Source organism: Confluentibacter flavum (assembly GCF_002843175.1).
Lineage (GTDB): Bacteria > Bacteroidota > Bacteroidia > Flavobacteriales > Flavobacteriaceae > Confluentibacter > Confluentibacter flavum.
On the sequence record NZ_PJEO01000049.1, the window covers coordinates 1 to 57,671 of the forward strand.

Genomic DNA, 57,671 nt, shown 5'->3' on the forward strand with positions numbered 1-57,671 from the left:
ATAAGCTCCAGAACTATGCTTTCCGTAACGATGGGGGTCTTTCTTTCGGCAAGGTCATAGAGGAGTGGGGCTTTGATATGGCGGTAAACTCGAACGGTGTTGCCTATGGCGACCTGGACAACGATGGGGACCTTGACCTTGTGCTGAACAACCTTGAGGACATTGCGAGCGTTTACCGTAACAATTCCACGAACAACTATATCAGCATCAAGCTGGTAGGGGATAAAAAGAACATCAATGCGATAGGGGCAAAGGTCAAGGTGTTCACCGATAGCACCCAGCAGTACCAGGAGCTGTTCCTTTCCCGGGGCTACCAGTCGTCGGTCTCCCCGGTACTGAACTTTGGCATCGGGGCGGAAGAGTCCATCAAGCGGATAGAGGTGGCCTGGGGGGACGGCAAGGTGACCATTTCGGACAACATCAGGGCGAACCGTACGGTGACCTTCGAGCATAAGGGCTCCAATTCCAATAGTGGGACAAAACAGGAACAGCCAAGGAACTTCACCAGGCTGAACCCGAGCGCTCTTGGCATAGGCTTTTGGCACGCCGAGAACGATTTCAACGATTTTTCGCGCCAGGTGCTCCTGCCGCAGAAGCAGTCGCAGCAGGGGCCGGCCTTTGCCGTGGCGGACGTGAACGGCGATGGGCTGGATGATGTGTTCCTTGGGGGCGCGCTGGGCCAGCCGGCGGAACTGTACCTCCAGAATGCGGGCGGGACCTTCAATGGGCAGGCCCAATCGGCATTTGAAAGGGACAGGGCACACGAGGACAACGGCGCGCATTTTTTTGATGCCGATGGCGATGGGGACCAAGACCTTTACGTGGCGAGCGGGGGGTACGAGCTTGGGGAGAACGATGGGCTGCTCCAGGACAGGCTTTACCTTAACGACGGCAAGGGCAATTTCACCAGGACGGACAAGCTGCCAGGGATGCTATCCAGCACCAAGGCGGTGACATCCTTTGATTACGACGGCGACGGTGACCTGGACCTGTTCATAGGGGGACGGGTCATACCGGGCAAGTACCCTTTGGCACCGAGGTCGTACGTACTGGAGAACGCCAATGGGCGCTTTAGGGACGTTACCGATAAGGTGGCGCCGGGCCTCTCGGAGATAGGGATGGTGAACGATATATTGCTATCGGACTATGACGGGGATGGCGACAGGGACCTTATGGTGGTCGGGGAGTGGATGCCCATAACGGTGTTCAATAATGAAAAAGGTGAATTTAAGAAAACCGAAATCGCCTCTTTGGGTGGCACCGAGGGCTGGTGGAACACGATATCGGAGGTGGATTTCGACAATGACGGCGACATGGACTATTTTGTGGGCAACCTTGGTGGGAACAATAAGTTCCATCCGTCCAGGGAGAAGCCCCTGCACATCTATGGGAACAACTTCGATGACGACGGGAACTACGATATGATATTGAGCAAGCTCTACGATGGGAACCTGGTACCGGTTCGGGGGAAGGAATGCTCAACGAGCCAGAACCCGTTCGTTAGCGAAAAGATCAAGACCTATAAGGAGTTCGCGAATTCGAGCCTGGCGGATATTTACGGGAGCGAGATGTTGGCAAGTTCCTACCATAAGGAAGTATATGGGTTCGAGTCGGTCTATATGGAGAACAAGGGCAACGGGGAGTTTGCGGTCGGGCACCTTCCGGGCGTTGCGCAGTTAGGGCCGACGATGTCCTTTGTGTTCATGGACATCAACGGTGATGGGCACCTGGACGTTGTTGGCTCTGGGGCGATCCATGAGGCCGAGGTCGAGACGGTGCGCTACGATTCCAACATTGGGTACATATTGTTGGGCGACTCCAAGGGAGGGTTGAGGCCCTATAGGGACATAAGCTTTTACAACGACCTGAACGCCAAGAACATGGAATTGGTGAGCATCAAGAACAAGCCTTATATTTTCATTGCCAACAACAATATGCCATTGGCCATTTTTAGATTAGAATTATAATGAAATCAATGGTTGTGATGCTGCATGTCATTATTGCTTTTAAATGGAGCTTGGGGTAGGTTCAGGTTTTGAATATCTTCTCCTTCAATAATTTTGATGGTTTGATTTACTTTTATGTTTTCATAAATTGTTGTTTCCTTGGAAAAATGGGGCCATTTGATTTCCATTTTTTTGATGATTGAAGCTTTTCCTAAGCCTATCTCTGCCATGATACTGTTGCCACCAAAACTGGCATCAGTACCTACAGAATGATAGATGTTTCTTTTCTTACCATTTTCTTCTATGGTTACAATGATTTTTGCTCCCATGGCTAGGCGATTGCTTCGTTTTCCTTCTAAAATAATATTAATCCAATTGTTTTTATTGCCTAAAGGGTTTTCAAAAAGTAAATTTCCAAACACGTCACCTTCAAAAGCGCCTCCCATAACGGCATAAATATCTTGGTCCCCATCTAAATCTAAATCACCGAAACCTATGGCATGACCCTTTTGGATATGTCCAAAACCTGAACTATAAGTAACATCTTCAAATGTTTCACCATTAACATTGCGGTACATTCTATTGGGTACGATTGAGAAATAACTGGGATCACCCGTTGCTAAATAAAAATCTAAAAAGCCATCATTATCCAAATCCCCAAAATTGCAGCCCATGGTAGCAATGGGTTCATTTAAGTTAACTTGTAATGATACTTCGGTGAACGTTCCGTTTCCGTTATTTTTATATAAAAGCGGTCTGTAATCGGGAGATTTCGTTTTTATATTTCTAATCATCATTTCCGAAGGGAGGATGCTTGCTGAAGAATAACTAGAGACAAATATATCTTCAAAACCATCATTATTATAATCAAAAATCCAAGTTGGAAAGCTTTGCACAGGATTGGTAACACCAGCTTCTTTAGTAGCAATTTTAAAGGAAGGTTTCCCGGTTTCTTGAGTTGTATTAATGTATAAAGTGTTAGGTCCTGAATAATTGGACAGATATAGGTCTGGATACATATCATTATTTATATCCCCAGTTGCCACGCCTTTAAAAAAACCAGTAGCAGAAATTCCAGCATCTATTGTGATATTTTTAAATGTGCCATCAGCCTGATTTAAATACAATTCACATGGACTTTGTTTGTTTTGTGACCACTCGTTGGCGATAAACAAATCAACCCAACCATCTAGATTAATATCGGTCCATACAGCAGTTTGTGTGGGATTTAAGGAATATACTCCAGCCTCTATGGTTATATCGGTAAAAGTGCCATCTCCATTATTTCGCATTAATGAATTTGGGATACCACCATTATTAGATAACCAAGCTCCACGAAGAATAATAAAATCTAAATGGCCGTCATTGTTGTAATCGGTATGTCTTAAATTTAAACCACCAGTGACGCCTTTTAAACCTGCATCTAAGGTTTTCTCGGTAAAACCACCCATTTTATCATTTTCGAAATATTTTATCTGGTCGTCAAAACCCCATGAAGATGCAATAATATCTAAATAACCATCCCCATTAAAATCGTCAATACAGGTTCCTCCAGCTTTTTGGGTGACATCCACTCCTAATGTCGTTGCTATATCTGAAAAGTGAGGAAAACCCGTAGAACTTGAAAAATAAGTTTCAGGTATTCTAAATTTTTCAGGAACTTTTGCAGGGTATTGGCCTATAGTCATGTGTGCTATATTGAGTAGATATTGGCATTCCAGATCATTGGGATTTTGAGCAAGTAATTCGTTGAGCAAAACAATTGCTTGTTCAGCGCCTTCTTTCAAGATATGTTGAGCTTTTAAACTTATAGGAATAATACAGGATTCATTTGTATGATTGGCAAGACAGTTGTCTTGTTCCGCTTTTCTCATGTAGGCTATTGCCAACTGTTTTTTAATAATGAAAATTTTATCTGCTTTAGATTGGGTATCGGCACCCTCAATAGCAGTTAATACTTCTTTTAAAGTGGCTATGGATTCTTCAGTTTTTCCAGCATTAAGCAGTTCCATACCATAAGGGAATAATACGTTTATTCTTTTATTTCCACTTAAATTTTGAAGACGATTCTCTAAAATGGCTACTTTTTTATTATTCAAAATATACTGAACGTTCTCAACATCTATTTGCGAAACGGCATGCTGTACATGTTTAATCATCTCTCTGGTTTTATCATCTGCTTCACCTTGAGTGCGAGTAGGTATAGTAAATTCTACAGCTTTAAAATTAGTAGTCTCTTTTGATTTTGAACAACTAAAAAATAGTATAACAATTGACAGACAAAATAATAGGAACAAATATTTTTTAAAAGAAAAGGACATGTTTGAGTTAGCGGTTTTAGTTCAGTAGAAAACGAAGGTATCTTTTTTTTTCTTTAAAATCAAAATTTACTAAGGTGTGTTTTATTAACGCAATAGTTTTATTTTTACAGTATTATATTTTTGGTATGCAACAAATCACAAGCACTATTTTAATGATTCGTCCTATAAATTTTAGGATGAACGAACAAACCGCAGTAAATAACCACTATCAAAAAGTATTGAATACTACATTGCCAGAAGCTGTTAATGCTAAAGCACAAAAAGAATTCGATGACTATGTTGCTAAACTGAGGGGCATTGGGGTTCATGTCATTGTGGTTGATGATACGTTAGATGCCGATACTCCTGATGCTATATTTCCTAATAATTGGATATCTTTTCACGGAAATGGAACGGTTGCTTTGTACCCCATGTTTGCAGAGAACAGACGTTTAGAGCGAAGAGAGGATGTATTAGATATATTAGAGGATCATGGTTATGTAATTAAAAACGTTGTAGATTATACAAGTGCAGAAGAAGAACATGTATTTTTAGAAGGCACAGGAAGTATTGTTTTAGATAGGGTAAACCAGAAAGCTTATTGTGCTTTGTCGCCTCGTTCTGATGAGGAGTTATTTATAGAATTTTGTGAGGATTTTGAATATACTCCAGTAATTTTTAATGCAAACCAAACTATTAATGGACAACGAAAACCCATTTACCATACCAATGTTATGATGTGCATTGGAGACACTTTTGCAGTGGTTTGTTTGGATTGTATTGACGATAAATCAGAACGAAAAAACGTGATGAACCATTTAAAGCAAGATGGCAAAGAAATAATAACGATCACAGAGCAACAAGTAAATAATTTTGCGGGCAATATGCTTCAAGTAAAAGGGGCTAACGAGAAACCTTATTTAGTTATGAGTCAGGCCGCCTATAATTCACTAACAAAACATCAAATAGAAACCCTTAAAAAACACACTAGTATTTTAACAAGTTCTTTAGATACTATTGAAGCATGTGGTGGCGGAAGTGCACGTTGTATGATGGCAGAAGTATTTTTGCCTAAAGTTTGATTAAGCGGTTACTGGTTTAGATTTTGGTAATTGTACATAAAAAGTGCTACCAACATTTACAGCACTTTCAACCCAAATTTTACCGCTATTTAATTCTACCAATTCTTTACAGATAGATAACCCTAGACCAGTTCCTTTTTCATTGTTGGTTCCCATAGTGGTAAATGAATTGTTTTTGAAAAGTTTTTCAATATTTTGTCTCGAAATTCCAATGCCCGTATCGGCAACACTAATAATACAATGACCATTACTTATATGGTTTGAAATGGTAATTTTGTCTCCTTTTTTAGAGAATTTTAATGCGTTCGCAAGTAAATTTTGAATTACAATTTCTATCATACTTCTATCGGCATAAGCAAAATCCCTTAAAGAGTGATCTACCAATTCAATGCCTTTACTTTCTAAACGTTGCTCAACAAGTTTTACTTTATCTTCAAAAACTTCTTGAACGTCAAACAAACTAGGGTTTGGTTTAAGTGATTGCATTTGGGATTTGGACCAGTTCAATAAATTGAATAATAATAAAGACGCATTATTGGCATTTTCACTTAACTCCGGTATTAAATTATCAAATTCAGCTCTGGTTAAAGAGCCGTCTTTCAGTAAATCAATAAAGCTATTAATGGAAGACAGTGAATCTTTTAAGTCGTGCGAAATGATAGAAAACAATTTATCCTTAACATTATTAACATTTTCTAAGTGTTTGGTTTGTTCTTGAAATGCTTCGTTTTGTAATTCTATCTTAATATTTTTCTCTTCTAATTCTTGGGCATATTTTACACTACTATTACGTTTTAAATATATTAATATTAAAAACGTAGAAACGATAGCTAGAGCAGCAAGCAATGCATAAAAAATTAACTGAAGTCTATCAAAATCTTTTTTGGTTTTTGAGGTTTCTTTATTTTCTGTAATATTATTTTGTTCGGACGATTTTTGGTCAAAATTTAAACTTAAATCTAATTCCGAGCGTTCAATAGTTTCATCATCAACGGAACCATTATTGGTTAGGCTGCTTTTTAGATCATAATACTTTCGTTGCCAAACAAATGCCTTATCAAATCTGTTTCTTACAGAGTCTAAGGTTTTCATTAGTTTGTAATGCCTTAGTAACTCAATTTTATTATTAATGTCTTCCGCAATATTGCCAGCTTCCAGCAGCTGAGCTTCAGCAATTACTAATTTGTTTTGCTGCAAGTTTAAGTTTCCTAGATTTATTAAAGCCGTTAATAAGCCATCCTTATTATTTATACGTCTATTAATATTTAATCCTTGTTCAAGATATTTATTGGCATTTTCATAATCATTAAATTGCAAGTACTCGCCACCTAATTTTGGATAAACAACACTTTGTATGGAATCGTTATTAGTTGGATTGTTGGCTAAAACTTTTTCATAATAATCAATAGATTTTCTAAATTCCTTTTTCATGGAATAAAGTTCGGCTAAGCGGCTATTAGATATATCAATTCCTTTTTTATCATTTAATTGCTCTTGTACCTGTAACGCTTTTAAATAGAATTCTATAGATTTATCATAATCTTCAATATTGTAGTAAGCTTTAGCTATATTGCTGTATGCTAAACGCAAATCATTCTTAAGACGTCTTTTTTCAAGTTCCTTAATGGCAGAAAGTGAGTATTGAAGGCCTTTGGCATAATTCCCTCTTTTAATTTCTATAAGGCCAATGCTGTTATTGACTTTTGCAATTCCTAAGGTGTCTTTTAATTGATTAAATATATCTTTAGATTTTGTGTAACCATCTATGGCATTGATATAATCATTTTTTTGCGCATAAATTAATGATTTGTAATACGTAATTTCAGCAATGCCTTTTTTATAATCTAATGTGTATGAAAGTTTTTCACTTTCAATAATGTATTTTAAGGCTCTGTCAAAATCATTGATTTCATAAAGCTTTTCAATAAGTTTAATGGATGTATTTACCTTTAATGTATCGGCATTTTGAAACGCTAATTCTATAGATAGGCTATCTATGTCCGAGTTTTGTGAAAAACCAGATTTTATGAAACATATAAAAATAATTAAAGTAATTATTTTCCTCATACAATTATTTATAATGCGCTTGAAACCCATTATTAAGCAACATCTAGTTGAGGGAAACTAAGATGTTTTTTATTGAATTTTTGCTTGGTTGTTGACGTAAAAAAAATTCAATTTTATTTTGAGTAATAGCTTTACACAGCAAAAGTTGAAAAAAGCTGAGTTAAAATCTAATTTAGGCGTTTTAATACCAATAAATTAGATAAAGAGTTATTCCCTTTTTTTGAGAAAAACCGATGAATAGACAAACTGCGAGAAACATAGAAAAACAACCATTTGTGGTTGAAATATCGTTATAACTTTAAAGATTTCAATGCGGGCTTTTTTACAGTTGAATAACAGTTTATGTTTTGTAATTAATTCTTAATGTTTGGTGTTTTTGTTTGTATTATAAGTCTATGCTTTTTTACAATAAAGCTTTAATAAAAGTTTTATCTTTGTTCACCAAAAAAATACCATTAATGAGCCTTCAAGAGACTTTATTGACCCAAGTAAAACAAGCCGTTTTAACATCTTTTAATGTGGAATTGGAAACCGTTGAATTTCAAGCGACCAGAAAAGAATTTGCAGGAGATATAACCGTTGTTATTTTCCCCATGTTGCGTGTTCTAAAAGGGAATCCAGTTCAAATTGGTGAAACGATTGGTAATTATTTGGTTGAAAATGTAGAAGACGTTAAAGCCTTTAATGTTGTAAAAGGATTTTTGAATGTTGAAATAAGTGATGCTTATTATATTAATTTTTTCAATACAATAAAGACTGATGACACCTACGGTTTTGTAGCGCCAAACCCAAAGGACAAAGCCATCATGGTTGAGTATTCGTCACCAAACACCAATAAACCTTTGCATTTGGGACATGTAAGAAACAATCTTTTGGGATATTGTGTTTCCGAAATTTTAAAAGCCTCTGGTAAAAAGGTTTATAAAACCCAAATAATTAATGATAGAGGCATTCATATATGTAAAAGTATGTTGGCTTGGAAACGTTATGGGAATGATGAGACACCCGAAAGTACAGGGTTAAAAGGGGATAAATTGGTTGGGAATTATTATGTGAAATTCGACCAAGAATATAAAAATGAGATAAGCTCCTTAATTAAAGAGGGTAAATCTGAAGAAGACGCAAAAAAGAATGCCCCAATCTTAGTAGAAGCCCAAGAAATGCTTCAAAAATGGGAAGCTGGCGATAAAGAAGTGGTAGAACTTTGGAAAAAAATGAACGGTTGGGTATATGATGGTTTTACTGAAACTTACAAAAATTTAGGTGTCGATTTTGATACCTTATATTATGAAAGTAATACCTATTTATTAGGAAAGGAATTTGTTGCTGAAGGATTGAAATCAGGTGTGTTTGTTAAAGAAGAAGATGGCTCAGTTTGGTGCGATTTAATCGAAGATGGATTAGATAAAAAAATAGTGCAACGTTCGGATGGAACCGCTGTGTATATGACGCAAGATATTGGTACCGCCATACAACGTATCAAGGATTTTCCAGATGTAGGCGGTATGGTTTATACCGTTGGTAATGAACAGGATTATCATTTTCAGGTACTGTTTTTAATTTTGAAAAAATTGGGCTTTGAATGGGCCAAAAATTTATATCATTTAAGTTATGGCATGGTCGATTTGCCTAGCGGAAAAATGAAAAGTAGGGAAGGAACTGTAGTAGATGCTGATGATTTAATTGAAGAAATGGCCACAACCGCTAAAGAGATTTCAGAAGAATTAGGAAAATTAGATGGCTATAACGATTCAGAAAAACAAGAGTTATATAAAATGATAGGTTTAGGCGCTTTAAAATATTACGTATTAAAAGTAGATCCTAAAAAACGTATTTTGTTTGACCCTAAGGAATCTATAGATTTTCAAGGAAACACGGGGCCTTTCATACAATATACCTATGCCAGAATTCAGGCTATTTTAAGAAAAGCAGATTTTGATTTGTCCGCAAACATAGAATTGCCATTACATGAAAAGGAAAAAGAATTGTTAAAACAATTAGAGCTGTTTCCAGAGATTATTCAAAATGCGGCATCACAACACAGTCCGGCGTTGGTTGCTAATTATACGTATGAATTGGTTAAGGAATTCAATTCATTCTACCAAAACGTCTCTATTTTAGGAGCGGATCATTTAAACGAAAAAATATTTAGAGTCCAACTCTCAAAAAAAGTAGCTTCAACTATAAAGATGGCTTTCCATGTTTTAGGGATCCAAGTTCCTGAAAGAATGTAGTCTTTTTCGTTTTAAACATATTAGATTTAATCAAGAGTAAGAATAATTAATTTTCGCACTTCAATTAATTTGTGATTCGCTTTAGTATCCACAGTTTAAAAACTGCCCATTTAAGGAGGTAATTACTCTGTTGGACGGTTTGTAATCACAAAAACTGTTAAATGTGTAATAAAAGTAGTGTTGTAAATATCAGATAATGTATTTTTAAACCCATTTCTGAAACCAACAGATAACTAAATAATTAACACCACAAACAAATTAAACTAATGAAAAAAATATTGCCTCTATTAATTCTTGTTGCCACGATCACCCTTAGTTCTTGTAGTAAAAAAAGAGAAGGAGCCCCTAAGGTATTAGTGTTCTCTAAAACAGCGGGATTTGTACATGCCTCCATTCCAGCGGGTATCGCATCCATTCAAAAATTAGGTAGTGAAAATGGTTTTGTAGTTGATACTACAACAAACGCAGAATTATTTAATGAAGATAACCTGAAACAATATTCGGCTGTTATTTTCTTGAGTACTACGGGTAATGTTCTAGACCATTATCAAGAAGCAGCCTTTGAGCGTTATATACAAGCAGGAGGTGGTTTTGTTGGTATACATGCGGCAGCCGATACCGAATATGATTGGGGTTGGTATAATAAATTAGTCGGGGCTTATTTTTTAAGTCATCCACGTGGTACGCCAGAAGCAGATTTTATTATAAAAGATAAAAACTTTGTAGCAACCGAGTTTTTTACAGATACCATTTGGCATCGTACTGATGAATTGTATAACTACAAAAAAATAAACCCAAATGTCAATGTATTGATCACTTTGGATGAATCAACCTATGAAGGTGGTATGAATGGCGATTTTCATCCCATTGCTTGGTACCATGATTTTGATGGTGGTAGAGCATTTTACACTGGTGGCGGTCATACAGATGAAAGCTTTTCAGAAGCATTATTTTTAAAACATATATTAGGTGGTATACAGTATGCTATTGGCGACAATGAGATTCTTAATTATAAAAAAGCAAGCTCTCAAATTCCTCCGGCAGCAGATCGTTTTTCTAAAGTGATGTTAACTGAAGGTAAGTTTTACGAACCTACCGAAATGACTGTACTTCCTAACAATGACGTCCTTATTTCGCAAAGAAGAGGTGAAATAATGCTTTATAAAGCCGATACAAGAGAAGTTAAGGAAGTGGCTAAATTGGATGTATATTTTAGCTCAGATGCACCAGGAGTCAATGCCGAAGAAGGTGTTCTTGGATTACAAAAAGACCCAGATTTTGCTAAAAATAATTGGGTTTATGTTTTTTATTCACCAGCAGGTAGTGAAAGCGTAAACAGATTGTCCCGTTTCAAATTCAAGAATGATGTATTTGATGTAGCTTCTGAACAAGTTATTTTAGATGTTGGCAGCCAACGTGATATTTGTTGCCATACAGGTGGCTCCATAGCTTTTGGCCCCGACGGTCTGCTGTACGTTTCTACCGGTGATAACTCAACCCCTTTTAACGAAAGGGATGTTAAATATGTTAATAATGGTTATGCACCTTTAAATGATTCTCCAGGTCATGAGCAGTACGATGCTAGAAGATCTTCGGGTAATACTAACGATTTAAGAGGAAAAATACTAAGAATAAAAGTTAATGAAGATGGTAGTTATGATATTCCAGCAGGAAATTTATTCCCAGTAGGAACAGAAAAAACAAGACCGGAAATATATACCATGGGGCATCGTAATCCGTACCGTATTTCTATAGATATGAAACGAAACTACTTGTATTGGGGTGATGTTGGTCCAGATTCAAGGGCAGACAGTTTAAAAACACGTGGACCTAGAGGGTATGATGAAGTTAACCAAGCGAAAAAAGCTGGTAATTATGGATGGCCATTATTTATTGCCAATAATATACCTTACGTGGATTATAATTACGAAACTGGCGAATCGGGATTGCCTTTCAATCCAGAAAAACCAATCAATAATTCTAGAAATAATACTGGTTTAACAGAACTTCCAAAAGCAGAGCAAGCCTATATTTATTATGATTATGTAAATTCTCAAGATTTTCCACAAACAACATCTGGTGGAAGAAATGCCATGGCCGGCCCTACGTACTATTCCGATATGTATGAAGGATCTGAAGAATTACCAAGCTATTACGATGGCAAACTTATGGTGTATGATTGGGTTCGTGGATGGATGTTTGCGGTTCACTTAAATGACGATGGTAGTTTTAGTAAAATGGAACCTTTCGCTTCAGATATTACATTGAATGCTTTAATTGACATGGAGGTTGGTCCCGATGGTAGAGTGTATTTATTGGAATATGGAAATGGTTGGTTTACCCAAAATGCAGATTCGGGCTTAAGCTACATTCAATATAAAGAAGGAAACAGACCTCCAGTAGTTGAGGGTTTAACAGTGGATGTTAATAATGGAAAATTACCATTAGCTGTGACTGTGAAAGTAGAAGCAAGAGATAGGGAAAAAGATCCAATGACTTATACATGGGATTTAGGTAATGGCGAAACCAAACAAACCAACGTGCCAGAATTAAACTATACTTATGCCAAAGCTGGAGACTATAAAATAGTAGTAGAAGTTAAAGACGATAAAGGTGAAGCAGCAAAAAGCGAAGCATTGACCATTGTTGCTGGAAACTCTAGACCAGAATTAAAAATTGACATCATAGGAGGTAATAGTTCGTTCTTTTTACCGGGAAGCTATGTGGCATATGATGTAACGGTAACCGATCCAGATGGTAACGAAAAAGTTAACAATGACAATATTTTTGTAAGTGTTGATTATTTAGAACAGATTGATAATGAAGAAGATTATTTAGGTCACCAAGAAGTATCTGCAGCAGCAACAGGTAAAGCGTTAACGCAATCCATGGATTGTAAAGCTTGCCATAAAGAAGCTGAAACATCTATTGGCCCCAAATATATAGACGTCGCAGAAAAGTATAAAAATGAAAAGCGTGCAATATCTTATTTACAGCAAAAAATTGTTTCGGGTAGTTCAGGAGTTTGGGGAGAAGTGATGATGCCTGCACATCCAAATATAACATTGGATGAATCTAGCCAAATAGCCTCGTACATTATGGCGTTGGCTGATGATGGTGCTAAAAACCAATCATTACCAGCTCAAGGGAAAGTAAAAGCCGATCCAAAAAATCCAGATCAACTGATGCGCATTACAGCTACTTATACCGATGAGGGTGAAGTAGGTGCCATTCCATTAACAGGTTCAAAATCTGTGATATTACCTAGTAGCACCGTGGCTTTTAAAGAAGACATGAAAAAAGAAGGTGTTGGTGCTAGAAGCTTTAACGGTGGTGCTATGGCGATTTTAGACCAAGCCAAAGGTTGGTTTGAATTGGGGACTGTGGATTTAACAGGGGTTAAGTCTGTTATCTTAAACGCTCGATTTTTTAGGCAACCACCAAAAGCCCAATATGCTTTTGAAGTTCGATTGAATGCACCAGATGGCCCCATTTTAGGTAGAGGTTCTATGCCAAAACCAAAAGCAGGCGAACGCAATGTCATGATTAATGTACCAATAAAAGCGCAAACAGGACAAACTAATTTATATGTTATTTACACAGCGCCTGGTGTTACAGAAGAAGAACCTTCTCAGTTAATGTTATCTAACGCAAGCTTTAATTAGTCTTGTCAATTTATAGAATTAAAAGCCCGCTTATGCGGGCTTTTTTATGGGATTATTTTAAAGTCTTTGAGATTATATTTTTTGTCTGGTTCGTTTAACGTTTATGTGTAAGGAACGTTGCGTGTTTGAGTGCGAGGATTTTCCGAAGGAAAATCAGAAGCTAGCAAACAAAGCAACGACCAAACGATTAAACTAAAATAAGCAATGTTTTTTACACGGTGTTACCCAACGTTTTTATTTCTGTTATACAATTCGGTTTCTTTTCTTTCAAATGCTGGAATTGCTATAATACTTTCCCAATTTTTATCTATTTCGGGAAATTTATTTAGCAATTCGGTCATAAAAATCCGCCAACCTTCGAATTCCTCTGTCGCAAAAGATATTTTATTATCAGATTCAATTTTTAAACAAATATCATCTGTTGTAATTCGGTCAACTTTAAATCCAGTCAGTTTTTCAATCTCTGACCATTTGAATTGAGTAATTTCTTCATCATAATTGATCTGAAATCCGTTTTTAGTCAGTTCAATTTTTTCAATTTTTTTTCTTTTTTTGGTTTTCTTTTTTCTTAAAATAAAAATTAAGCAAGATATAAGCAGGACAATAAATATAAAAGCTATTCCAAAAATCACAAGAGTTATCCAAACTGTAACATAATTTAAATCAGGAGCAAAGGTTTTTAAAATTGACTCAGCCGAGAAGAAAAAAACTAATGATAATAAAATAAATAATACAAAATGGATTAGAATTATTTTTGATTTCTTCATTCAGTTTAAATGTTGGGTAACTTTAAGATATGGATAGATAATAAATTATCTATATCAATAGTTAAACGAAGTTCGCTATTTTTTCTCACAAAATCAAATTTCCAAATAATATAAAAATTTCAATAAAAAACAAAAGCCGCTTGTTTAACTAAACAAGCGGCTTTCATATATTTAAAAACAGCATTAAGGAGTTCTAAAATTCCATTTGGAATTGTCACTGTTCATGTCAAATTCGGCAAGGGTTGGTGTGCTATCTCCAATAGATATTAACGCTAACTTTTTGTTTGAATTTGGGACTACCTTAGGCATTATTCTATAGGTGCCATCAGTCAATTGATCGATTCGCCATAATTGTTCTGGCGCACCAGTAAATGCTGGAACCGTTACTAATTCAGCATCTGCTGTTGCTGTTAATGCGCGTTCGGTTCCTTCTATGACTATTTTATAGGATGGACTACCTAAAAATCCACTCGCTTCAGGAACTGCAGTAATGGTCCATTTTTGATGCGGACGTCCTATATAATCTCCTATTCTAACATCAATATTTCCTGTTGGCCAGGTATTAATCACATCTGATAATTGTTGGGATGGAACGGGTACTATTGGTTCGTCTGTATTTGCGCCAAATCCTCGTGCTGTACGTGGCATTCTTACAAAATCAACTACCAATTCTAAGGCATATCCGCGTCTTTCAGATTCAATTTCATAAGTGCCATCTTTAATATTATCTCCAGCAACTGGCCATCCATTTTTCCATAATAATGGTCTTATGGCTAATACGCTACGTCCGCCTTGATCTAAATCTGCTTCATAATGTAAAGACACTTTTTCAACGCCATCTTCAATAATGGTGCGCCCAAAATGTCCAGCGCCGTTCATGCGTCCTCCACCAGATGAAACGACCATTTTGCCGCCACCTCTTAGCATGTCTCTTCCCATATTATCAAGGTAAGGGCCTGTTACTTTTTTAGAACGACCCACTACAATGTTGTAGGTTGAATTTGAACCATCGCAACAAGTGCCGTGTGTACCAAGAAGATAATACCATCCGTCACGGTACTCCAAATCGGTAGCTTCGCAATCAATAGCAATGTCTAATGCTTCATTCCCTTTTACACGATCTCCTGTTTTAGGGTCAAGTTCAATAAGGCGAATGTTTCCAAAATAAGTGCCGTAAGATAGCCATAGACGTCCGTCGGTTGGGTCTAGTAAAAGCCCTGGATCTATGGCGTCATTGTCTTCCATATTCTTAGATTCTGCAACTAAGATAGGTTCTGTATATTTAAAATCAGGAGAGTTTGGGTCAAGCGTTTTATTCCACATGGTATTTATTTTACCATCATGTCCACCACCCAATCCGCCACCGGTTGAGCCATATGCAATAAGGTAACGATCACCAATTTTTATGGCATCAGGAGCGGCACCACCACCGGGCCTTACACCACCACGATTCCATGTCCAGCCATCTTCGGATATTAATCCCCCCGAGCCTGTGCCAAATGTATAATACTTGCCATCACTTTCCATGATGGTTGATGGATCATGAATGAATGGTTTCCCAATTTGTGCCATTAATGTACCGGTCAACGATATTAATAGCATGGCTGTCCTGCCTATTTTTTTAATGCTTATTTTCATCAGTAAATAATTTTTTATAATTGATATTGAATAGGAACTAATTCTATTCATAACTAATTGTGATATCTTTAATTGGTTCTCCTTTTTCATCAAGAAAGCGTACACAGAAATCACTCATTCCCGGACCATTAATGACTGCCCCACGAATGATATTTTTCCCTTTGTTAAGTGTTAAACGGGTAGAAACAACATCATCCATCACCATACGTCTGTCGCCCGAAAGTAGTGCGGCTTCTTTTCCATTTACCCACCACATGGATGCAGAATTAGAACCTACAGCCATTCTAACGTTTTTCATTTCTTCTGGACTGTTCACGACGGTTACTGCCCAAAATACAACGCCATAAATCTGTTTATCTAACCCAAAAGCGAAACGAAATAATTTCACATTGAAATTGGTGCTCTCCAATGCATGCCATTTTAGTTGTTCGTTTCCAACTTTTACTTTGTCGCCATGCTTTGGCAGTATTGTAAATTGCTTAGCGAAATACAGGGTGTCAAATGCTTTTCTTAGGTAGCTATCTGTAAAAACAGTATTGCCACGGTTTGGTTTGTTAATGGGTTCTAAGAGCAGCCAACGTTGAATGAACCCATCTGAGTCAGGGGTCATTTTTTTAGTTGTTGCCGAAGTGAAGTAAGGAGCGATGCTTCGTGTAGTGTCAAGTTTGGTAGCGTAATCAGCTTGTCTCTGCGCCATGGCAGAATTTCCTGATAATACCAATCCCACCAAAAATACAAAGCCCATCGCCGATAACAATGTTTTGCGTTTAATGTTCATGATTGATTTTTAAATTTTTTAGTTTTGTTGTTCTTGAAAAAGAAGAATTATTTACTGTAAAAATACGAAAAAAGAATTCTCATTTTTTATGACATTCATCATAATATTTTAATTAAATATGAGGGAGTTAGCACATCTTAATCATATAAATCTGAGGTCATTGATTGTCTTGTTAAATGAAAGAGATTCATTCACAAATAATTTTAAATTTCAATAATGAATTGTTTATATTACATTTACATTGTCATTCCTGCGCACGCAGGAATCCATAGCAAAATTTAATAGTTTCATTAATAAGATTCCTGTTTTCACAGGAATGATAGAACAATTTGATATCACCAGCATCCATAGATTTAGTATTTGAAACCGCCCGAGTAGAGGAGGTTATTGGCGATTTTGTACAGCTTAAAAAATCGGGCAGTAACTTTAAAGGCTTAAGTCCTTTTAGCGATGAACGTTCACCAAGTTTTATGGTATCACCAGTAAAACAAATATGGAAGGATTTTAGTAGCGGTAAAGGGGGCAATGTGGTCGCATTTTTAATGGAACACGAACATTTTACCTATCCCGAAGCTATTAAATATTTAGCTAAAAAATACAATCTAGAGATAGAAGAAACGGAGCAAAGTAATGAGCAAAAGGAACATGCCAACGAGCGCGAAAGTTTGTATTTGGTAAATGAGTTTGCCAATACCTATTTTCAAAAAGTACTGCATAAAACCGACCAAGGGAAATCCATTGGCCTTAGTTATTTTAAAGAGCGTGGTTTTACGGAAGACACCATTAAAAAATTTGATCTAGGGTATTCGTTAGATGCTTGGCAAGCCTTTACCGATGACGCTTTAAAACATGGCTACAATATTGATTATTTAGAAAAAACAGGACTCACCATAGTTAAGGACGATAAACGGTTTGATAGGTTTAAAGGGCGTGTGATGTTCCCTATAAAAAGTATGAGCGGCCGTGTGTTGGGCTTCGGCGGACGTATTTTAACAAATGACAAAAAAGCGGCCAAATATGTCAACTCTCCCGAGAGTGAGGTATACCATAAAAGTAATGTGTTATATGGTATTTTTCATGCCAAGCAAAGCATCGCTAAAGAAGATAATTGTTTTTTGGTGGAAGGTTATACCGATGTGATCCAGTTTCATCAAACTGGTATTAAAAATGTAGTGGCGTCTTCTGGTACGGCATTAACAGCGGAACAAATTAGATTAGTCAATAGGCTGACTAAAAACATAACCGTATTGTTTGATGGAGATGCGGCAGGAATGCGTGCCTCCATTCGTGGGATTGATTTAATTTTAGAACAAGGGATGAACGTTCGGGTGTGTACGTTTCCTGAGGGTGACGACCCCGACAGTTTTGCGAGAAAAAATACGCTTGAAGAACTGTCATTGTATCTTGAGGAGAACGCTAAAGATTTTATCCAATTTAAGGCGTCGCTATTAGTTGAAGATTCTAAAAATGACCCCATAAAAAAAGCGGAAACCGTTAGGGATATTGTAAACAGTATTTCTAAAATTCCAGACCGTATAAAAAAGGAAATCTATATTCAAGAATGCGCCAGAATCATGGACATTAGTGAAGAAGTTTTATTTAGCACGCTGGCACAAATTAATAAGAAAGATGTGCAAGAAGCGAATACCCAGTATAAAGCAGAACAAAAGGCATTTGATGTTATAAAGAACCAACAGCCAATAAAAAAGGTGGATGTTCAATATGTGCTGGAACGAAAAATTATAGAAGTGTTGTTGCTTTATGGAAATAAAACAGAAGATTTTGAAGATTTGGTTTTAAAGGAAAATGATAAAAGCGAACTTGTTTTAGAGCCTATCAAACAAACGGCGAAAGTATTTGAAAAAGTGTTTTTGGATTTACAGGAAGATGAAATGGAATTTTCAAATCCGCAATTTAAAACTTTGTATTATACTATTATTGATGCTTTAAATCAGAATCCAGATTTTGAACTTAAAACATTTGTTAATATCGTCGATGCGGACATGGGTAATGAGATAACCACTATTCTAATGGAAGACGAGCGTTATAGTCTAGATAATTGGCAACGCATGAATATTTATCCAAAAGATAAAACTTCCAGCGTTGCCCAATTAGTTAGTGAAACCATATTGAGTTTAAGATGTTTTTTAATAGAACAGAAGGTCTTTGAATTTCAACAGGAAACGTTGAGAAATAAATCTGAAATTAACAGAAGTGTTCTCGAGGAAGTCAAAGACTATTCTGGGCTAAAAATGCTTTTATCTAGAAAACTCAATAGAGTACTATGAGTCCATCAGCTTCGCTTGATTAACCAAATCAACCATATTGGTTACTTTTAGTTTTCTCATTAAGCGCGCTTTATAGGTGCTCACTGTTTTTTCATTAATGTTTAGTTCTTTTGAAACTTCCTTGTTTTTCTTTCCAATAGCTAAAAGTTTTAAAACTTCAGTTTCTCTGGTTGATAGTTTTTTGAAAAACGAACCAGACTTGTTAACTCTACTACCAAAAGCTAATTGTTGTGTCAACTCATTACTCAAATAAACGCCACCTTCATGTACTTTCATAAGGGCTTCGTTAATTGTAATGATGTTTACAGTTTTTGAAATGTAACCTAAAGCACCAGCTTTTATGGCGTTTAAACCATAAACTTCTTCTGGTTGCGAGCTAAACATAACTGCTTTAACATTTGGGTAGTCAGTTTTTAAATATCTCAAAACTGTTAACCCATTGAGTTTGGGTAAATCAATTTCAGACAAAACAATGTCTACTGATTCTTTTTTCAAGAATTCAAGAAGGTCGTTACCATTGTCAACACTACCAACAATTTTAATGTTAGAAGAGCTAGAAAATAGATGTTCAAGACCTTTTCTCACGATAGGGTGTGGATCTGCTATTAATAATTTTATCATAATTTTTTAGGTTTTAGATTGTCATGAATTTTTTGTTGAGAGAATCATGACGGAGAGAGTTTCCTAAGCAGCAAATGTAAGAATTTTTTATATATACTACAATAATTATAACATTTCTTTAAGAATATTGCAAATAGGAATCGGAAGCATTTTATGCTTGTTGGTGTTGTTAAAACGCTTATAAATCTTAAAGACCTCTTTTTCCCTATCTGAAAAGTCTTCAAGGGTTTTGCCTTTTTCATCCATGCGCATTGCCCATTCCAATTCTGGGTAAGAGGCACCTATTTGTGCTTCATCACTTCTGGCATCTCCAAACAAGCCGTCGCTAGGCGCAGCTTTTAATATGGAATCTGGAACTTCTAAATACATCCCAAGTTCGTAAACTTGAGATTTTAGTAGGTCCGCAATCGGACTTAAATCCACGCCACCATCGCCATATTTGGTGTAAAAACCAACACCAAAATCTTCAACTTTATTGCCGGTACCCGCTACCAGTAACTTATAAAGTCCCGCATAATAATAAAGTGTGGTCATTCGCAAACGCGCTCTGGTATTTGCCAATGCCATATCCACGGTAGTTTGATAGCCTTCAGAAATAACTTCTGCTTTAAAAGCTTCAAAAACGGGTGTTAAATTAGTACGTATATCGCTTACGTTACTAAATCTTTCCTTTAATTGTTTAATATGTTCTTGTGCTCTGGTTACATGGCTTTCCGCTTGATGTATGGGCATTTCTATACACAATACGTTTAATCCAGTCCTTGCACATAGTGAAGAGGTGACCGCAGAATCTACACCACCAGAAATTCCAATGACGAATCCGTTTACACCTGCCTTAGTGGCATAATCTTTTAACCAATTAACAATATGATTAGCAACTTTTTCTGTTTGCATATTAAATGAATTTAAATTCAAGAATAGTACATTTGTAAACAAAAATAAACCAAACACTTAATTAATAAAAATTTATGCCGTTTAAGTTTTATTTAAACCGTTTATCCTATGTATTTATTTTTGCAATAGTTGTATTAGCCTGCGAAAAAGATAATAAATTAGAAAATGAGATTGCTGGAATAGGGACTGAGGTTGATATAGAACGATTTGATAAATTGTTTGCTAAATCTTCACCAAACGATTTAAAGAAATTACAAACTGCCTATCCGTTTATGTTTTCTGAAAAGTATAGCGATACCTTTTGGATTGAAAAAATGGATGATACGTTGCAAAAGCAATTATTTTTTGAAGTTGAAAAGGCATTTCCTAAAATGGATGATACAAAACAAGAGATTGAGTCCTTATTCAATCATTTAAAATATTATTTTCCAGTGTTTAATACACCCAGAATTATCACCACGACCAGTGAAGTGGATTACAGGCACAAAGTGATTGTTACAGATACCATTGTTGTTATTTCGTTAGACACATATTTAGGAAGTGACCACGAGTTTTATCAAGGTATACAGCAATACATTGCGGCCGATATGAATAAAAATCAAATCGTTGTAGATATTGCTGATGGATACGCCCAAAAATATATTTACCATCAACAGCATAAAACCTTGTTGGATGAAATGATTTATCATGGAAAACTGCTTTATTTTAAAGACATCATGATTCCCTTTAAAACTGAAGCCGAACGTATAGCCTATACACAAGAGCAGTTAGATTGGGCTATTGCTAACGAAAGTTATATTTGGCGTTATCTAGTTGAAAGAGAGTTGTTATATAGTACTGATTCTAAATTACCGGCCAGATTCATCATTGATGCGCCATTTTCCAAGTTTTATTTAGAAGAAATAGATACACAGTCTCCCGATAAATTAGGGCAATATATAGGTTGGCAAATAGTAAGAGCGTATATGGATCAAAATAATGTGTCTTTAGTAAACATGTTTGATGCCAGCACCGAAGAAATATTTAATAATTCAAAGTTTAAACCACGTAAATAATGTCAAAAAAAATAACATCTAAAATAGAACTTACAGTAACCCTTGATGAAAATAGAGTGCCAGAAAAGTTACATTGGACGGCGCAAGACGGTGGTGTTGAAAATGAGAAAGCCAAAGCCATGATGCTTTCGGTTTGGGATCCTAATGCGAAAGAAACATTACGAATTGATTTGTGGACAAAAGACATGCCTGTTGATGATATGAAAATATTTTTTCATCAAACCTTGGTAGGTATGAGTGACACCTTTAATAGAGCTACGCAAGATGAGAAAATGACGGCCACAATGAAAGATTTTTGTGATTATTTTGCTGAAAAGTTGGAGTTGAAAAAGTAGTCTCAATTCTTTTTAGCATCCAAAACCTCTTTGTTGAGGTGGTCTATGTAGAGAATACCGTTTAGATGATCAATTTCATGCTGAAAAATAATGGATGTAAAACCTTCCACCGTTTCTGTTATATGGTTGGCTTCCATGGTATCATATTCCAACAAAATAGAATAAGCTCTGCTACTTAATGTGTCCGAGCGATTTGGAATAGATAGGCAGCCTTCTCTACGTACTTGTTTTTTCTCCGAATAGGTAACAATCTTTGGATTTAAATACACTTCAAAAGGAAAATTTTCTTTATCAAATCGTTGAACCCAAATAATATTCTTTAAAATGCCTACCTGAGGCGCTGCAATGCCAACACCTAAAGACATGCTGTCTGTAACCGTTTTATAAAGACGCTTTATAAATGTTTGTAGAACCATATTGGTTGAATCAGGTTTAATGTAATGGCTTTTAGTTCTTAATAATAGAGAATCCCTTGTATTTGTTATTTTGAAAACACGCATTGGGGTAAGGGAATCGGCAGCTGTAATTAAATTAATTTGTTCCGATGAAAATGACTTTTGGCTATTAGTGTTTTTGGAGCTAGAACAAGCAACCATCAGAAGAACGACACAAATTAAACAGCATTTTTGCATAAGAAATCGCCATAAACAACAAGTTTGTGCAAAACACCTAGGAAAATAAGGCGATACCATATGAACATTATAAACAATATATGTCTTCATATGAAACTAAAATAAATGAATCTCAATTATTGGCTACCATTGGTTTATCCTATCAGAATCCAACTTTATAAAAATAAACAATAAAATGGTAAAACCCATAAGTCCAGAGCCACCATAACTAAATAGGGGCAATGGAATACCAATGGTGGGGATTAAACCCATAACCATGCCTATATTAATTAAAAAATGCATGAAGATAATAGCGGCGACACTATAACCATACACACGGCTAAATTGGGATTTTTGTAGTTCGGCTAAATGGAGAATACGCATTAAAAGGAGGACAAATACAATAACAACAAAAGCGCTTCCCACAAAGCCCCATTCTTCGCCTACGGTACTAAAAATATAATCCGTATGTTGTTCTGGTACAAATTTTCCTGTAGTTCTGGTGCCTTCTAAAAAGCCTTTTCCTGTTAAGCCTCCAGAACTTATGGCTCTTTCGGATTCGTTTAAGTTATAAGCGATGGTTTTTTTCATACGTTCTAACTTTTCAGGATCTTTTTCTAAACTTAGCCAAATGGTAATTCTATCTTTTTGATGTGCAGGTAATAGTTCATCATAAAAATGTTTAACACCATAACAAATCAAAACACTTATTAAAATTATAGAAATGGGCTGAATAATTAAAGGTTTCCTTTTTCTAGTAAAATGGTGTGTTAATACAATCACAACCATAACTATTGAAGTGGCTATAACCCCAAATTTTATGGAAAGAAGCGATAGAATGACAATGGATAACGTAATTAATAAATAGGCTGCAGATACACCTTCGCGATATAATATGAATATAAAGCAACCATAAACCAACGTGCTTCCAGCATCTTTTTGAAGCAAAACCAAGATAGCAGGAATCGCCACAATAGCGAGTACACTAATTTGATCTTTAATACTTTTAATATCTGTATTCAGATCACTTATATACTTTGCAACGGCAAGCGCGGTGGCTGCTTTAGCAAACTCACTTGGCTGTAGGGTCATGCCACCTATGTCGTACCAAGATGTGGCACCATTTACATTTTTTCCGAATATAAAAAGGCCTACAAGAGACAGCATGGACAGAATATAAATGACACTTGAAAAACGTTCGTAAAATTTGGACTCTATAGCTAGCAGAATAATAATTAAACCAATGGTAATAAAAATAAACATTAGTTGTTTTCCATAAGGTTGTGAGAAATCTAAATAGTTAATGGTTTCACCACTATGGGAGGCTGATACAATATTCAGCCAACCAAAACCAACCAGCAAAAAAAAGAGAAAAATGGTAATCCAATCAAACTTAAAATACTTCTGGGCCTCTACCATTAACTAGACAATTTTTTTAATTGCTCTTTAAGTCTCTTGTATTCTATATCATCAACTATTTCTAGGGTTGAGTTTTTGTTTATTCCAAAATCTTCTCCAGAGTATGGTTTTTCATATTCATGTTCTAAACTATACCTTAAAATCCAGTCCTCTAAATCTGTTCTGGTAATCTCGCCTTTAATATATTTTTCAATAATTAAGCTGGCAATTTTTCCAGCAAATCGACTGCCCCAATACCCATTTTCAACAAAAACCGCCAGAGCTATTTTTGGGTTGTCTTTTGGTGCAAAAGCTACGAATATAGAATGATCGGTTAATTGTGTTTTTACACCATCAATTTTCATGAAATTTTCTGCAGTTCCTGTTTTTCCACAAATTTCTATCCCAGGAACTTGAAGGGAATACGCAGTACCATTGTTGTATACATCAAACATGCCTTGTACTACAGGCTCAAAATTTTCTTTGTCTATAGTGGTGTAATTAGGCGTTGTAAACTTTGTGTCAATCGTTTCGCCTTCAATATTCTTTATGATATGAGGCGTATAGTAATAGCCGCGATTAGCAATGGCAGCCATCATATTTGCCAATTGTATGGGTGTGGTTTCTACTTCACCTTGCCCAATGGAATTGGATATGTTATAGGTTGACGCCCATCTATTTTCGCCATACCAGTTATCATAAAAATCACTATCAGGAATGCGCCCTTTGTTACCAATTTTCAAATCGTAGCCCAAATAATTGCCTAGTCCAAAACTTTTAACATGATTGCTCCAAATATCCATGCCTTCATCTGGATTTTTGGTTTTGTCGATAATACGTCTGTACACATTTGCAAAGTAGGCATTACATGATTGAGCAATACCACCATTCATGCTTAAGGGGCTGACGTGACTATGGCATGCGGTTAATCGTCTGCTACCTAAATAATAGCCCATTCTACAAGAAAATTGATCTTCAGTAGTAACTACCTCCTCCTGTAAACCAATTAGCGCATTCATCACTTTAAATGGTGAGCCTGGAGGATACTGGGCTTTTAAACCTCTATCAAATAATGGTTTTGCTATGGAATCGTTATATAGTTTTGTGAAGTTTTTTGAACGATCCCTGCCAACCAATAAATTAGGGTTATAACTAGGGGCGGTAACCATAAGCAAAATTTCACCTGATGATGGATCTATAGCAACAATGCCACCACGTTTATGCTGCATTAAAAGTTCGCCATATTCCTGAAGTTTAGCATCAATCGTTATGGTAATGTCTTTTCCTTGCTTTGGAAGCGTATCATATATGCCATTTTTATAAGGGCCAAGATCTCTATTGAATCGGTCTTTTTGAATAAACTTAATGCCTTTTACACCTCTTAATACTTCTTCATAAGATATTTCCACCCCTTGTTTCCCTATAAGATCACCCATTTTATAATATGGGTTTTTATCAATAATGGCATTGTTTACTTCGCCAATATCACCTAAAACATTAGCGCCAATGGTAGTTTGATAATGGCGCAATGATCGTTTTTGGATATAGAACCCTTCAAACTTCCTCATTTTTTCCTGTAAGGCTGCATAGTCTTCTTTTGTTAATTGCGGAATAAAAACCGAAGGGAGTCTTGGGGAATAATTATAGGCTTTATTGTAAATTGCTATAAAATCTTCTTTGGTTATTTTAAGAAGATTGCAGAAATCAAGCGTATCTAACGGTTTTACCTCTCTTGGAATAAACATAACATCGTAAGATGGCTGATTATCGACTAAAAGGTTTCCATTTCTATCATAAACAAAACCGCGTTTGGGGTAGTCATATACTTTTCTAATGGCATTATCATCATATAAATTTTCATCACCAGAAGAATAAATTTGTAAATAAAAGAGCCTACCAATAAAGGTTATTCCCGTTATTCCTATAATTATGAAAAGTAATAATTGCCTCATTTGGTCTTTCTAGTAAAAATAATAGTTATAAGTAAACACATTAATATAGTAAATATGCCTGAGAATAACGTTTTTTGAAGCACTAAAATTATTTTTGAAATGTTAAATATTTCTAATGAAAATAAAACAAAGTGATGAATCACGGTAAGTAAGGTAAAATAGGTAAGCTTCGAGCCAAATTCTACGGTCTCAAACTTTATGGTTTGATGTTCATAAATAGTCCCAAAACAAAACTTTAAAATTATAGGTCTCACATAGGCAATAAATAAACAGGCAGCGGCATGAATACCACCTGTGTCTAAAAAAAAATCAACAGATAATCCTAAGAAAAAGCTTAAGCCTATTATTGCGGTTCTATTATTTTTTACTGGAAACAGAGCTATAAACAAGATGTATGGATACGGATTTATATTCCCAAGAAAGTTGATATGGTTAAAAATTAAAACCTGAACCAATACAAGAACAAAAAACCGGATGCTATGTATTGAAATCACGTTATTCATTCAGCAATTTTTTTATTTCTGGAAGATTAACGTTTTCAATAATATACACATGTTCAATATTGGTCATATCATTAAAAAGCTTGATATTGATAATATATGAGTTTTCAGATGGGTCTAATTTGAAATCATTTATAGTTCCTATAAGAACACCTTTAGGGAAAATAGATGAACGTCCAGACGTTATTATGGTATCCCCGACTGCTAAAGGAGCATTTTTGGGAATGTCAATCAGTTGAGTGTATTCGGGACTTTTAGCATCCCAAGTTAAAGAACCCAAATGGTTTGTTTTTTTTAACTGTGCACTAATGTTGCTCTTGGAGTTCAAAACAGATAATACAGTAGCGTAATTTTTTGAGGTTTGGTCAATAATCCCTAATATACCTTTATCGGTAATAACACCAAAATCTTGTTTGATACTGTCTTTAATCCCTTTGTTAACCAACAACACATTGTTTGTTGTGTTGTAACTATTCTTTATAACTTGGGCAGTGCTAAATTTATATAGTGCATTGAAAGTTATACTATCAATGTAAGAGGTGTTCTGTTTGGTTTGTGAATTGTATAAAACAGACTTTAAACGATTGTTCTCTTTGGTTAAAATCTCATTTTGGGATTTTAAAGCAAAATACTCACTAATATTATTTATAGAATTATAGACGCCACCAGTTAAAAAATTAGCAGAATCTATAAACTTACTTTTATGATAGGAATGCGATTGAACAGTAAATAAAATAGAAATAGAAAACAGCAACAAGAATAACAAAAACGTTTTGTTCCTTATTATAAAATTTACAATCTGTTGCATGTTTTATAGGCCTATTTTATCAAGACACTTTTGTATTTAGCTAAATTTTTAAGTGTAATACCTGTTCCTCTTACAACAGCTCTTAAAGGATCTTCTGCAATATAGACCGGTAGATCTGTTTTTAGCGATAAACGTTTATCTAAACCACGTAGCATGGAGCCTCCACCTGCTAAATAAATACCTGTATTATAAATATCGGCAGCTAATTCCGGTGGGGTTTGGGATAAGGTTTCCATAACGGCATCTTCTATTCTTAAAATAGATTTATCCAGTGCTTTCGCTATTTCTCTATATGAAATTTGAACCTGTTTTGGTTTTCCGGTTAATAAATCACGACCTTGAACGCTCATATCTTCTGGAGGAAGGTCTAAATCTTCAGTAGCGGCACCAATTTGAATTTTTATTTTTTCTGCAGTACGCTCTCCAACATATAAATTATGTTGGGTTCTCATGTAATAAACTATATCATTAGTAAACACATCACCAGCAATTTTAACCGATTTATCACAAACAATACCGCCAAGGGCAATAACGGCAATTTCGGTAGTTCCACCACCTATATCTACTACCATATTTCCTTTAGGTTGCATAATATCTACACCAATACCAATAGCCGCAGCCATAGGCTCATGTATTAAATATACTTCTTTACCATTAACACGCTCGCAAGATTCTTTTACTGCACGCATCTCAACCTCGGTAATGCCCGATGGGATACAAACAACCATTCTAAGGGCAGGCGTAAAAAACTTCTTTTTTAATGCCGGAATGTTTTTAATAAAAAGACTTATCATTTGCTCAGAAGCATCAAAATCTGCAATAACACCATCTTTTAATGGCCTTACGGTTTTTATGTTTTCATGGGTTTTACCTTGCATTAAGCTAGCTTCTTGACCAACGGCTATTATTTTACCGGTAATCCTATCTCTTGCAACTATGGAAGGCGCATCAACAACAACCTTATCGTTATGTATTATGAGTGTATTTGCAGTACCTAAATCTATTGCAATTTCTTCGGTTAGGAAGTCGAAAAAGCCCATGTATTATCTGTTATTAATGAAGTTATTAAAAAGCCCTTAGGTTTCGGGATGTAAAAGTAATAAAACTACTGAAAAAAATACAAATTATTGTTTATTGTTACGCTATATATTTTTTATTGATGAATTTCAACGGATTCATAACAGAAATATATGTTATATATTGTCTGTTCCTCTGTTTTAATAAAAAAAGCTTCAATGTAACACTGAAGCTTTTTCATATAAAAAAATCTTCTTTTAATGTTTAAAATGACGTGTGCCCGTAAATACCATGGACACATTGTTTTCATTGCAGTAGTCAATACTTAATTGATCTTTTATAGAACCACCCGGTTGAATAACAGCCGAAATGCCTGCATTTTTAGCAATTTCAACACAATCAGGAAAAGGGAAAAACGCATCACTTGCCATGACGGCACCCTTTAAATCGAAATTAAAAGATTGTGCTTTGTGGATGGCTTGCTCTAAAGCGTCCACCCGACTTGTTTGACCTGTCCCACCTGCGCATAATTGTTTGTTTTTAGCCAAGATGATGGTATTGGATTTGGTGTGCTTACATATTTTTGAAGCAAATAATAAATCGTTAATTTCGCTTGGTGTTGCGATATTCTTGGTAACGTTGGTCAGGTGTTCTTTAGCATCTGTAATGTTATCTTTATCTTGGACCAAAACACCATTTAAACAACTTCTGACATTAGTTTTTGGCAATTCAACAGCATTCAAAATTAAAATAATTCGATTCTTTTTGCTTTGCAAAATTTCTAAAGCTTTTTCACTGTAAGCAGGCGCTATAATAACTTCGCAAAATAAACTGTTTATTTCTTGGGCGGTATCGCTGTCTATTTCTTTATTACTAATTAAAACACCTCCAAAAGCAGAAACAGGGTCACCTGCCAAGGCATCTATATAAGCTTGTTTTAATGTGTCTCGTTGGGCTAGACCACAGGCATTATTATGTTTTAAAATAGCGAACGTTGGTGCATCATTTTTAAATTCATTCATTAAATTAACGGCTGCGTCAACATCCAATAGATTGTTGTAGCTCAATTCTTTTCCATGAAGTTTTGTAAAAATGGCATCAAAATCACCAAAGAAATAGCCTTTTTGATGGGGGTTTTCGCCATAGCGTAGCACTTTTCCATTGTTCTCACTAATTTTTAAAACAACTTCGTCATTGTTTTTGTTGAAATAATTAAAAATGGCAGTGTCATAATGAGACGATACGTTGAATGCTTTAGCGGCAAAACGTTTTCTGTTTTCTTCGGAAATGCTTCCGCTGTTTTCTGAAATAAGTTCTAAAAATTCAGCATAATCATCCACAGACGATACACAAATAACATCAGCATAATTTTTGGCAGCGGCACGAATTAATGAAATACCGCCTATATCAATTTTTTCAATTATATCTTGCTCACTTGCGCCAGAAGCAACGGTTTTTTCAAACGGATATAAATCAACAATAACCACATCTATTTGAGGGATTTCAAATTCGGCCAATTCTGCTACGTCACCAGAATGGTTTTGTCTATTTAAAATACCACCAAAAACTTTTGGATGCAAGGTTTTTACACGACCCCCTAAAATGGAAGGGTACGATGTTATTTCTTCAACAGGAACAACATTAATTCCTAAATCGTTAATAAAGCTTTGGGTGCCTCCTGTAGAGTAAATTGTTACGCCTTGACGGTTTAATTCTTTCACAATGGGTTCTAAACCGTCTTTACTAAATACGGAGATTAAAGCAGATTTAATCTTTTTTTCGTTGCTCATTTTTGATGTGTTATATTAAGTTGCAAAAGTAATTATTTAAACTAAAATAAGTGCTTTGGAAGACTAAAAAACGAAGTGATTTTTTAACTATAAAAGGGAGTTGTTAACACTGGAAAGTTAAAAGTTAAAAGTTTTTCACTTATGTTTCTAATTTAAAGTATTGAAGCTACTTTGGTACATACAAATTCTAAAAAGCGTTCGTCTGCTTCTGTAAACGGATCCGGTGTATTGGAATCTATATCTATTTGTCCAATATTTTTGCCATTTACAAAAATGGGAATAACAATCTCGGCTTTTACGGTAATGCTGCAAGCAATATAATTATCTTGTGTAGTAACATCTGGTACAACAAAATTTTTATTGCTAATGGCTACTTGACCGCAAATGCCTTTTCCAAAAGGAATAATTGTGTGGTCTGTGGGAGCGCCTACATAAGGGCCTAAAATGAGTTCTTCTTTTTTGCCATTTCTAAAATAAAATCCCACCCAATTGTAATGTGGAATGCTTGCTTCAAGTAATTTACAAATAGCTAGAAGCCGTTTGTTTACTGAATTGTTAGGGTTTGAAACTATGGTTTCAATATGTGGTTTTAAAGGTTCAAACATCATCCCATTAAAAGTTTTGGTAAAAGTATTTAAAAAGCGTTAAATTCGGTTCGATATATAAATGATATATTTTGAAAGAACTTCTTATAAAATATAAATCTGTAACAAGGTTCGTGTTTACTTTTTTAATAGTGTATGCTGTGTTATCGATAGCTTATAAATTCTATTTAAAGTTTTCTGAAGGGTCTCCATTTTATCCAGATTATATGACGCACATTGTAGCCATACAAAGCCAAGATTTGCTTGATGTAGTGGGTTATAATGCACGGGTAATACCCCATCCCGATGAACCTTCCATGAAACTTATAGTTAATGGTAAATATGTGGCCAGAATTATTGAGGGCTGTAACTCGGTAAGCATTATTATTTTATTTGTGTCCTTTATTGTGGCCTTTTCGGGTAATTTAAAAGAAACCATCATTTTTGTCTTATCTGGAAGTGTTTTATTATACGTGGTTAATTTACTTCGCATCGTTGTATTGTCCATAGGATTATACCATTATCCTTGGAGATCAAACATACTGCATCATGTTATTTTTCCGGGAATTATTTACGGAATGGTATTTTTGCTTTGGATGTTTTGGGCGAATCGATTTTCTAAACTGACGAAAAAGAATGAGTAAGCCCGTTACTTATATATTACTTTTTATACTATTCACGTTGCTGGTGCTGGTGAGGGTTTTCGAAAACGAGTTGTTTTATGACCCCTATTTAATCTTTTTTCAAAACGACTATTTATATATTGATAGTCCTAGACGGGAAGTTTTTAAAGTCACCCTCTTTACAACAGGTCGTTACATTATAAATACGGTTATTTCGTTGGGTATTTTATATTTGTTTTTTAAGGATAAAAGTATTATTAAGTTTTCGGTAATGGTATATGTTGCTGCATTTATTATGTTAATAGGTCTTTATTTATATTTTGTTATTAGTCCGAGACAACAAGATTATTATATGTTTTTTAATATTAGGCGGTTTTTAATTCAGCCCCTCTTTTTGTTGCTATTACTGCCGGCATTTTATTATTACAAGCTAAAACACTAGTTGTTAATCAAATTATAAAAATTTATTTAAACATTATAAACCATGAAAAAAAAACTTTTGATTCTTATGCTATCAGCACTTTGCTTTAGTAGCGGTTTTGCACAACATGCCGGAAAACAATGGCTTGATGTAAATTATGCTAATGATGATCATATCTACCATAAACTTGATATCCATTTACCTAGCGTAGAAAAGCCTAAATACAAAGCCATCCTTGTGATATACGGTAGCGCTTGGTTTGCCAATAATATGAAACAAATGGGTTTTCAAGCGTTGGGCAAACCCTTATTGGATAGTGGTTTTGCGGTTATTTCGATTAATCATAGGTCGAGTGGAGATGCCATGTATCCCGCACAAATTAATGATGTTAAGGCAGCCATCCGTTTTATAAGAGCTAATGCGGAAGCCTACAATATTGATGCGTCGTTTATTGGCATAACGGGATTTTCTTCTGGTGGCCATTTAGCATCGTTGGCAGGAACCACAAATGGTGTTAAAACATTTACTGTTGGCGAAAAAACAGTTGATATTGAAGGTGATTTAGGAAGTTATACCCAAGTGAGCAGTGCCGTTGACGCCGTGGTGGATTGGTTTGGCCCCATCGATTTTACACGCATGGAAAACTGCACAACTACTAAAGATGATAAATCGCCCGAAGCGGCTTTAATAAAAGGCAATCCAGCAGATCATTTAGATATGTTAGCGCTCATTAATCCGATGACCTTTATTGATAACAAAGCCCCACATTTTTTGGTGATTCATGGCGAGGCAGATAATGTGGTGCCACATTGCCAAAGCGTGTTTTTCTCTGAAGCTTTAAAAGAAAAAGGCTTGTTAAACGAATTTATTTCGGTGCCCAACGGACAGCACGGCCCTGTAACATTTAATGAAAATACCTTTAAAAAGATGAGTGATTTCTTTTTGATGGAAGCTGGGAAGAAATGATTTTCTGGTTGTTTAATTACTTGGTTTTGTAGAATATTTCTACTATCTTCGTTTTGCTTTGGTACAAAACGTTAAAACGATTTCATATCATTGCATTAGTACCAATGGTACACATCACGACAAAAAAATGGACATTGTAAAACATAACAAATCAGCTTGGGACAATTACGTTGACAAGAAAGACCGGTGGACAATTCCTGTTTCCGAACAAGAATTAGAAAATGCAAAAAGTGGAAACTGGAATATTGTTTTGACACCGAAAAAATCCGTTCCTTACAATTGGTTTCCTGACTTAAAAGGTTTAAAAATTTTAGGACTAGCATCTGGTGGCGGACAACAAGGGCCTATTCTGGCGACTTTGGGGGCAGATGTTACAATTTTTGACAATTCCGAAAGGCAGCTACAACAAGACAAAACTTTAAGTGACAAATTTGACCTTGGTATAAAAACAGTTCAAGGAGATATGAAAGACCTTTCAGTGTTTGAAAATAATTCATTTGACCTGATTTTTAACCCTTGTTCCATACTTTTCGTCGACAATGTTTTACCAGTTTGGAAAGAATGCGTCCGAGTTTTGAAACCAAACGGAATTTTAATGACAGGTTTAATCAATCCAATTTCATTTCAACTTGACGAAGAAAGTTTGAAACTAATTTATAAGCAACCATTTTCAGACCTGCACTCATTACCGACGGAAAGATTAGAAGAATTGAAAAAGAACAATGAAGCTTTGGTATTTGGACATAGTTTGACAGACCAAATTAGCGGACAATTAGACGCTGGTTTTAGCTTGACAAATATGTATGAAGATAATTGGGGTGGAGAAAATGGAATGGACGAATTTTTTCCTGCATTCATAGCAACAAGATCCGTAAAACGACTATAATGACAGGCAAAAAACAACTGGTACTAACGTCGGCTATTTCGCTGCATTTAGGTAAAATAATGTTTACATTTATTAACAAACAATTCGGTTTCAGAATGTACTCAAGTAATAATTCTGCGACCAAAAAATAGCCGTAAGCGTTAAACAAACACAAAAAAACGCTTCAAAATCAATTAATATTTATCTGGTGATTTGCCATTCACCTTATTTAATAGATACATTCTAAACGTATCATTTTCGTATATTTAGTATCCTATCGTATCAACTTTTTAAAAATTATATCGTATCATTATTGCAAATTTTCGTATCTAATCGTATATTATTTTAGAAATATTTTCTGCAATTTTCTTACTATATGAATCAAGTCTTTATTCCAAATGATTCTGTAAAAATAAAACCTCTTAACACAAAAAAAAACGCTTCAAACCAAATTGAAGCGTTTTTAATATTTTGCGTGTCGAGGCTCTCGACTTACATCATACCTGGCATACCGCCACCCATACCACCTGGCATCGCTGGAGCATCTTCTTTAATATCAATTAAAGCGCACTCGGTAGTCAATATCATACCAGCTACAGAAGCGGCATTTTCTAAAGCAATACGAGTTACTTTTTTAGGGTCAATAATACCCGCTTTTAGCATATCTACATAAGTTTCAGACTTAGCATCATAACCAAAAGCACCTTTGCCTTCCATAACTTTCGCAACTACCACACTACCTTCGCCACCTGCATTGGCAACAATGATACGTAATGGTGCTTCAATAGCACGTGCTACAATTTGGATACCGGTTACTTCATCTAGGTTTTCGGTTGTGATTTTTTCTAAAACAGATTTAGCTCTAATGAAAGCTACACCACCACCAGCAACAATGCCTTCTTCTACGGCAGCTCTAGTTGCGTGTAACGCATCATCAACACGGTCTTTTTTCTCTTTCATCTCCACTTCACTTGCAGCACCAACATAAAGAACAGCAACACCGCCAGCTAATTTAGCTAAACGCTCTTGTAATTTTTCTTTATCGTAATCGCTGGTTGTTGTTTCAATTTGCGATTTAATTTGGCTTACGCGTGCTTTAATATCTTTAGCATCTCCAGAACCATTAATAATAGTTGTGTTATCTTTATCTACGGTTACGGTTTCAGCTGTACCTAACATAGAAATGTCAGCATTTTCTAGGGTAAATCCTCTTTCTTCAGAAATAACAGTTCCACCAGTTAAAATAGCAATATCTTCAAGCATGGCTTTACGTCTATCACCAAAACCTGGAGCTTTTACAGCAGCAATTTTCAATCCACCACGTAATTTGTTTACTACTAAAGTCGCAAGCGCTTGTCCGTCAACATCTTCAGCAATTATTAATAAAGGTCTTCCAGATTGAGCTACTGGCTCTAATATGGGGAGGATTTCCTGTAAGTTGGAAATCTTTTTATCGAATAATAAAATATATGGATTTTCTAAATCGGCAATCATTTTATCGGCATTCGTAACAAAGTAAGGTGATAAATAACCTCTGTCGAATTGCATACCTTCTACAACATCCACATAGGTTTCCATACCTTTAGCTTCTTCAACAGTAATAACACCTTCTTTACCAACTTTACCAAAAGCAGTAGCAATAAGATCGCCAATAGTGTCATCATTATTTGCTGAAATAGAGGCTACTTGTTTAATCATTTCAGAAGAGTTGCCCACTTTTTTAGCTTGCTTTTCTAAATCTTCAATAATCGCTTTAACAGCTTTGTCAATACCACGTTTCAAATCCATAGGATTAGCGCCCGCAGCAACGTTTTTTAAACCTTCTTTTACAATGGCTTGAGCTAAAACGGTAGCAGTTGTAGTACCATCTCCAGCTAAATCGTTGGTTTTAGAAGCAACTTCTTTAACCATTTGCGCCCCCATATTTTCAAGAGGATCTTGTAATTCAATTTCTTTTGCAACGGTAACACCATCTTTGGTTACTTGAGGTGCTCCATAACTTTTACTAATAATAACGTTTCGTCCTTTTGGTCCTAATGTTACTTTTACTGCATTGGCTAATGCATCTACGCCACGCTTTAAACCGTCGCGAGCGTCAATATCAAATCTAATATCTTTTGCCATATTTTTTAATTTTTTAGTTTTTGGCCTCTAGCTCTTGGCTATTGGCATAGTTTAATTATATTAATTTTAGTTGTGGCTAAAAGCCAAAGGCTAATAGCTAAAAGCCATTTAAACAATAGCTAATATGTCGCTTTCACGCATGATTAAATAGTCTTTACCTTCTAATTTAAGTTCTGTACCAGCATATTTTCCATAAAGCACAGTATCGCCAACTTTAACGGTAATAGGCTCGTCTTTTGTGCCTTTTCCAGCAGCTATGACAGTTCCTTTTTGCGGTTTTTCTTTAGCGTTGTCTGGAATGATAATTCCTGATGCTGTTTTGGTTTCAGCGGCAGCAGGTTCTATAAGGACTCTATCTGCTAATGGTTTAATGTTTAATCCCATGTGATTATACGTTTTAAATTATTAAGTTATTATTTAATGATGATACAATAGTCTAAAATTGTGCCAATAGCTGTAAACTGACAAACTTGCAGAAATAAAAAATGCCAACGGTTTTAGTTGGCATTTTTATTTATATTAAGAACCGTGACTATTCGGGTGTCTCGGTTGCTGGTTCACTAGTTGTAGGGTTTGGTAAAGGTTGCACCGGAGGTATTTGCTCCAAAGGTTGTGCCGATGGATCGATATCCAAAGCTTTAGAATCGACACTTTGTATGCCTCTGTTTATGGCAACATTGGAAACTAAAATTAATACCAACAGGATAGTAGCCAAAGTCCATGTGCTTTTATCTAAAAAATCGGTTGTTTTTTTTACGCCACCTAATTGTTGAGTGCCACCGCCACCAAATGATGAGGATAATCCGCCTCCTTTAGGGTTTTGCACCATTATTACAACTATTAATAAAAATGCTACGATAACAATCAGTGCCAAAAATATTGAAAATGTGCTCATTATTACTTATTATTTTGTTCTTGTAATTCTTCTACTGCTTTAATTTGGATTGCAAAGAAACTACTTTTTTCTGGATATTTCAAACTTAAAATTTTATAAGATTGAATTGCTTTTGAATAGTTTTTTTGCTCTACATAAATACGTGCCAAAGTCTCTGTCATTAATTCTTCTGGTTGGATATTTTGCAATTTTGCCAGATTGAGTTTTAGGTTAGCAGGCGTTCTTGGATCTATTTTAGGGTTTTGCGAAATGAATTTATCAATGAGTTGAAACTTTTTTGTCTTTTCAAAATTATCTTCTACTACTGTTTCATTTGAAATTTCAGGTTCTTTATTTTCTGGTTGAGGTGTTTCAACGGTGTCGTTATCTCTTTTTATTGGACTAAAGCGGGTCAGCTTAAGCCACTCAGTAAACGAATGCGATTCACGTTTATCAAACTCCAAGGGTTTTCCAAGCTTTAAAATATCGCTTGCCGACATGTCTTGTGTCACTGTGGTGTCTGGTGTTGCTTCTTCAATAGTATCAGAAGTATCTAACGTAAACGGAATTACTTTTTTAACGCGTTCTTCTTTGGGCTCAAATAATGCAGGGTCTAGCGCCCCTGTGGTGTCCATAATTTGTTGCTTTAATCTATCATCAATGGTCACCCGTTTATTTACTGAGATATCTTCCATAGATACGTCTATGGTTTTCAGATATTCATCATTTTGCTTGATGATTTGTGAGATTTCGTTTTGAATAAAAGCTTCGGAGGTTATAAAATCGAATAATATGCTTCTGTCTGCCGTATAGGCTGCCGTTGTTTTAAGTTCTTGATTGTATTTAAAACTTTCCTGACTCTTTAAACCTTTTAAATATAAAGCTCTTGCCGATTGAAAATAAGGATACGATTCAATAATGGCATGTATGGCATTTGTTTGGTATCCCGTGATATTAACCGGATTTGATAGTAAATATGTAAACTCTTGCTTATTCAAATGATTCAGGTTTCAAACTATTTTTTTGATGGGTATATTTTCATTTTAAAGCTTAACATCATACGACTTAACAACAAACGACTCAACATCAAACACCATTACCATTTAGCCAAAGATGCATTAAATATATCTTGGGTAATACGTTCGAAAATTTCTTCTATGGCCGTGTCTTTCTGACCGCCTATTAATTGAGCACTTCCAGCATAATCATAAAAAAATGTAAAAGGGGTATCAAACTCCGCTTCTTCATCATTTTTATCGTAAAAGTGAACTTTTACGGTAATGGTTAATCTGTTTTGGGCAGCAGTTTGTTGAGATGTTGCGGTGGTGGGTGAAATTCTATAGTCTATTATTTCGCCTTCATAAACAATATCGCCATTGGAGTTTACATTGGTTAAATTGGTTTGGTTTTCTAATATGGCAATAAGTGCATTTCTAAAATCCACTTCCAATCCAGGCTCTACCAATAAAGAGTTGTTTTCAAAACGATTGACCTGAAACGTTTTGGTATTAGATGATATGGAAGCTCCAGTAAATGAATAAAATCCACAGCCAGCCAAACTGAAAGCTATTAATAATAATACAATATATTTGAATGGTTTCATCTGTTTAAATTATTTTCTATTTCGGTCATCCCGATAGCTATCGGGAGCAACACCCTGAATATTCATCCTCGTGTTTGAATGTGGTTCACATGGGTGTTTCATATACGTTTAATAATGATTTTGTTTTAATTAAACTTGAAATTACAAATCATATTGTTTAATCTTTCTATATAAGGTACGTTCGCTAATACCAAGTTCTGCGGCAGCTAATTTACGCTTTCCGTCGTGACGTTCAAGCGATTTTTTTATTAATTCCAATTCTTTGTCATGAAGCGAGAGGGTTTCCTCTTCTTCAATCTCCTCAGCAAAATGATATTTATCTGGTTTATTGGAAATTTCTGGAGTAAGCGTTGTTTGCTCTGGAATAGATAAAACGTCATCATCTAAATCTTCTTCATAATCTTCCTCATCATCATTGCCATAAATTTTTTGGATTAAGCCTTCATTATTTTTTTCGACATCTTTGGTGTTTCCGTTTTTCATCAGTTCTAAAGTGAGCTTTTTTAAATCGTTTAAATCACTTTTCATGTCGAACAGCACTTTATATAAAATCTCGCGTTCACTACTAAAATCACTTTCAGACTTTGATGTTTTTATGACGGCCGGTAAATTACTGCCCGACGTTGGTAAATAGGCTTTTAAGGCTTCGGCACTAATGGTTCTGTTATGTTCTAAAACAGAAATTTGTTCTGCAATGTTTCTTAATTGTCGGATGTTGCCACTCCAACGGTGTTTTAAAAGCACTTGTACTGCGGCATCGGATAGCTTAACAGTTGGCATTTTATACTTTAATGCAAAATCGCTGGCAAACTTTCTAAATAACAAATGAATATCTTCTTGTCGCTCGCGTAGAGGCGGCAAATGGATGTCCACAGTGCTTAATCGGTAGTATAAATCTTCTCTAAAAGTGCCTTTTTCAATGGATTGGAACATGTTAGCATTAGTCGCTGCCACAATACGTACATTGGTTTTTTGTACTTTACTGGAGCCTACTTTTAAAAATTCACCATTTTCTAGAACACGTAATAAACGTACTTGCGTGGTTAACGGTAATTCGCCAACTTCATCCAAAAAAATAGTCCCACCATCGGCAACTTCAAAATAACCTTCACGGGTTTGGGAAGCTCCAGTAAAAGAGCCTTTTTCATGACCAAAAAGTTCGCTATCTATGGTGCCTTCTGGAATAGCACCACAGTTTACGGCAATGTATTTATTATGCTTTCTATGGGATAACTGATGTATAATTTTAGGAATGCTTTCTTTTCCAACGCCACTTTCTCCAGTTACCAAAACAGAAATATCGGTAGGTGCTACTTGAATGGCTTTTTCTATAGCACGGTTTAGCGTATCACTGTTTCCAATAATACCAAAACGTTGTTTTATAGCTTGTACTGACTCCATAATTACTTCCCGCGAAGGCGGGAATCTTTTTAATTTATATTTTTAATTCATGTCCAAGAGGATATGAATCTTTAATTTATTTTGATGAGATTCCTGCCTTCGCGGGAATGACAAAGTGTTTTTTGCGTTCTAATTCCCCCTTTGGGGGCTAGGGGGCTAAACCAATAGCCTCACCAATCAAGGTAGCACTGGTACAATCCATAACTTTCACATTTACAAAATCGCCTACTTTGTAATGTTCTTTAGGAAAAACTGCTACAATATTTTGAGGTGTTCTTCCAGACCATTGGGTATCCGATTTTTTTGATTCTTTTTCAATTAAAACTTCTACAACAGTATTTAAATATTCTTTAGTTCTAATCTCACTGTGTTCTCTTTGTAAATCAACTATATCTTGTAATCGTCGTTTTTTTACTTCCTCAGGCACATCATCTTTCATTTTACGTTCGGCCATAGTGCCTGGACGTTCAGAATAGGTAAACATATAGCCGAAATTATATTTTACATAATTCATTAACGATACGGTATCTTGAAAGTCAGCTTCCGTTTCAGTAGGGAAACCAACAATCATATCTTGACTTATAGCACAATCTGGGATTATTTTACGGATATTATCAATCAGTGCCATATACTCTTCACGAGTATGTAAACGATTCATTTCCATTAAAATACGGTTACTGCCACTTTGTACCGGTAAATGAATGTGATTACAAATATTATGGTACTTAGCCATGGTTTCAACAACATCTAAAGTTAAATCTTGTGGATTTGATGTTGAAAACCGAATACGCATTTTGGGTTGCGTTTTGGCACAAAGTTCCAATAGATTAGAGAAACTAACCGCTGTAACTTTTTGGAATTCTATAGCTTTATCAAAATCCTTTTTTAAACCGCCACCATACCAAAGATAGCTATCTACATTTTGACCAAGCAACGTGATTTCTTTGAAACCTCTATTCCATAAATCGTTCATTTCTTCAATAATACTTTGTGGGTCTCTGCTGCGTTCACGTCCGCGAGTAAAAGGTACGACACAAAAAGTGCACATATTATCACAACCACGAGTAATGGAAACAAATGCAGTAACACCATTACTGTTTAAACGGACTGGGGAAATATCACCATAAGTTTCATCTTTTGATAGAATCACGTTAATAGCGTCTCTACCTTCATCAACTTCAGCCAATAAATTAGGTAAATCTTTATAAGCATCAGGGCCAACGACCAAATCAACTATTTTTTCCTCTTCAAGGAATTTTGTTTTAAGCCGTTCCGCCATACAACCTAAAACCCCTACTTTCATTTTAGGGTTTGAATCTCGTTTTACGGCATTATATTTTTCTAAGCGTTTGCGTACAGTTTGTTCGGCTTTATCTCGTATAGAACAGGTGTTTACCAAAACCAAATCGGCATCTTCTAGGTTTTGAGTGGTGTTAAACCCAGCAGTAGCCAAGATAGAAGCAACAATTTCGCTATCGCTAAAATTCATGGCACAGCCGTAACTTTCAATAAAAAGCTTACGTTTATTGCCTTCTTTTTCTTCTAGAACAAGCGTTTCGCCTTGTTTGTTTTCGTCTATTATTTTTTCCATAATTTACTGAATGGGATAGCCGTCAATAAGTGTGCAAAGATACAACTTATTTATGTTTTATGACAAACTGTCATATTTTAAAATGAGATAAATTTTTGTTAAATATTTGAGAAAACGCTTACTTTGGTGGGTACTAACCATGAATATAAAATATGAATGACTTTAATAATTTGTTATACAAAATAAATAATGCTAAAGAATTAGATTTTGGAGACATTATTAGTAACTCGATTGAGTTATTTAAAAAAGTTTGGTTAAAAGGTTTAGTTGTGGTGTTGTTTGTTTTAATTTCTGCTATTTGTATAAGCTTTCTGTTTGGTTTAATTGGTTTGGCACCAGCTTTAGACCATGATATTTTTAATGACAGTTTTGATTTTAAAGCTATTGCTACTTTTTATTCATCAAGTGCCATTTATGGCATTCCCCAAAACATGCTTATTTCCACATTAAATATTGCATTTGTTGCGGCTTTTTACAGAATATGTAAACAAACAATATTGGGTGAAAATGGGCATGAAGATTATTTTTATTTTTTTAAGAAAGAGTATTTCACCAAAGTGTTTATGTTAGGGATAATTTATACTGCGATAACAACTGTTGCCCAATTTTTATGTTTCATTCCTTATATTTATGTGTTTGTACCTCTGTCATATTTTGCGGTTATATTAGCTAATAATCCAAATTTAAGTGAGATGGAAATCGTTAAGGCTAGTTTTACTTTAGGAAACAAGAAATGGTTAATAACTTTTGGGACTATGTTTGTAGCGGGATTAGTAGCCATGTTAGGGATTTTAGGTTGTGTTATTGGTATTGTTTTTACCATGTCCATTATTTATTTGCCTTCATTTTTAATTTATAAAGATGCTATTGGTTTTGATGGAACAAATGTCATTGATGAAATTGGCATGAATAACGAATTTTAATTAATCTTTTTATTAATTATGATATGAATAAATTTGATTTTTTACTTACCAAAATAGATAATGCTAAAGCATTGGACTTTGGCACTATTTTTAACCAATGTATAGGTTTGTTTAAAAAAACTTGGGTTCAAGGGCTGGTTACACTATTGTTAACACTGGTTTTTATGATTCCTTTTTACGTACTGATGTACTTGCCTTTAATTAGGATGGGTTTAACCAATCCTGAATCTTTTCAAGATTTAGATGGTTTTAATATAGCTTTGATGATTCCTTTTTATTTAATGATTTTGGTGTTTGTTTTTTTTGCCATGATAATTGACTTTGGTTTGAAATCGGCATTTTTTAGAATTTGTAAGATTAAGGATTTTAATGAGTCAACAGCTGATGATTATTTTTATTTCTTTAAAAAACCATATTTAGGTAAAACAATAAAACTTGCGGCAACCACATTCGGTATAAGTATATTGGCTATGCTGCTTTGTGTTTTCCCAATCATATATGTGATGGTTCCCATAGCGCTTATTAATGTTATTTATGCATTTAATCCAGACATGACAGCTTCTGAAATTGTCAAAGTTGGATTTAATTTAGGAAATAAAAAATGGTTGATAACCTTTGGTTTAATGATTGTTGCTGCTCTATTGGCACAAATAGTTGGATTTATTATGTGCTGTGTGGGCGTTTTTGCAACGGCATCTTTTGCTTACCTACCATGTTATTTTGTTTATAAGGAAGTCATTGGTTTTAATGAAACACATGTTATTGACGACATAGGAACCATTCAAGAGTAAAAATTTAATTTAATATTTTAAAAAGCCTGTATTTTAAGCCTAAAATACAGGCTTTTTATATTTGAAAATAATAGAGTTAGTTTATAAAATTAGGAAGTTAAACTTTTTTTCATATACATTTGTACCTTCAAAAACCCAAGTATGGCGAAGAATTTAGTGATAGTAGAGTCACCGGCGAAAGCAAAAACGATAGAAAAATTTTTAGGAAAGGATTTTAAAGTAGAGTCTAGTTTCGGACATATTGCCGATTTGCCTTCTAGTGAATTAGGTGTAGATGTTGATGGTGATTTTAAACCAAAATACGAAGTTTCCAAAGATAAAAAAGCAGTAGTTAAAAAACTGAAAGACTTAGCTAAAAATGCCGATATGGTTTGGTTAGCAAGTGATGAAGATAGAGAAGGAGAAGCCATTGCGTGGCATTTGGCAGAAACTTTAAAGTTGGATAAAGAAAAAACGAAACGTATTGTTTTTCATGAAATTACAAAATCTGCTATACAAAAAGCCATTGAAAACCCAAGAGGAATAGATTACGATTTGGTTGATGCGCAACAAGCAAGACGCGTACTGGATAGAATTGTAGGTTACGAATTGTCTCCTGTTTTATGGAGAAAAGTAAAAGGCGGTTTGTCTGCAGGTCGTGTACAATCGGTTTCTGTACGTTTAATTGTAGAGCGCGAACGCGAAATTCAGGAATTTAAACAAGAAGCGTCTTATAGAATTGATGCCGAATTTTCCAATGAAGAAGGGAAAACGTTTAAAGCGAAATTGCCAAAAACATTTGAAACTAAAGAAGAAGCTCATAAATTTTTAGAATCCAATACATCAGCTTCATTTAAAGTTGCCGAATTAGAGAAAAAGCCAGCTAAGAAATCACCAGCAGCACCATTTACAACGTCTACATTACAGCAAGAAGCTTCACGTAAATTATATTTTTCAGTAAGCAAAACCATGACAATGGCACAACGCCTTTACGAAGCGGGGTTGATAACTTACATGAGAACAGATAGTGTTAACTTATCTGATGAAGCTAGAAACGGTGCTAAGGCTGAAATAGAAAGTGCCTATGGGTCAAAATTTAGTAAACCAAGAAATTATACAGGAAAATCCAAGGGTGCTCAAGAAGCCCATGAGGCCATCAGACCTACGGATTTTGCGACACATTCCGTAGATATTGACAGAGACCAAGCACGTTTATACGATTTAATTTGGAAACGCGCCATTGCTTCTCAAATGAGCGAAGCCGAAATGGAACGGACCAATGTAAAGATTAGTGCGTCAACACATAAAGAAACATTTACTGCCAATGGTGAAGTCATCACGTTTGAAGGATTTTTAAAAGTGTATTTAGAAGGTACCGATGATGAAGATACCGAGCAAGAGGGTATGTTACCAGCGATGAAAACGGGTGAAGTGCTTATTAATAATTACATAACCGCCACCGAGCGTTATTCACGACCACCTTACAGATATACCGAAGCTTCGTTGGTGAAACAATTGGAAGAGTTAGGTATTGGCCGGCCGTCAACGTATGCGCCAACCATTTCAACTATTCAAAATAGAAACTATGTTGAAAAAGGTTCTGTAGAAGGTGTTGAGCGTCATTATGTTCAGCTTACATTGAAAAATGGGCATTTAAAAGAAAAGGAACTCAGCGAAAAAGTAGGTTCAGATAAAGGGAAATTAGTGCCAACTGATATTGGAATGATAGTAACCGACTTTTTGGTCAATCATTTTGAGAATATTTTAGACTATAATTTCACGGCAAAAGTAGAGGAGGATTTTGATGATATTGCTGAAGGAAAAGTAGATTGGTCTAAAATGATGAAAGATTTTTATAAAGACTTTCATCCGCAAGTTGAAAATGTTCAAGAAAATGCCGAAAGGGAATCTGGGGAACGTATTTTAGGAACCGATCCTAAATCGGGAAAACAAGTTAGTGTGCGTTTGGGTAAATTTGGGCCGATGGTTCAAATTGGTACTCCTGACGATGAAGATAAACCACAATTTGCAAGTTTAAGTCCAGACCAGCAATTAAATACCATTTCGTATGATGATGCGATGGCTTTATTTGAGCTTCCAAAAAAATTAGGTGTATATAAAGGAGAAGAGGTAGAAGTGAATAATGGTCGTTTCGGCCCTTATGTTAAATTTGGAGATAAGTTTGTGTCGCTTCCTGCGGGAGTTGAAGCTTTAAGTATAGAATTGGATGATGCCCTTGCTTTAATTAAAGAAAAGCAAGAAGCTGATGCACCTATTTATACGTATAAAAATTTACCTGTTCAAAAAGGTAAAGGACGTTTTGGACCATTCATTAAATGGAATAATATGTTTATTAATGTGAACAAAAAGTATAATTGGGATGATTTGTCTGATTCAGACATCGAAGAATTGATTGAAGATAAAATCCAGAAAGAAAAGGATAAGGTTGTTCACAATTGGAAAGAAGAAGGCATTCAAGTTGAAAAAGCGCGATGGGGAAGGCATACTATTATAAAAGGTAAAACTAAAATTGAATTACCCAAAACGGTTGATGCCGTAAAATTAACGTTGGAAGAGGTAAAAGGCATTATAGAAAAAAATGCTCCAAAAAAGAAAGCAACTTCAAAAAAAGTACCTGTTAAAAAGAAGTAATATTTTCATTTAAATAGTGAAGCGAACGTTTTTAGGCCTTTAAAGTACGAAATAATTGTATTTTGTCCGATTTTTTTGTTGTAAAGGTATACGATAACTCATTTATTATTTTGATATTTGTGAGACTTCAATAATGTCTAGAAAGTAGAAGCATATTAATAATTGATGAATTTTAATTTTCTTTCCCCAGTACCAGATTTTGTTCTAGCGCATAATCAATTGCTGTCGCCCCAAGCACTTGGCAGAAAGTTAAGAATACATTCCGCACAAAAAGGAATTCCAGATTTAGAAGGTGTTACTATAGCCATTCTAGGAGTTTTAGAAAACCGAAACGATATTAATTATTTAGGTGAAGAATTTAAACTGAATGACATTCGTAAATCCTTGTATGCGCTGTATCCTGGAAGTTGGACAACTACCATTGCAGATTTAGGAGACATAAATAAAGGAGAAAGTGTTGAAGACACCTACTTTGCGTTAAAAACCACTATAGCTATATTAATAAAAAAAAGGATTATACCTATTATAATAGGAGGCTCTCAAGATCTTACATACGCGAATTATAGAGCTTATGATGATTTAATTCCTATGGTAAACATAGTTAGTGTAGATTGTAGCTTTAATTTAGGAGATTCGTCAAAACCCATCAAGAATAATAGTTTTGTTGGTAAAATTATTTTAGATGAACCTTATAATCTTTTTAATTATGCCAATGTAGGATACCAAACCTATTTCAACTCGCAAGAGGAAATCGATTTAATGGATAAGCTTTATTTTGAATCTTACAGACTGGGTCAAGTTTCAAAAGATATAACCATAGTAGAGCCTGTAATGCGTGATGCCAACATGGTAAGTATTGACTTAAGTTGTGTTAAAGGTGCCGAGGTAAGTTTAAATCAAAAATTGTCACCTAATGGATTGGACGGAAAGGAGATTTGTGCCATTTCGCGTTATGCGGGTATAAGTAACAAAGTTAGTTCTATTGGTATATATGAGTATAAGCCATCAAAAGATGATGAAATAACATCTATGCTAATTGCTCAAATAATATGGTATTTTATAGAAGGTGTTAATTTTAGGGTTAAGGACGATATTTTTTTGGATGAAAAAAGTTTTCAAAAGTTTATAACCTTAGTAGATACCGAAGAGTTGGTTTTCTACAAGAGTAATAAAACGGGTAGATGGTGGATTGAAATCCCCTTTTTATCCGAAGTCAATAATAAATTAAAGAGACATACGTTATTACCATGCATGCACCAAGATTATCTTGACGCCTGTAGCAATAAGGTACCCAACCGTTGGTATAAGGCCTTACAAAGAAACAGTTTGTAGAGAAAATATGTACTTGGTCGACAATTTCATCGGTAAAACGACATTTTTTCACGATGAAATGTAAATTATTTAGATAAAAAGTTGTTTTTTAAAAAATATATAAATATGTTTACGCTCTCAAATTGAAGCTTAAATAATTAACCTCGAGTTTTCTATGGATATGAAGAAGTTTTTTTTATTAACCACAGTAGTAGCATTACTTGCCAGTTGCGGCTCTAAAGATAAGGGAGAATTGGTAGGTGTACAGGGTAAGAAGTGGCACCCCGAAAAACCTTATGGTATGGAATTAGTTCCTGGTGGTGCTTTTATAATGGGTAAAGCAGATGAAGATCTTGCCGGTGTAAATGACGCCCCTGCAAAAACGGTAACCGTTAGAGCCTATTATATGGATGCAACAGAAATAACAAATAGCGAGTATCGCCAATTTGTTCATTGGGTCCGAGATTCTATCATTAGATTAAAACTTGCCGTACTAGCAGATGAGGTGGGGAAAGTTCCAGAAGATGGCGGTATTGGAGAGTTTGCATTCAAAGATGCAGATACGGCGAATATGTCTGTATATGAAAAATACATGTTTGAAAATTATACAGGATTAGGGCCAACGGGTTACGAGGGCAGAAAAATAAATCGTGATATCGATTTGATTTTTGATACAGCAGAATATCCAGATGAATACTACACAGAGGTTATGGATACCATGTATTTAAAGCTTGAAGAGTCTTACAATGGGCAACGCACATGGGATGTTAAAAAATTCAAATTTCAATATAACTACATGGATATAAAAGAAGCTGCTAGAAATAGAGGAATAAAACGTTCAGAGGTTATCAAAAAAGAGGAAGTTGAAATATACCCTGATACTACCGTATGGATTCGAGATTTTGCGTATTCTTATAACGAACCTATGCACAATGACTACTTCTGGCATGATGCTTATGGCGATTATCCTGTAGTAGGTGTTACTTGGCAGCAGGCTAAGGCTTTTTGTGAATGGCGAACCATTAATAAAAACTCCTACCAAAAATCCAGAGGTGCCACATTTGTAAATAATTTTAGGCTGCCCAATGAAGCAGAATGGGAGTATGCCGCTAGGGGAGGTTTGCAAGCAGCGACCTATCCTTGGGGAGGCCCTTACACAAAAAGTGATTTAGGTTGTTTTATGGCAAACTTTAAGCCTGTAAGGGGCGATTATGCTGCAGATGATGCATTGTACACCGTGGAAGCAAAATCCTATGAGCCAAATGATTATAACTTATATAATATGGCAGGAAATGTTTCTGAATGGGTAAATGCTTCGTACGACCCGAACTCTTACGAATATATTTCAACAATTAACCCTAACGTAAACGATGAACAGAATAATCGTAAAGTTGTTAGAGGAGGCTCTTGGAAAGATGTTGCATACTATTTACAAGTAAGTACAAGGGATTATGAGTATGGAGATTCAGCAAGAAGTTATATAGGATTTAGAACCGTTCAAGATTACATGGGGACTCAAGTAACTAAAAAAAACGGTAAAAAATAAATTTTAGTAATAAATCAAATCAATAAAAATCAAATCTATTAATTAACCTACTTAAGTACATGTACTTAAAATTAAAAACCGAAAATTATTATGGCACAGTCAAAAGCAAGTAAAAAGTTCATGAATATGGCTTACGGATTAGGAGCAGCGATCGTTATTATTGGAGCTCTATTTAAAATTACGCACATGGAATTTGGACCTATAACAGGAAATTCAATGTTAACATTAGGTCTAGTAACCGAAGCAATTATTTTTGCTATCTCAGCATTTGAACCAGTAGATAGCGATTTAGATTGGTCGTTAGTATATCCAGAATTAGCAGGTGGAGAATCAAGTAAAAAAGAAAAAGAAAACCCACAAGGATTATTATCTAAAAAACTAGATGAATTATTGAAAGACGCTAAAATTGATGGCGAATTAATGGCTAGCCTTGGCGACAGTATTAAGAATTTTGAAGGTGTTGCAAAAAGCATGGCACCAACTGTAGACTCTATTGCAGCTACTAGAAAATATGGTGAAGAACTTTCATTGGCGGCAGCTCAAATGGAATCATTAAATAGTTTGTATAAAGCTCAATTAGAAAGTGCAGTCCGTCAATCTTCAATAAACGAAGAATCAGTTGAAAATGCAGCTAAATTAAAAGAGCAAATGCAATCTTTAGCATCAAACTTATCGTCATTAAATGGTGTATACGGAGGTATGTTATCCGCTATGAGCAAGAAGTAATTAGGGGTTAATCCCAAATTTGTAATTAACCAAAAAACCTAATTAAACATGGCAAGCGGAAATTTATCACCCAGACAGAAAATGATTAATCTGATGTATTTAATATTTATAGCAATGCTAGCATTAAATATGTCGAAAGAAGTGCTTTCAGCCTTCGGATTAATGAACAAAAAACTAACAGCTACTAATGAAGTTACAGAGCAAAGAAATAATGCTTTCATAGCTGGTTTAGACGTAAAGGCTTCAGAACAACCAGAAAAATACCTGAAATTAAAAGCTGACGCAGCACAAATTCACGTATTGGCTGATGCTTTGGATTCCCACATTGAAGATTTAAAAAGTAAAATGGTAGCTACCGTTGATGACCCAACCGATTATGAGGTTATGGATAAAGGCGATTATTTGGATCAGCATTTCTTTAAAGGTGGTAAAATAGACAAAGAAGGACAGGAATTTTTAAGTAAAATAGCTTCTTTTAGAGATGGTGTTACAGATATATTATCTACCATAGATGGTATGGAGCCAGTTATTAAAGAAGTTAAGGATAAATTTAGTACTAATGAAGAAACCAATAGAGATGGTAATAAATTAGATTGGTTAGATTACCACTATAGAGGTTTTCCTTTAGTGGCATCATTAACTAAATTAACCGCTTTACAGAATGATATTAAAACAACAGAATCTGAAGTGTTGTCAAACATGTTACAAGGTACCCTTACTAGTGAAGTGTCCATGACAAACTATACAACCTTATTGGAAACAACAAAATCTGCTTATTTTAATGGAGAGCAATTTGATGGACAAATCGTGTTAGGTCGTAAAGATGCCACAACAAAACCAAATAGAGTTGAGTTGACTTTAGATGGAAGAAAACTTTCAGAAAATGAATACTCTATTGAAGAAGGTAAAGTAAAATTAAAAATTGGTACAGGAGGTGTTGGAGAGCATAAAATTGAAGGCAAATTGATTTTTGAACAAGATGGAGAAGAAGTTGAAGTGCCAGTGACTCAGTCTTTTGCAACCGTAGCAAAACCAAATGCTGCTACTATTTCTGCAGATAAAATGAATGTGGTATATCGTGGTGTTAAAAACCCAATGACTATTTCGTTTGCTGGTATAGCCGATAATAATGTGAATGCATCTGCTCAAGGTTTAAGCCGAGTGAGTGGTAGTAAATACGTTATGGATGTTACAACAGTACAAGGTAGAGAGGTTACCATTAATGTAACAGGTAAAATAGATGGAATGTCTGTTAATGACAGAGCAACATTTAGAATCAAAGATTTACCAAAACCAACAGGTACGGTTAGAGGTGAAGATGGTACTATAAAAATGCAACGTAACGCCCTTGAAATTTCAACGGTTGGTGCTAAGTTTGACGATTTCGATTTTGAATTACCTTTAAATGTTACAGGATTTAAATTTAAAGTACCTGGTCAACCAACCATTAATGTCAATGGAAATAAGCTTGATAGCAGAGCTAAATCAGCTTTATTAAAAGCAAAACGAGGAGAAGATGTGCAAGTATTTGATATTGAAGCTAAAGCTAGTGGTGTAAATGTGATACTTAAAAAAGTATCTCCTATCATGATCGAGCTTACAAACTAAGATTAAGTATGGTACATCTGGTTAAAACCCTAAATTAAAATGTATAACAAGATGAAAATTAAGAATTTTTTATTAACCGTTACAGCTGTTTTTACAGTATCTGGCGTATTTGCACAAGCAAATATATTAAATGCTAAAAGTCCAGACCAAATAGGCGTAAAAACAGAAGCACAAAAGGCTGCAGATAATGACAAACCATTGGAGTATGGCTATGTTGACGATAGGGATGTTCTATTCTCTAAAATGACATGGGAGAGCATTGTTCTAGATGAGCGTGTTAATTTTCCTTTGTACTATCCAATAGATACGAATAATATTGGTAGTAATAGGCGCTCATTATATGATGTGCTTATGAAAAACATTCAAAACGGCAATATAGAAAACATCTATGATGATTCTTATTTTTCAGCTAAAAGAACTTTAAAAGATATTGAAGCCGCATTGGTTAAAGTTGACACTACCGAACTTGGTATTGAGCAATTAAATGCTGGTGAGCAACTATCTGCAGAATACATTAACAGAAGAGATATTACTGCTGCCGATATTACAGAATATCGTATTAAAGGACTTTGGTATTTTGATAAACGCCAAGCAGAACTGAAATACAGATTGTTAGGGATTGCCCCAGTATCCGAAGATGTTAACTTTATTGGTACAGAAGATGCCGATTTAGTAGAATTATTTTGGGTGTTTTTCCCAGATGCTAGAGAAGTACTACATGAAGCTAAAGCATTTAATAATGAAAATAGTTCTATGCCATACTCGTTTGACCATATTTTAAATTCTAGACGTTTCAACGGTTATATCTATAAAGAAGAAAACGTGCAAGGCGATAGAAAAATTAATGAATATGTCTCAGAAAATGCTTTGATGCAATTACTTGAATCTGATAGGATCAAAGATAAAATTAGAGATTTCGAACTCGATATGTGGACTTATTAATTTTCAAATAGTTTATAAATAATGTAAAACGCTCACTTTTGGTGAGCGTTTTTTGTTTTTGTCATTCCTGCGCAGGCAGGAATCCACTTTTCTAATTATATTCGCTGAAATTATGGAAGTAGATTATATCATTGTAGGTTGTGGCATCGCCGGTATTAGTTTTTGCGAGCAATTAAAAAGACAACATAAAACCTTTGTTGTTTTTGATAATAATTCGCAACAATCCTCATCGGTTGCAGGTGGGTTATATAATCCAGTGGTTTTGAAACGTTTTACGCCAGTTTGGAAATGCCAAGAGCAATTGGAAATAGCTTTGCGCCTATACCATCATTTAGAAATAGAATTTGATATCAAGCTGGACCATAAAATTCCTGTTTATAGAAAATTTGCTTCATTGGAAGAGCAAAATGATTGGTTTACAGCTTCCGATAAACCAAACCTTTCAGACTATCTTTCTTCTACAGTTATTAAAAATGATAATACATTCATTGATGCACCCTTTGGATTTGGTGAAGTTAAGGAAACAGGGAGAATAGATGTAAAGACGTTGCTGGATCTTTACAAAGCAAGTTTGCTAAGGCAAGGAATCCTTTTTGAAGAAGAATTCCATCACGATCATTTAATTATAAACGAAAGTGGTATTACATATAAAGGAGTATTAGCAAAGCAACTGGTTTTTTCTGATGGGTTTGGTATGAAACAAAATCCGTTCTTCAATCATTTACCATTAGTTCCTGCAAAAGGGGAATTGTTAACCATTTATGCTCCTGATTTGAACATCGATTATGTTTTAAAATCAGCTATTTTTTTAATTCCTTTAGGTAGCGATTTGTATCTAGTAGGTGCCACGTATGAGTGGAAGGATTTAACCAATAAAATTACAAATACAGCCAAAAACGAACTTTTAGAAAAATTAAAGAAACTAATAAATTGTTCCTTTGAAGTTGTAAATCAAGTTGCAGGCATACGACCCACAGTGAAAGATAGACGACCTTTAGTTGGCCAACACCATCAATATAAAAATATATTTGTGCTTAATGGATTGGGAACACGTGGTGTCATGATAGGCCCTTATGTAGCAGAACAACTATTTAATTTTATTGAATTTAATCAGCCTCTAGAAACAGAAATCAATATTAAACGCTTTAAAAAAGATTGAAAATCACTTATTTTTTAATAAGAGATTTATCGTAACTCATAAAAAGATTAATCCAAATATTTCTAGAAATTCTTAAAATAACAGGTAAAAAAATAATTAATGTGCCTATTATAGATGCATAAACAATATTAATGGGGGCATCTAAAAAATAAAACGAAATCACAAAAGCGGCTACGGCAAAAGCAATACCAACACCATAACTTACATACATAGCTCCGTAAAAAAACGAAGGCTCAATCTTATATTTAGTACCACAGCAGCTGCATTTTTCGTGCATACTTAGGGTTTCAGAGAGTATATAAGGATTTTTATTAACATACATGCTTTCTCCATGACATTTAGGGCAAGCACCAGTTAAAATACTATATATTTTAGTTCCTTTTTTTAACATAGAATTTAATGTATTTTTGCAACCGCTAAGCAAAAATAAGTTTTAATAAATAAAGCCTTGTAACTTAAGTAACATTTCTATGATGAACATTCACAATTTATCAATTTCATTTCAAGGAGAATCTCTTTTTGAAGACATCACCTTTAAATTAGGGAATGGCGACCGAATAGGCCTCATAGGTAAAAATGGTGCTGGTAAATCTACCATGCTTAAAATTTTATCTAAAGAAATGGAGCCAGATACGGGGCAAATCGCGGCAGATAAAGAACTTAAAATCGGATTTTTAAAGCAAGATATTGATTTTATTTTAGGAAGAACCGTCCTGGAGGAAGCTTACGAAGCGTTTACCGAAATTAAGGAGCTTGAAGCGAGAATTCATGATATTAACACCCAACTGGCTGAACGTACCGATTATGAAAGTGATGTTTATCATCAACTTATGGTGGATATTAACGAACTTCAGCATCAATATGAGATTTTAGGAGGTTATAATTACCAAGGCGAAACAGAAAAAATTCTTCAGGGATTGGGTTTTCAGCGTGAAGATTTCAATAAATTAACCGATACATTTTCGGGTGGATGGCGCATGCGTATTGAGCTAGCAAAACTTCTTCTTCAAAATAATGATATCTTATTATTGGATGAGCCTACAAACCATTTGGATATTGAATCCATTATTTGGTTGGAAGGATTTTTAAAGAATTATCCAGGCGCCGTGGTGATTGTATCGCACGATAAAATGTTTTTGGATAATGTGACCAACAGAACGATTGAAATTTCCTTAGGTAGAATTTATGATTATCCTAAACCTTATACAAAGTATTTGGTATTGCGTGAAGAGCTTAGAACACAGCAATTGGCGTCACAAAAAAACCAACAAAAACAGATAGAACATACAGAAAAACTTATTGAGAAGTTTAGAGCCAAAGCGTCCAAAGCAACCATGGCACAATCGCTTATAAAAAAGTTGGACAAAATTGATAGAATAGAAGTTGATGAAGATGATAATAGTGTAATGACGCTTAATTTCCCGGTATCGATAACACCAGGTAAAATAATAGTTGAAGCTGAAAAAATATCAAAACATTACGGACATAATCAGGTTTTAAAAAATATAGATTTGCTTGTGGAACGCGAAAGTAAAATTGCTTTTGTGGGACAGAATGGTCAAGGAAAATCAACGCTTGCAAAAATTATTGTTGGAGATATAAAGTACGATGGCTATTTAAAGTTGGGACACAATGTTCAAATAGGGTATTTTGCCCAAAATCAAGCAGAGTATTTAAATGGGAATAAAACTGTTTTAGATACTATGATTGATGCGGCGAATGAAACTAATAGAAGCAAGGTTAGGGATATTTTAGGGTCTTTTTTATTTAGGGGAGATGAAGCCGAAAAATATGTAAGAGTGCTATCTGGTGGTGAACGCAACCGATTAGCGTTGGCAAAATTAATGTTGCAGCCCTTTAATGTCTTGGTGATGGATGAGCCAACTAATCACTTAGACATTAAGTCTAAAAACGTTTTAAAAGAAGCATTAAAACGGTTTGAAGGAACCTTGATTTTAGTCTCGCACGACCGTGATTTTCTCCAAGGTTTAACCAAAACAGTATTTGAATTTAAGGATCATAAAATAAAGGAGTATCTAGGTGATATTGATTATTACCTTGAACAACGTAAAGTGGATAGCCTTAGGGATGTTGAAAAACGTACGGTTATTAAGGAAACTCCTAAAGAAAAGAAGCAACAAAGTTATGATGAGCAAAAAAAATTAAAGGCCTTAAATAACAAATTAAGCAATATTGAAGCAGAAATAAGTCAGTTAGAAAAGGAAATTAAAGCGACTGATTTGTCTCTTGAAATCAATTATGAAGAAGTAACTAATCAGCCCCATTTCTTTGACAACTATCAAAAGAAGAAAGCTAAATTAAAAGATTCTATGCAAAAATGGGAAGACATTCAATTAGAAATTGATCAATTTATTTAGGCTTTTTTTAACTCTTTAAAGTACTTTATTAAGTAATTTTGTGAAAAATTAACACTATTGACACGGAAAATTATTCTTTCAGTACTAGGAGTATTATTAGTTGTAGCTTCTATTTTTTTTGCGAAAACACTTATAGCAAATAAAAACACACCAAAACCTTTTAGGGAAAAAGTTGTAAAAACAGTTTCAATAGATACTGTTACAAATGGAACAGTTCCCATTATAATTCCTGCAAGCGGAAGATTGGTCGCTAAAAGCCGCATTGAACTTTATTCCGAAGTACAAGGTGTTTTTAAAAAAGGGAATAAACTTTTTAAGCCTGGTCAAGAATTCAATCAGGGAGAAGTTTTAATTTCCATAGATGCTTCGGAGTATTATGCTGGAGTACAATCCGCACGAAGTAACCTGTATAATACCATATCGGCTATTATGCCCGATTTAAGGTTAGATTTTCCAGAGGTTTATCAAAAATGGCAAAACTACCTCAATGGTTTCGATTTAAGCAAATCAACACCAAAATTACCCGAAATGTCATCCGACAAGGAGAATTATTTTATTACGGGTAGAGGCATTGTATCCAGTTATTACGATGTGAAAAATTTAGAGCAGCGTTTATCCAAATTTGTTATTTATGCACCATTTTCAGGAATACTCACAGAGGCTTTGGTTACAGAAGGTTCTTTGGTTAGAGCTGGGCAAAAATTAGGGGAATTTATTAATACATCAGCTTACGAAATGGAAGTTGCTATTAGTGAATCTTATTCTAGTTTATTGAAAGTTGGAGAAAAAGTTGAATTAAACAATCTAGATAAAACAGTAACTTACACAGGAACGGTTTCTAGGATTAATGGAAGGGTGGATCCAACGACGCAAACTATTACAACTTTTATAGAAGTTAAAGATGACAGCTTAAAAGAAGGAATTTATTTAGAGGCAAATTTAAACGCAAAACAAGAAGAAAACGCTATAGAAATTAGTAGAAGTTTATTGTTGGAAGACAATAAAATATTTGTGGTTAGAGATAGTATTCTAGATATAATTGATGTTAAACCTGTTTATTTTTCTGAAACCAATGTGGTTTTAAAAGGTGTCCCAAATGGAACAATTATTATAAGCAAACCTGTAGTAGGAGCTTATGCAGGCATGCTAGTAAAAACTCTTAACGATGATAAAAAGTAAGAAAACCAGATTAATATGAGAAAACTGATTGCTTACTTTATTAGATACCATGTTGCCGTAAACATTTTTGTATTGGCCTTTTTTGCATTTGGAATTATAGGTCTAATGTCACTTAAATCATCGTTTTTCCCACTTACCGAGTCTAAAATTATTAATATAAGTGTTACGTATCCTGGTGCTTCCCCTCAAGAAATTGAGGAAGGAGTGGTACTAAAAATTGAAGATAATCTAAAGGGGTTGAGAGGTATAGATCGTGTTACATCTGTTTCAAGAGAAAATAGTGGTACTATCACTGTAGAAATTGAAAAAGGGGAGAACATCGATTTTATGCTCTTGGAAGTTAAAAATGCGGTGGATAGAGTCCCATCGTTTCCAACAGGTATGGAACCATTGATTGTTGCCAAGCGAGAAGAGGTAAGAGAAACTATTTCATTTTCCATAAGTGGAGAAAATATTCCGTTAGCAACATTAAAACAATTAGCCAGACAGGTTGAAAATGATTTACGGACCATTGACGGTATTTCACAAGTTGAGGTTAGAGGGTATCCAGATGAAGAAATAGAAATTGCTCTTAATGAAGCCAACCTTTTGGCTTACGACATAACCTTTGATGAAGTTGCACAAGCCATAGGCACTTCAAATATATTGGTGACTGGTGGAAATATTAAAACCGATGCTGAAGAATATTTAATTAGAGCCAATAACCGTTCCTATTATGGAGATGAGCTATCAAATGTTGTTGTAAAGGCAACGCCTGAAGGAAAAACGGTTCGTTTAAAAGATGTAGCGATCATTCGAGATCGTTTCTCTGAAACGCCCAATGTTAATTACTTTAATGGCCAATTATCTGTTAATATAGTCGTTACTAGTACTAATAATGAAGATCTTATTTCTTCAGCCGAAAAGGTTAAGGAATATATTAAAGATTATAATGAAAAATATAGTAATGTACAGTTAAATGTTGTTGATGACCGATCGGTAATTTTGAACCAACGTACCCAGCTACTTTTTGAAAATGCATTGATGGGAGTCTGCTTGGTTTTGTTTTTTTTATCATTGTTTTTAAATACACGGGTAGCTTTTTGGGTTGCTTTGGGTCTTCCAATTTCCTTTTTGGGAATGTTTATTTTTGCTGGACAGTTTGATGTTACCATTAATGTATTGTCATTATTTGGGATGATTATTGTGATTGGTATTTTGGTTGACGATGGTATTGTAATTGCCGAAAATATATACCAGCATTATGAAAAAGGCAAAACCCCCATAGAGGCAGCGATAGATGGTACTATGGAGGTTATTCCGCCAGTTGTGTCCGCCATCATTACAACACTTTTAGCGTTTTCACTATTTTTATTTTTAGATAGCCGTATAGGGGAATTCTTTGGTGAAGTTGCTATTATAGTTATTTTAACACTTACCGTATCATTAATAGAAGCTTTAATTATTTTACCAGCCCATTTAGCGCATTCAAAAGCATTGCGACCTCAGGTGGTTGAAGAAAACCCTTCAAAAATAAAACTATTTTTCGCAAAAATGCGTGTTATAAACAAGGCAGGTGATCGTTTCATGATCATTTTAAGAGACAAAATTTATAGCCCTATTTTAAATAAAGTATTACAATTTAAAATGCTTTCTTTTGGTTTTTTCATTGCACTTCTTATACTAACCCTAGGTTTGGT

46 protein-coding genes (1 of these 46 running past the window's edge) are annotated in these 57,671 nt (G+C 35.0%); 23 read left to right on the plus strand and 23 right to left on the minus strand.

Going from position 1 to position 57,671, the window contains the following annotated elements; translation table 11 throughout:
* Positions 1-1,967: FG-GAP-like repeat-containing protein (locus CSW08_RS12535; RefSeq protein WP_203226890.1), on the plus strand; the 1,967-nt coding region annotated here is incomplete at its 5' end.
* Between the two features lie 5 nt (positions 1,968-1,972).
* Here the strand turns inward: CSW08_RS12535 and CSW08_RS12540 are convergent.
* A complete protein-coding gene (locus tag CSW08_RS12540) occupies positions 1,973-4,105 on the minus strand; it encodes a CRTAC1 family protein (RefSeq protein WP_162495555.1) in 2,133 nt (710 codons plus the stop codon).
* 287 nt (positions 4,106-4,392) lie between these two features.
* Here CSW08_RS12540 and ctlX point away from each other — a divergent pair, with 287 nt between their 5' ends.
* Positions 4,393-5,328, plus strand: coding sequence for a citrulline utilization hydrolase CtlX (gene ctlX / locus CSW08_RS12545; protein ID WP_106660222.1), 936 nt, complete (start codon positions 4,393-4,395; stop codon positions 5,326-5,328).
* On the opposite strand, the gene CSW08_RS12550 is transcribed toward ctlX, so the two are convergent.
* Positions 5,329-7,395 (minus strand): tetratricopeptide repeat-containing sensor histidine kinase, encoded by a 2,067-nt coding sequence (locus CSW08_RS12550; RefSeq protein ID WP_106660223.1) that lies wholly within the window; start codon positions 7,393-7,395, stop codon positions 5,329-5,331. It lies immediately after the preceding gene.
* A 458-nt stretch (positions 7,396-7,853) separates the two neighbouring features.
* On the opposite strand from CSW08_RS12550, the gene argS reads away from it, so the two are divergent.
* The gene (gene argS / locus CSW08_RS12555) at positions 7,854-9,629 is read left to right on the plus strand and encodes an arginine--tRNA ligase (RefSeq protein WP_106660310.1); all 1,776 of its coding nucleotides are present in this window, start codon (positions 7,854-7,856) and stop codon (positions 9,627-9,629) included.
* Positions 9,630-9,895: 266 nt separating this feature from the next.
* Positions 9,896-13,294: a ThuA domain-containing protein gene (locus tag CSW08_RS12560; protein ID WP_106660224.1), complete on the plus strand. Its 3,399-nt coding sequence runs from the start codon at positions 9,896-9,898 to the stop codon at positions 13,292-13,294.
* Between the two features lie 221 nt (positions 13,295-13,515).
* Here the strand turns inward: CSW08_RS12560 and CSW08_RS12565 are convergent, their stop codons facing one another.
* From CSW08_RS12565 to CSW08_RS12575, 3 genes are all read right to left on the minus strand, one after another.
* Entirely contained in the window at positions 13,516-14,061 is a 546-nt protein-coding gene (locus CSW08_RS12565; protein ID WP_106660225.1) for an Asp23/Gls24 family envelope stress response protein, read from the minus strand.
* Between the two features lie 183 nt (positions 14,062-14,244).
* On the minus strand, positions 14,245-15,699 hold the full coding sequence (locus tag CSW08_RS12570) for a family 43 glycosylhydrolase (protein WP_106660226.1): 1,455 nt from the start codon (positions 15,697-15,699) through the stop codon (positions 14,245-14,247).
* Positions 15,700-15,742: 43 nt separating this feature from the next.
* Positions 15,743-16,477 (minus strand): acetylxylan esterase, encoded by a 735-nt coding sequence (locus tag CSW08_RS12575; RefSeq protein ID WP_106660227.1) that lies wholly within the window; start codon positions 16,475-16,477, stop codon positions 15,743-15,745.
* A 329-nt stretch (positions 16,478-16,806) separates the two neighbouring features.
* Here CSW08_RS12575 and dnaG point away from each other — a divergent pair, with 329 nt between their 5' ends.
* Positions 16,807-18,765 (plus strand): DNA primase, encoded by a 1,959-nt coding sequence (gene dnaG, locus CSW08_RS12580; RefSeq protein ID WP_106660228.1) that lies wholly within the window; start codon positions 16,807-16,809, stop codon positions 18,763-18,765.
* Here dnaG and CSW08_RS12585 read toward each other — a convergent pair.
* Positions 18,760-19,386, minus strand: coding sequence for a response regulator (locus CSW08_RS12585; protein ID WP_106660229.1), 627 nt, complete (start codon positions 19,384-19,386; stop codon positions 18,760-18,762). The two genes, dnaG and CSW08_RS12585, sit on opposite strands and share 6 nt — an antisense overlap.
* A 105-nt stretch (positions 19,387-19,491) precedes the next feature.
* Positions 19,492-20,280 (minus strand): NAD(+) synthase, encoded by a 789-nt coding sequence (gene nadE, locus CSW08_RS12590; protein ID WP_106660230.1) that lies wholly within the window; start codon positions 20,278-20,280, stop codon positions 19,492-19,494.
* A gap of 74 nt (positions 20,281-20,354) precedes the next feature.
* On the opposite strand from nadE, the gene gldB reads away from it, so the two are divergent.
* Positions 20,355-21,335: a gliding motility lipoprotein GldB gene (gene gldB, locus CSW08_RS12595; protein WP_106660231.1), complete on the plus strand. Its 981-nt coding sequence runs from the start codon at positions 20,355-20,357 to the stop codon at positions 21,333-21,335.
* A complete protein-coding gene (gene gldC, locus CSW08_RS12600) occupies positions 21,335-21,670 on the plus strand; it encodes a gliding motility protein GldC (RefSeq protein ID WP_100615212.1) in 336 nt (111 codons plus the stop codon). Before gldB ends, gldC begins: the two co-directional genes overlap by 1 nt.
* A 2-nt stretch (positions 21,671-21,672) precedes the next feature.
* Here gldC and def read toward each other — a convergent pair whose 3' ends face one another.
* The 8 genes from def to CSW08_RS12640 form a co-directional block, all read right to left on the minus strand.
* Positions 21,673-22,392, minus strand: a complete 720-nt coding sequence (gene def / locus CSW08_RS12605) for a peptide deformylase (RefSeq protein ID WP_317044932.1) — start codon at positions 22,390-22,392, stop codon at positions 21,673-21,675.
* 33 nt (positions 22,393-22,425) lie between these two features.
* The gene (gene rodA / locus CSW08_RS12610; protein ID WP_106660233.1) at positions 22,426-23,700 is read right to left on the minus strand and encodes a rod shape-determining protein RodA; all 1,275 of its coding nucleotides are present in this window, start codon (positions 23,698-23,700) and stop codon (positions 22,426-22,428) included.
* On the minus strand, positions 23,700-25,631 hold the full coding sequence (locus CSW08_RS12615; RefSeq protein ID WP_106660234.1) for a peptidoglycan D,D-transpeptidase FtsI family protein: 1,932 nt from the start codon (positions 25,629-25,631) through the stop codon (positions 23,700-23,702). Before CSW08_RS12615 ends, rodA begins: the two co-directional genes overlap by 1 nt.
* Positions 25,628-26,134 carry a rod shape-determining protein MreD gene (locus tag CSW08_RS12620; protein WP_106660235.1) on the minus strand — a complete coding sequence of 169 codons (507 nt, stop codon included), beginning with the start codon at positions 26,132-26,134 and terminating at the stop codon, positions 25,628-25,630. The genes CSW08_RS12615 and CSW08_RS12620 overlap by 4 nt, the downstream gene beginning before the upstream one ends.
* The gene (gene mreC / locus CSW08_RS12625) at positions 26,127-26,939 is read right to left on the minus strand and encodes a rod shape-determining protein MreC (RefSeq protein ID WP_106660236.1); all 813 of its coding nucleotides are present in this window, start codon (positions 26,937-26,939) and stop codon (positions 26,127-26,129) included. Before mreC ends, CSW08_RS12620 begins: the two co-directional genes overlap by 8 nt.
* An 11-nt stretch (positions 26,940-26,950) precedes the next feature.
* A complete protein-coding gene (locus tag CSW08_RS12630; protein ID WP_106660237.1) occupies positions 26,951-27,979 on the minus strand; it encodes a rod shape-determining protein in 1,029 nt (342 codons plus the stop codon).
* Between the two features lie 234 nt (positions 27,980-28,213).
* Positions 28,214-29,746, minus strand: coding sequence for a bifunctional phosphoribosylaminoimidazolecarboxamide formyltransferase/IMP cyclohydrolase (purH, locus tag CSW08_RS12635; protein ID WP_106660238.1), 1,533 nt, complete (start codon positions 29,744-29,746; stop codon positions 28,214-28,216).
* Positions 29,747-29,898: 152 nt separating this feature from the next.
* The gene (locus CSW08_RS12640; RefSeq protein ID WP_106660239.1) at positions 29,899-30,354 is read right to left on the minus strand and encodes a GAF domain-containing protein; all 456 of its coding nucleotides are present in this window, start codon (positions 30,352-30,354) and stop codon (positions 29,899-29,901) included.
* Between the two features lie 68 nt (positions 30,355-30,422).
* Here CSW08_RS12640 and xrtF point away from each other — a divergent pair, with 68 nt between their 5' ends.
* The 4 genes from xrtF to CSW08_RS12660 all read left to right on the plus strand — a co-directional run bounded on the left by xrtF (position 30,423) and on the right by CSW08_RS12660 (position 33,226).
* Entirely contained in the window at positions 30,423-30,974 is a 552-nt protein-coding gene (xrtF, locus tag CSW08_RS12645) for an exosortase family protein XrtF (protein WP_106660240.1), read from the plus strand.
* Complete coding sequence (locus CSW08_RS12650) at positions 30,967-31,395, plus strand: exosortase F system-associated membrane protein (protein ID WP_106660241.1); 429 nt, start codon at positions 30,967-30,969, stop codon at positions 31,393-31,395. The genes xrtF and CSW08_RS12650 overlap by 8 nt, the downstream gene beginning before the upstream one ends.
* A 42-nt stretch (positions 31,396-31,437) precedes the next feature.
* Positions 31,438-32,340: an alpha/beta hydrolase gene (locus CSW08_RS12655; protein WP_106660242.1), complete on the plus strand. Its 903-nt coding sequence runs from the start codon at positions 31,438-31,440 to the stop codon at positions 32,338-32,340.
* A gap of 127 nt (positions 32,341-32,467) precedes the next feature.
* On the plus strand, positions 32,468-33,226 hold the full coding sequence (locus tag CSW08_RS12660; protein ID WP_106660243.1) for a class I SAM-dependent methyltransferase: 759 nt from the start codon (positions 32,468-32,470) through the stop codon (positions 33,224-33,226).
* A gap of 471 nt (positions 33,227-33,697) precedes the next feature.
* On the opposite strand, the gene groL is transcribed toward CSW08_RS12660, so the two are convergent.
* The 7 genes from groL to miaB all read right to left on the minus strand — a co-directional run bounded on the left by groL (position 33,698) and on the right by miaB (position 40,798).
* The gene (gene groL, locus CSW08_RS12665) at positions 33,698-35,329 is read right to left on the minus strand and encodes a chaperonin GroEL (RefSeq protein WP_106660244.1); all 1,632 of its coding nucleotides are present in this window, start codon (positions 35,327-35,329) and stop codon (positions 33,698-33,700) included.
* Between the two features lie 108 nt (positions 35,330-35,437).
* A complete protein-coding gene (locus tag CSW08_RS12670; protein WP_106660245.1) occupies positions 35,438-35,713 on the minus strand; it encodes a co-chaperone GroES in 276 nt (91 codons plus the stop codon).
* A 148-nt stretch (positions 35,714-35,861) separates the two neighbouring features.
* On the minus strand, positions 35,862-36,224 hold the full coding sequence (gene secG, locus CSW08_RS12675) for a preprotein translocase subunit SecG (protein WP_238987261.1): 363 nt from the start codon (positions 36,222-36,224) through the stop codon (positions 35,862-35,864).
* Positions 36,225-36,226: 2 nt separating this feature from the next.
* Positions 36,227-37,201, minus strand: a complete 975-nt coding sequence (locus tag CSW08_RS12680) for a hypothetical protein (protein ID WP_106660246.1) — start codon at positions 37,199-37,201, stop codon at positions 36,227-36,229.
* 98 nt (positions 37,202-37,299) lie between these two features.
* Complete coding sequence (locus tag CSW08_RS12685) at positions 37,300-37,806, minus strand: LptE family protein (protein ID WP_106660247.1); 507 nt, start codon at positions 37,804-37,806, stop codon at positions 37,300-37,302.
* Positions 37,807-37,947: 141 nt separating this feature from the next.
* Positions 37,948-39,207, minus strand: coding sequence for a sigma-54 interaction domain-containing protein (locus CSW08_RS12690; protein WP_106660248.1), 1,260 nt, complete (start codon positions 39,205-39,207; stop codon positions 37,948-37,950).
* Between the two features lie 148 nt (positions 39,208-39,355).
* Positions 39,356-40,798: a tRNA (N6-isopentenyl adenosine(37)-C2)-methylthiotransferase MiaB gene (gene miaB / locus CSW08_RS12695; protein WP_106660249.1), complete on the minus strand. Its 1,443-nt coding sequence runs from the start codon at positions 40,796-40,798 to the stop codon at positions 39,356-39,358.
* A 152-nt stretch (positions 40,799-40,950) separates the two neighbouring features.
* Here miaB and CSW08_RS12700 point away from each other — a divergent pair, with 152 nt between their 5' ends.
* From CSW08_RS12700 to CSW08_RS12740, 9 genes are all read left to right on the plus strand, one after another.
* Entirely contained in the window at positions 40,951-41,721 is a 771-nt protein-coding gene (locus CSW08_RS12700; RefSeq protein WP_106660250.1) for a hypothetical protein, read from the plus strand.
* A gap of 23 nt (positions 41,722-41,744) precedes the next feature.
* On the plus strand, positions 41,745-42,512 hold the full coding sequence (locus CSW08_RS12705) for a hypothetical protein (protein ID WP_106660251.1): 768 nt from the start codon (positions 41,745-41,747) through the stop codon (positions 42,510-42,512).
* Between the two features lie 141 nt (positions 42,513-42,653).
* Positions 42,654-45,143 carry a type I DNA topoisomerase gene (topA, locus tag CSW08_RS12710; RefSeq protein ID WP_106660252.1) on the plus strand — a complete coding sequence of 830 codons (2,490 nt, stop codon included), beginning with the start codon at positions 42,654-42,656 and terminating at the stop codon, positions 45,141-45,143.
* 165 nt (positions 45,144-45,308) lie between these two features.
* Entirely contained in the window at positions 45,309-46,475 is a 1,167-nt protein-coding gene (locus CSW08_RS12715; RefSeq protein ID WP_106660253.1) for a formimidoylglutamase, read from the plus strand.
* A 160-nt stretch (positions 46,476-46,635) separates the two neighbouring features.
* Positions 46,636-48,000, plus strand: a complete 1,365-nt coding sequence (gene porK / locus CSW08_RS12720) for a T9SS ring complex lipoprotein PorK/GldK (protein WP_394337032.1) — start codon at positions 46,636-46,638, stop codon at positions 47,998-48,000.
* Positions 48,001-48,090: 90 nt separating this feature from the next.
* Positions 48,091-48,726: a type IX secretion system motor protein PorL/GldL gene (gene porL / locus CSW08_RS12725; protein ID WP_106660255.1), complete on the plus strand. Its 636-nt coding sequence runs from the start codon at positions 48,091-48,093 to the stop codon at positions 48,724-48,726.
* Between the two features lie 48 nt (positions 48,727-48,774).
* Complete coding sequence (gene porM / locus CSW08_RS12730; protein WP_106660256.1) at positions 48,775-50,334, plus strand: type IX secretion system motor protein PorM/GldM; 1,560 nt, start codon at positions 48,775-48,777, stop codon at positions 50,332-50,334.
* A gap of 51 nt (positions 50,335-50,385) precedes the next feature.
* The gene (gene porN, locus CSW08_RS12735; protein ID WP_106660257.1) at positions 50,386-51,276 is read left to right on the plus strand and encodes a type IX secretion system ring subunit PorN/GldN; all 891 of its coding nucleotides are present in this window, start codon (positions 50,386-50,388) and stop codon (positions 51,274-51,276) included.
* 112 nt (positions 51,277-51,388) lie between these two features.
* Positions 51,389-52,435, plus strand: coding sequence for an NAD(P)/FAD-dependent oxidoreductase (locus CSW08_RS12740; protein ID WP_106660258.1), 1,047 nt, complete (start codon positions 51,389-51,391; stop codon positions 52,433-52,435).
* A gap of 7 nt (positions 52,436-52,442) precedes the next feature.
* Here the strand turns inward: CSW08_RS12740 and CSW08_RS12745 are convergent, their stop codons facing one another.
* Entirely contained in the window at positions 52,443-52,826 is a 384-nt protein-coding gene (locus CSW08_RS12745; protein ID WP_106660259.1) for a DUF983 domain-containing protein, read from the minus strand.
* A gap of 79 nt (positions 52,827-52,905) precedes the next feature.
* Between CSW08_RS12745 and CSW08_RS12750 the strand changes: the two genes are divergently transcribed.
* The 3 genes in view from CSW08_RS12750 to CSW08_RS12760 are tightly spaced (at most 57 nt apart) and all read left to right on the plus strand, a layout consistent with a single transcriptional unit that may run on beyond the window.
* Positions 52,906-54,813: an ABC-F family ATP-binding cassette domain-containing protein gene (locus CSW08_RS12750; protein WP_106660260.1), complete on the plus strand. Its 1,908-nt coding sequence runs from the start codon at positions 52,906-52,908 to the stop codon at positions 54,811-54,813.
* A 57-nt stretch (positions 54,814-54,870) separates the two neighbouring features.
* The gene (locus CSW08_RS12755; protein WP_106660261.1) at positions 54,871-55,992 is read left to right on the plus strand and encodes an efflux RND transporter periplasmic adaptor subunit; all 1,122 of its coding nucleotides are present in this window, start codon (positions 54,871-54,873) and stop codon (positions 55,990-55,992) included.
* Positions 55,993-56,007: 15 nt separating this feature from the next.
* Positions 56,008-57,671 carry the 5' portion of an efflux RND transporter permease subunit gene (locus CSW08_RS12760; RefSeq protein ID WP_106660262.1) on the plus strand. The gene runs 1,534 nt beyond the window's last position, so only the first 1,664 of its 3,198 coding nucleotides appear in the window; the start codon lies at positions 56,008-56,010; the stop codon falls past the right edge of the window.

Excerpts from the sequence above, each read along its gene's own strand:
- CSW08_RS12540 (WP_162495555.1), bottom strand. The coding sequence starts at position 4,105 with ATGATTAAACATGTACAGCATGCCGTTTCGCAAATAGATGTTGAGAAC.
- ctlX (WP_106660222.1), top strand. The coding sequence starts at position 4,393 with ATGCAACAAATCACAAGCACTATTTTAATGATTCGTCCTATAAATTTT.
- CSW08_RS12550 (WP_106660223.1), bottom strand. The coding sequence starts at position 7,395 with ATGAGGAAAATAATTACTTTAATTATTTTTATATGTTTCATAAAATCT.
- argS (WP_106660310.1), top strand. The coding sequence starts at position 7,854 with ATGAGCCTTCAAGAGACTTTATTGACCCAAGTAAAACAAGCCGTTTTA.
- CSW08_RS12560 (WP_106660224.1), top strand. The coding sequence starts at position 9,896 with ATGAAAAAAATATTGCCTCTATTAATTCTTGTTGCCACGATCACCCTT.
- CSW08_RS12565 (WP_106660225.1), bottom strand. The coding sequence starts at position 14,061 with ATGAAGAAATCAAAAATAATTCTAATCCATTTTGTATTATTTATTTTA.
- CSW08_RS12570 (WP_106660226.1), bottom strand. The coding sequence starts at position 15,699 with ATGAAAATAAGCATTAAAAAAATAGGCAGGACAGCCATGCTATTAATA.
- CSW08_RS12575 (WP_106660227.1), bottom strand. The coding sequence starts at position 16,477 with ATGAACATTAAACGCAAAACATTGTTATCGGCGATGGGCTTTGTATTT.
- CSW08_RS12585 (WP_106660229.1), bottom strand. The coding sequence starts at position 19,386 with ATGATAAAATTATTAATAGCAGATCCACACCCTATCGTGAGAAAAGGT.
- nadE (WP_106660230.1), bottom strand. The coding sequence starts at position 20,280 with ATGCAAACAGAAAAAGTTGCTAATCATATTGTTAATTGGTTAAAAGAT.
- gldB (WP_106660231.1), top strand. The coding sequence starts at position 20,355 with ATGCCGTTTAAGTTTTATTTAAACCGTTTATCCTATGTATTTATTTTT.
- gldC (WP_100615212.1), top strand. The coding sequence starts at position 21,335 with ATGTCAAAAAAAATAACATCTAAAATAGAACTTACAGTAACCCTTGAT.
- def (WP_317044932.1), bottom strand. The coding sequence starts at position 22,392 with ATGAAGACATATATTGTTTATAATGTTCATATGGTATCGCCTTATTTT.
- rodA (WP_106660233.1), bottom strand. The coding sequence starts at position 23,700 with ATGGTAGAGGCCCAGAAGTATTTTAAGTTTGATTGGATTACCATTTTT.
- CSW08_RS12615 (WP_106660234.1), bottom strand. The coding sequence starts at position 25,631 with ATGAGGCAATTATTACTTTTCATAATTATAGGAATAACGGGAATAACC.
- CSW08_RS12620 (WP_106660235.1), bottom strand. The coding sequence starts at position 26,134 with ATGAATAACGTGATTTCAATACATAGCATCCGGTTTTTTGTTCTTGTA.
- mreC (WP_106660236.1), bottom strand. The coding sequence starts at position 26,939 with ATGCAACAGATTGTAAATTTTATAATAAGGAACAAAACGTTTTTGTTA.
- CSW08_RS12630 (WP_106660237.1), bottom strand. The coding sequence starts at position 27,979 with ATGGGCTTTTTCGACTTCCTAACCGAAGAAATTGCAATAGATTTAGGT.
- purH (WP_106660238.1), bottom strand. The coding sequence starts at position 29,746 with ATGAGCAACGAAAAAAAGATTAAATCTGCTTTAATCTCCGTATTTAGT.
- CSW08_RS12640 (WP_106660239.1), bottom strand. The coding sequence starts at position 30,354 with ATGATGTTTGAACCTTTAAAACCACATATTGAAACCATAGTTTCAAAC.
- CSW08_RS12650 (WP_106660241.1), top strand. The coding sequence starts at position 30,967 with ATGAGTAAGCCCGTTACTTATATATTACTTTTTATACTATTCACGTTG.
- CSW08_RS12655 (WP_106660242.1), top strand. The coding sequence starts at position 31,438 with ATGAAAAAAAAACTTTTGATTCTTATGCTATCAGCACTTTGCTTTAGT.
- CSW08_RS12660 (WP_106660243.1), top strand. The coding sequence starts at position 32,468 with ATGGACATTGTAAAACATAACAAATCAGCTTGGGACAATTACGTTGAC.
- groL (WP_106660244.1), bottom strand. The coding sequence starts at position 35,329 with ATGGCAAAAGATATTAGATTTGATATTGACGCTCGCGACGGTTTAAAG.
- CSW08_RS12670 (WP_106660245.1), bottom strand. The coding sequence starts at position 35,713 with ATGGGATTAAACATTAAACCATTAGCAGATAGAGTCCTTATAGAACCT.
- secG (WP_238987261.1), bottom strand. The coding sequence starts at position 36,224 with ATGAGCACATTTTCAATATTTTTGGCACTGATTGTTATCGTAGCATTT.
- CSW08_RS12685 (WP_106660247.1), bottom strand. The coding sequence starts at position 37,806 with ATGAAACCATTCAAATATATTGTATTATTATTAATAGCTTTCAGTTTG.
- CSW08_RS12690 (WP_106660248.1), bottom strand. The coding sequence starts at position 39,207 with ATGGAGTCAGTACAAGCTATAAAACAACGTTTTGGTATTATTGGAAAC.
- miaB (WP_106660249.1), bottom strand. The coding sequence starts at position 40,798 with ATGGAAAAAATAATAGACGAAAACAAACAAGGCGAAACGCTTGTTCTA.
- CSW08_RS12700 (WP_106660250.1), top strand. The coding sequence starts at position 40,951 with ATGAATGACTTTAATAATTTGTTATACAAAATAAATAATGCTAAAGAA.
- CSW08_RS12705 (WP_106660251.1), top strand. The coding sequence starts at position 41,745 with ATGAATAAATTTGATTTTTTACTTACCAAAATAGATAATGCTAAAGCA.
- topA (WP_106660252.1), top strand. The coding sequence starts at position 42,654 with ATGGCGAAGAATTTAGTGATAGTAGAGTCACCGGCGAAAGCAAAAACG.
- CSW08_RS12715 (WP_106660253.1), top strand. The coding sequence starts at position 45,309 with ATGAATTTTAATTTTCTTTCCCCAGTACCAGATTTTGTTCTAGCGCAT.
- porK (WP_394337032.1), top strand. The coding sequence starts at position 46,636 with ATGAAGAAGTTTTTTTTATTAACCACAGTAGTAGCATTACTTGCCAGT.
- porL (WP_106660255.1), top strand. The coding sequence starts at position 48,091 with ATGGCACAGTCAAAAGCAAGTAAAAAGTTCATGAATATGGCTTACGGA.
- porM (WP_106660256.1), top strand. The coding sequence starts at position 48,775 with ATGGCAAGCGGAAATTTATCACCCAGACAGAAAATGATTAATCTGATG.
- porN (WP_106660257.1), top strand. The coding sequence starts at position 50,386 with ATGAAAATTAAGAATTTTTTATTAACCGTTACAGCTGTTTTTACAGTA.
- CSW08_RS12740 (WP_106660258.1), top strand. The coding sequence starts at position 51,389 with ATGGAAGTAGATTATATCATTGTAGGTTGTGGCATCGCCGGTATTAGT.
- CSW08_RS12745 (WP_106660259.1), bottom strand. The coding sequence starts at position 52,826 with ATGTTAAAAAAAGGAACTAAAATATATAGTATTTTAACTGGTGCTTGC.
- CSW08_RS12750 (WP_106660260.1), top strand. The coding sequence starts at position 52,906 with ATGATGAACATTCACAATTTATCAATTTCATTTCAAGGAGAATCTCTT.